General features: G+C 68.4%; 57 protein-coding genes and 1 tRNA gene (2 of these 58 only partly in view). 43 read left to right on the top strand and 15 right to left on the bottom strand.

What is annotated here, in order from left to right:
• A protein-coding gene (locus tag ACLM5J_RS16410) for a sigma-70 family RNA polymerase sigma factor (RefSeq protein ID WP_413657552.1) crosses the window boundary here: on the bottom strand, positions 1–721 show its 5' end (the start). It extends 866 nt beyond the left edge of the window; 721 of the gene's 1587 nt are visible here — the first part of the coding sequence; the start codon lies at positions 719–721; its stop codon lies off the left edge, out of view.
• Between the two features lie 178 nt (positions 722–899).
• Here ACLM5J_RS16410 and ACLM5J_RS16405 point away from each other — a divergent pair, with 178 nt between their 5' ends.
• The 8 genes from ACLM5J_RS16405 (at position 900) to ACLM5J_RS16370 (ending at position 5979) form a co-directional block, all read left to right on the top strand.
• The gene (locus ACLM5J_RS16405) at positions 900–1982 is read left to right on the top strand and encodes a M15 family metallopeptidase (RefSeq protein WP_413657551.1); all 1083 of its coding nucleotides are present in this window, start codon (positions 900–902) and stop codon (positions 1980–1982) included.
• Positions 1983–2154: 172 nt separating this feature from the next.
• A complete protein-coding gene (locus ACLM5J_RS16400) occupies positions 2155–2814 on the top strand; it encodes a hypothetical protein (protein ID WP_413657550.1) in 660 nt (219 codons plus the stop codon).
• A 117-nt stretch (positions 2815–2931) separates the two neighbouring features.
• Positions 2932–3672, top strand: coding sequence for an SOS response-associated peptidase (locus ACLM5J_RS16395; RefSeq protein WP_413657549.1), 741 nt, complete (start codon positions 2932–2934; stop codon positions 3670–3672).
• On the top strand, positions 3672–4301 hold the full coding sequence (locus tag ACLM5J_RS16390; protein ID WP_413657548.1) for an alpha/beta family hydrolase: 630 nt from the start codon (positions 3672–3674) through the stop codon (positions 4299–4301). Before ACLM5J_RS16395 ends, ACLM5J_RS16390 begins: the two co-directional genes overlap by 1 nt.
• Before the next feature lie 97 nt (positions 4302–4398).
• Complete coding sequence (locus ACLM5J_RS16385; protein WP_413657547.1) at positions 4399–5040, top strand: sigma-70 family RNA polymerase sigma factor; 642 nt, start codon at positions 4399–4401, stop codon at positions 5038–5040.
• A complete protein-coding gene (rsrA, locus tag ACLM5J_RS16380; protein WP_413657546.1) occupies positions 5037–5297 on the top strand; it encodes a mycothiol system anti-sigma-R factor in 261 nt (86 codons plus the stop codon). Before ACLM5J_RS16385 ends, rsrA begins: the two co-directional genes overlap by 4 nt.
• A gap of 89 nt (positions 5298–5386) precedes the next feature.
• Entirely contained in the window at positions 5387–5461 is a 75-nt protein-coding gene (locus ACLM5J_RS16375) for a 50S ribosomal protein bL37 (RefSeq protein ID WP_369759046.1), read from the top strand.
• 125 nt (positions 5462–5586) lie between these two features.
• The gene (locus ACLM5J_RS16370) at positions 5587–5979 is read left to right on the top strand and encodes a thioesterase family protein (protein WP_413657545.1); all 393 of its coding nucleotides are present in this window, start codon (positions 5587–5589) and stop codon (positions 5977–5979) included.
• Positions 5980–6034: 55 nt separating this feature from the next.
• On the opposite strand, the gene ACLM5J_RS16365 is transcribed toward ACLM5J_RS16370, so the two are convergent.
• Genes ACLM5J_RS16365 through ACLM5J_RS16350 form a run of 4 tightly spaced genes read right to left on the bottom strand, consistent with a single transcriptional unit; the run spans position 6035 to position 9274 of the window.
• Entirely contained in the window at positions 6035–6565 is a 531-nt protein-coding gene (locus ACLM5J_RS16365; protein WP_413657544.1) for a flavin reductase family protein, read from the bottom strand.
• 24 nt (positions 6566–6589) lie between these two features.
• Positions 6590–7396 (bottom strand): FadR/GntR family transcriptional regulator, encoded by an 807-nt coding sequence (locus ACLM5J_RS16360; protein WP_413657543.1) that lies wholly within the window; start codon positions 7394–7396, stop codon positions 6590–6592.
• A gap of 55 nt (positions 7397–7451) precedes the next feature.
• Positions 7452–8468, bottom strand: coding sequence for an LLM class flavin-dependent oxidoreductase (locus ACLM5J_RS16355; RefSeq protein ID WP_413657542.1), 1017 nt, complete (start codon positions 8466–8468; stop codon positions 7452–7454).
• On the bottom strand, positions 8465–9274 hold the full coding sequence (locus ACLM5J_RS16350; RefSeq protein ID WP_413657541.1) for a hypothetical protein: 810 nt from the start codon (positions 9272–9274) through the stop codon (positions 8465–8467). The genes ACLM5J_RS16355 and ACLM5J_RS16350 overlap by 4 nt, the downstream gene beginning before the upstream one ends.
• 199 nt (positions 9275–9473) lie before the next feature.
• Here ACLM5J_RS16350 and ACLM5J_RS16345 point away from each other — a divergent pair, with 199 nt between their 5' ends.
• From ACLM5J_RS16345 to ACLM5J_RS16280, 14 genes are all read left to right on the top strand, one after another.
• Positions 9474–11108 (top strand): class I adenylate-forming enzyme family protein, encoded by a 1635-nt coding sequence (locus ACLM5J_RS16345; RefSeq protein ID WP_413657540.1) that lies wholly within the window; start codon positions 9474–9476, stop codon positions 11106–11108.
• 40 nt (positions 11109–11148) lie between these two features.
• Positions 11149–11943, top strand: a complete 795-nt coding sequence (locus ACLM5J_RS16340; protein WP_413657539.1) for a class II aldolase/adducin family protein — start codon at positions 11149–11151, stop codon at positions 11941–11943.
• A 14-nt stretch (positions 11944–11957) separates the two neighbouring features.
• On the top strand, positions 11958–13151 hold the full coding sequence (locus tag ACLM5J_RS16335) for an alpha-hydroxy acid oxidase (protein WP_413657538.1): 1194 nt from the start codon (positions 11958–11960) through the stop codon (positions 13149–13151).
• Positions 13148–14134, top strand: a complete 987-nt coding sequence (locus ACLM5J_RS16330; protein WP_413657537.1) for a D-2-hydroxyacid dehydrogenase — start codon at positions 13148–13150, stop codon at positions 14132–14134. Before ACLM5J_RS16335 ends, ACLM5J_RS16330 begins: the two co-directional genes overlap by 4 nt.
• 2 nt (positions 14135–14136) lie before the next feature.
• Positions 14137–14652 carry a hypothetical protein gene (locus tag ACLM5J_RS16325; protein WP_413657536.1) on the top strand — a complete coding sequence of 172 codons (516 nt, stop codon included), beginning with the start codon at positions 14137–14139 and terminating at the stop codon, positions 14650–14652.
• 155 nt (positions 14653–14807) lie between these two features.
• Positions 14808–15692: a VOC family protein gene (locus ACLM5J_RS16320; protein ID WP_413657534.1), complete on the top strand. Its 885-nt coding sequence runs from the start codon at positions 14808–14810 to the stop codon at positions 15690–15692.
• 11 nt (positions 15693–15703) lie between these two features.
• On the top strand, positions 15704–16876 hold the full coding sequence (locus ACLM5J_RS16315) for an acyl-CoA dehydrogenase family protein (RefSeq protein ID WP_413657532.1): 1173 nt from the start codon (positions 15704–15706) through the stop codon (positions 16874–16876).
• Positions 16877–16986: 110 nt separating this feature from the next.
• Positions 16987–17979 carry a sugar ABC transporter substrate-binding protein gene (locus ACLM5J_RS16310; protein WP_413657531.1) on the top strand — a complete coding sequence of 331 codons (993 nt, stop codon included), beginning with the start codon at positions 16987–16989 and terminating at the stop codon, positions 17977–17979.
• A 17-nt stretch (positions 17980–17996) separates the two neighbouring features.
• A complete protein-coding gene (locus ACLM5J_RS16305; protein WP_413657530.1) occupies positions 17997–19022 on the top strand; it encodes an ABC transporter permease in 1026 nt (341 codons plus the stop codon).
• The gene (locus ACLM5J_RS16300; protein WP_413657529.1) at positions 19019–20527 is read left to right on the top strand and encodes a sugar ABC transporter ATP-binding protein; all 1509 of its coding nucleotides are present in this window, start codon (positions 19019–19021) and stop codon (positions 20525–20527) included. Before ACLM5J_RS16305 ends, ACLM5J_RS16300 begins: the two co-directional genes overlap by 4 nt.
• Positions 20528–20550: 23 nt before the next feature.
• Positions 20551–21414, top strand: a complete 864-nt coding sequence (locus tag ACLM5J_RS16295; RefSeq protein WP_413657528.1) for an alpha/beta fold hydrolase — start codon at positions 20551–20553, stop codon at positions 21412–21414.
• 28 nt (positions 21415–21442) lie between these two features.
• On the top strand, positions 21443–22288 hold the full coding sequence (locus ACLM5J_RS16290) for an alpha/beta fold hydrolase (RefSeq protein WP_413657527.1): 846 nt from the start codon (positions 21443–21445) through the stop codon (positions 22286–22288).
• 68 nt (positions 22289–22356) lie between these two features.
• Entirely contained in the window at positions 22357–23607 is a 1251-nt protein-coding gene (locus tag ACLM5J_RS16285; protein ID WP_413657526.1) for an amidohydrolase family protein, read from the top strand.
• 155 nt (positions 23608–23762) lie between these two features.
• A complete protein-coding gene (locus ACLM5J_RS16280) occupies positions 23763–24611 on the top strand; it encodes an amidohydrolase family protein (protein ID WP_413657525.1) in 849 nt (282 codons plus the stop codon).
• 18 nt (positions 24612–24629) lie between these two features.
• Here the strand turns inward: ACLM5J_RS16280 and ACLM5J_RS16275 are convergent, their stop codons facing one another.
• Both ACLM5J_RS16275 and ACLM5J_RS16270 read right to left on the bottom strand, forming a co-directional pair.
• Entirely contained in the window at positions 24630–26321 is a 1692-nt protein-coding gene (locus ACLM5J_RS16275; RefSeq protein ID WP_413657524.1) for an acetolactate synthase, read from the bottom strand.
• Positions 26322–26330: 9 nt separating this feature from the next.
• Positions 26331–27176: a DUF2785 domain-containing protein gene (locus ACLM5J_RS16270; protein WP_413657523.1), complete on the bottom strand. Its 846-nt coding sequence runs from the start codon at positions 27174–27176 to the stop codon at positions 26331–26333.
• A 59-nt stretch (positions 27177–27235) separates the two neighbouring features.
• Here ACLM5J_RS16270 and ACLM5J_RS16265 point away from each other — a divergent pair, with 59 nt between their 5' ends.
• Entirely contained in the window at positions 27236–28708 is a 1473-nt protein-coding gene (locus tag ACLM5J_RS16265) for a sensor histidine kinase (protein ID WP_413657522.1), read from the top strand.
• A gap of 18 nt (positions 28709–28726) precedes the next feature.
• Here ACLM5J_RS16265 and ACLM5J_RS16260 read toward each other — a convergent pair whose 3' ends face one another.
• On the bottom strand, positions 28727–28978 hold the full coding sequence (locus ACLM5J_RS16260) for a WhiB family transcriptional regulator (RefSeq protein ID WP_413657521.1): 252 nt from the start codon (positions 28976–28978) through the stop codon (positions 28727–28729).
• Positions 28979–29156: 178 nt separating this feature from the next.
• Here ACLM5J_RS16260 and ACLM5J_RS16255 point away from each other — a divergent pair, with 178 nt between their 5' ends.
• A complete protein-coding gene (locus ACLM5J_RS16255) occupies positions 29157–29543 on the top strand; it encodes a hypothetical protein (RefSeq protein ID WP_413657519.1) in 387 nt (128 codons plus the stop codon).
• 24 nt (positions 29544–29567) lie between these two features.
• On the opposite strand, the gene ACLM5J_RS16250 is transcribed toward ACLM5J_RS16255, so the two are convergent.
• Positions 29568–30359 carry an RNA polymerase sigma factor SigF gene (locus ACLM5J_RS16250; protein ID WP_413657518.1) on the bottom strand — a complete coding sequence of 264 codons (792 nt, stop codon included), beginning with the start codon at positions 30357–30359 and terminating at the stop codon, positions 29568–29570.
• Position 30360: 1 nt separating this feature from the next.
• Positions 30361–30741 (bottom strand): anti-sigma factor, encoded by a 381-nt coding sequence (locus ACLM5J_RS16245; RefSeq protein WP_413657517.1) that lies wholly within the window; start codon positions 30739–30741, stop codon positions 30361–30363.
• A gap of 207 nt (positions 30742–30948) precedes the next feature.
• Here ACLM5J_RS16245 and ACLM5J_RS16240 point away from each other — a divergent pair, with 207 nt between their 5' ends.
• Both ACLM5J_RS16240 and ACLM5J_RS16235 read left to right on the top strand, forming a co-directional pair.
• Positions 30949–31299, top strand: a complete 351-nt coding sequence (locus tag ACLM5J_RS16240; RefSeq protein WP_413657516.1) for an EthD domain-containing protein — start codon at positions 30949–30951, stop codon at positions 31297–31299.
• Positions 31300–31490: 191 nt separating this feature from the next.
• A complete protein-coding gene (locus ACLM5J_RS16235) occupies positions 31491–31727 on the top strand; it encodes a hypothetical protein (protein ID WP_413657515.1) in 237 nt (78 codons plus the stop codon).
• A 162-nt stretch (positions 31728–31889) separates the two neighbouring features.
• Here ACLM5J_RS16235 and sodN read toward each other — a convergent pair whose 3' ends face one another.
• Positions 31890–32291: a superoxide dismutase, Ni gene (sodN, locus tag ACLM5J_RS16230; protein WP_413657514.1), complete on the bottom strand. Its 402-nt coding sequence runs from the start codon at positions 32289–32291 to the stop codon at positions 31890–31892.
• A gap of 61 nt (positions 32292–32352) precedes the next feature.
• Here sodN and ACLM5J_RS16225 point away from each other — a divergent pair, with 61 nt between their 5' ends.
• From ACLM5J_RS16225 to ACLM5J_RS16210, 4 genes are all read left to right on the top strand, one after another.
• Positions 32353–32700: a S24/S26 family peptidase gene (locus tag ACLM5J_RS16225; protein WP_413657513.1), complete on the top strand. Its 348-nt coding sequence runs from the start codon at positions 32353–32355 to the stop codon at positions 32698–32700.
• Between the two features lie 197 nt (positions 32701–32897).
• Positions 32898–34013: an NAD(P)-dependent malic enzyme gene (locus tag ACLM5J_RS16220; protein ID WP_413657512.1), complete on the top strand. Its 1116-nt coding sequence runs from the start codon at positions 32898–32900 to the stop codon at positions 34011–34013.
• Positions 34014–34103: 90 nt separating this feature from the next.
• Entirely contained in the window at positions 34104–35072 is a 969-nt protein-coding gene (locus ACLM5J_RS16215) for a zinc-binding dehydrogenase (protein ID WP_413657511.1), read from the top strand.
• Positions 35069–35755 (top strand): SDR family oxidoreductase, encoded by a 687-nt coding sequence (locus tag ACLM5J_RS16210; RefSeq protein WP_413657510.1) that lies wholly within the window; start codon positions 35069–35071, stop codon positions 35753–35755. Before ACLM5J_RS16215 ends, ACLM5J_RS16210 begins: the two co-directional genes overlap by 4 nt.
• 79 nt (positions 35756–35834) lie before the next feature.
• Here the strand turns inward: ACLM5J_RS16210 and ACLM5J_RS16205 are convergent, their stop codons facing one another.
• Positions 35835–36011: a DUF6104 family protein gene (locus ACLM5J_RS16205; RefSeq protein WP_413657509.1), complete on the bottom strand. Its 177-nt coding sequence runs from the start codon at positions 36009–36011 to the stop codon at positions 35835–35837.
• Positions 36011–39739: a multifunctional oxoglutarate decarboxylase/oxoglutarate dehydrogenase thiamine pyrophosphate-binding subunit/dihydrolipoyllysine-residue succinyltransferase subunit gene (locus ACLM5J_RS16200; protein WP_413657508.1), complete on the bottom strand. Its 3729-nt coding sequence runs from the start codon at positions 39737–39739 to the stop codon at positions 36011–36013. The genes ACLM5J_RS16205 and ACLM5J_RS16200 overlap by 1 nt, the downstream gene beginning before the upstream one ends.
• 140 nt (positions 39740–39879) lie before the next feature.
• Here ACLM5J_RS16200 and ACLM5J_RS16195 point away from each other — a divergent pair, with 140 nt between their 5' ends.
• Positions 39880–40440: a hypothetical protein gene (locus ACLM5J_RS16195; RefSeq protein WP_413657507.1), complete on the top strand. Its 561-nt coding sequence runs from the start codon at positions 39880–39882 to the stop codon at positions 40438–40440.
• Positions 40437–41339, top strand: coding sequence for an LCP family protein (locus ACLM5J_RS16190; protein ID WP_413657506.1), 903 nt, complete (start codon positions 40437–40439; stop codon positions 41337–41339). Before ACLM5J_RS16195 ends, ACLM5J_RS16190 begins: the two co-directional genes overlap by 4 nt.
• 94 nt (positions 41340–41433) lie before the next feature.
• Here ACLM5J_RS16190 and ACLM5J_RS16185 read toward each other — a convergent pair whose 3' ends face one another.
• Positions 41434–42891, bottom strand: coding sequence for a choice-of-anchor P family protein (locus ACLM5J_RS16185; protein ID WP_413657505.1), 1458 nt, complete (start codon positions 42889–42891; stop codon positions 41434–41436).
• A gap of 447 nt (positions 42892–43338) precedes the next feature.
• A tRNA-Arg gene (locus ACLM5J_RS16180) sits at positions 43339–43411 on the bottom strand.
• 159 nt (positions 43412–43570) lie between these two features.
• On the opposite strand from ACLM5J_RS16180, the gene argS reads away from it, so the two are divergent.
• The 11 genes from argS to ACLM5J_RS16125 all read left to right on the top strand — a co-directional run.
• Positions 43571–45250, top strand: coding sequence for an arginine--tRNA ligase (gene argS, locus ACLM5J_RS16175; protein ID WP_413657504.1), 1680 nt, complete (start codon positions 43571–43573; stop codon positions 45248–45250).
• 6 nt (positions 45251–45256) lie between these two features.
• A complete protein-coding gene (gene lysA, locus ACLM5J_RS16170; RefSeq protein WP_413657560.1) occupies positions 45257–46678 on the top strand; it encodes a diaminopimelate decarboxylase in 1422 nt (473 codons plus the stop codon).
• Positions 46675–47973 (top strand): homoserine dehydrogenase, encoded by a 1299-nt coding sequence (locus ACLM5J_RS16165; protein ID WP_413657503.1) that lies wholly within the window; start codon positions 46675–46677, stop codon positions 47971–47973. Before lysA ends, ACLM5J_RS16165 begins: the two co-directional genes overlap by 4 nt.
• Positions 47973–49037, top strand: coding sequence for a threonine synthase (gene thrC, locus ACLM5J_RS16160; RefSeq protein WP_413657502.1), 1065 nt, complete (start codon positions 47973–47975; stop codon positions 49035–49037). The genes ACLM5J_RS16165 and thrC overlap by 1 nt, the downstream gene beginning before the upstream one ends.
• A complete protein-coding gene (gene thrB / locus ACLM5J_RS16155) occupies positions 49037–49930 on the top strand; it encodes a homoserine kinase (protein WP_413657501.1) in 894 nt (297 codons plus the stop codon). The genes thrC and thrB overlap by 1 nt, the downstream gene beginning before the upstream one ends.
• A gap of 153 nt (positions 49931–50083) precedes the next feature.
• Entirely contained in the window at positions 50084–52066 is a 1983-nt protein-coding gene (rho, locus tag ACLM5J_RS16150) for a transcription termination factor Rho (RefSeq protein ID WP_413657500.1), read from the top strand.
• A gap of 108 nt (positions 52067–52174) precedes the next feature.
• Positions 52175–52390 (top strand): 50S ribosomal protein L31, encoded by a 216-nt coding sequence (gene rpmE / locus ACLM5J_RS16145; RefSeq protein WP_413657499.1) that lies wholly within the window; start codon positions 52175–52177, stop codon positions 52388–52390.
• 107 nt (positions 52391–52497) lie between these two features.
• Positions 52498–53571, top strand: a complete 1074-nt coding sequence (prfA, locus tag ACLM5J_RS16140) for a peptide chain release factor 1 (protein WP_413657497.1) — start codon at positions 52498–52500, stop codon at positions 53569–53571.
• A complete protein-coding gene (prmC, locus tag ACLM5J_RS16135; protein WP_413657496.1) occupies positions 53568–54416 on the top strand; it encodes a peptide chain release factor N(5)-glutamine methyltransferase in 849 nt (282 codons plus the stop codon). Before prfA ends, prmC begins: the two co-directional genes overlap by 4 nt.
• A complete protein-coding gene (locus ACLM5J_RS16130) occupies positions 54413–55063 on the top strand; it encodes an L-threonylcarbamoyladenylate synthase (RefSeq protein WP_413657495.1) in 651 nt (216 codons plus the stop codon). Before prmC ends, ACLM5J_RS16130 begins: the two co-directional genes overlap by 4 nt.
• Positions 55063–55741 carry the 5' portion of a glycosyltransferase family 4 protein gene (locus ACLM5J_RS16125; protein WP_413657494.1) on the top strand. The gene runs 446 nt beyond the window's last position, so 679 of the gene's 1125 nt are visible here — the first part of the coding sequence; its start codon is at positions 55063–55065; its stop codon lies off the right edge, out of view. The genes ACLM5J_RS16130 and ACLM5J_RS16125 overlap by 1 nt, the downstream gene beginning before the upstream one ends.

Below are 55741 nucleotides of genomic sequence, written 5' to 3'. Positions count from 1 at the left end.
GGCTGGAGTTGACCTCGGTCAGTTCCAGATAGATCGCCATACAACGGCGGCACTCATCGAGGTGCGCCTCGACCTTGGCGGTGTCGCGCCGGGACAGGCCCTTACGGATGTACCCGCCCAGATGGTCGTTGGCCCAACGGCACCCGTCGTCCTCGATCTCCTGGGCGTGCGAGGTGAGGAACGCCTGGCGCAGTCCCTCGCGGGCACGGTAGGCGAGCGCCGAGACCGAGTTCGGCGACATCCCCAGGATGGCGGCCACCTCGGCCGGCTTCTGCCCCTCGACCTCGGTATGCCACAGCACCAGTTGCCAGCGTTCGGGAAGCGAGGCGAACGCCTTCGCGGCCGCCTCGTTCTCGAACCCCTCGATCGCGGTGTCGCGGAACGGGACGCCGGGGTCGAACGCCTCCATGTCGTCGGTGGTCTGCAGCCTGGCGTTGCCACGGATCTTGTCGACGTGCAGCCGACGGATCGCGGTCAACAGATAGGCGCGGAAGGCGACGTCCGGGCCGCCGCCGTTCTGGAGCACCCGGAGCACCTTGGTGAACGCGTCGGAGACGAGATCGTCGGCGTCGGACTGGGAGGTCAGTTGGCGGGCCAGCCGACGGGCCGAGGCGACGTGACGCTCGAAGAGGCGGCCGTATGCGGATACGTCGCCGTCGCGGACGGCCGAGATCAGTTCGGCATCGCCCACCAGTTCGGCGTCGGCAAGGGTCTCGCTCACGTACCTTCAACGATCCAATCGTGCGTTCATGACGCGTCTGAGCCTAGTCCCCACCGGTATTTCTGGGGAGGCAATCGCCGCGGTGCGCCCCGTCCACCCCTGGGGGCCGGGCGCGGCCCGTTCCCCTATTTCGACTAGCGTCGTCACCTCGAAGTTATCTCGGGCTCGGGAGTTCGGCATGGAAGGCAGGCGTCGTGGACCGCTGCGCTCGCTCGCTCGCAGGTCAACGCTCGCGCTGACCGTGGGGCTGGCAGTGGTGCTGGGGACGGGTCTCCCCGCGGCCCCGGCGGTCGCTGACGATCCCACGGCCCCGGAGCAGGCGAGGATCACGCTCCGGGCGCCGACCGGTGTGGTGCAGGGCAGGAGTGCCACCTTCACGGCGCAGTGGCAGCTCGCGGACGGGTCGCCGATCGCCGACGTCGGGCTGCACCTGCAACGACAGACGCCGGCCGGCTGGCGGGGGCTGGACAGCGCGGTGACCACCGCGGACGGGGTCGCGATCTTCACGGTGATGCCGCGGCAGAGTGCGGAGTACCGGATCGCGGCTCAGCAGACGGAGCAGGCGCATTCGGAGCCCTCGAACGTGGTGCGGGTGAAGCTGCGCCCGATCATCGCCGCGGTGAAGTTGCCGAAGCAGGCGCCCCGACCCCGGATCAAGCTTCCTGCCCAGCCACTCGCGTTCGCGGACGGCGCCCGCCCGGTGATCACCTCGATTCCCGACCAGGTCTGGCGAGAGATGGTCGGGCGGAGTTGGCATCGCGGCTGTCTGCCGCGCCGATCGTTGCGGCTGATCCGGGTCAGCTACTGGGACTACGGCGGCTTCCGGCGTCGCGGCGAACTGGTCACCGCGAAGGGGGCGGCTCGGCAGACGGCGTCAGCCTTCGCGGCTCTCTACCGGGCGAAGCTGCCGGTGCGCTCGATGTACCGGGTCGACCGGTTCGGCTGGTCGAAACGGTTGCGCGGAGCCGACGACTACGCCTCGATGGCGGCCGGAAACACCTCGGCCTTCAACTGCCGCAACGTGGTCGGACGCCCCGGCGTCCGCAGCCCCCATGCCCGCGGGCGTGCCGTCGACCTCAATCCCTGGGAGAACCCCTTCGCCAGCAGGGAGGACGGGTGGGTGCCGAACCGGTGGTGGGTGGGCAGGTGCCACCCGAAGGTGGCTTGGTGCAGTCCCTCGCACCGGGTGGTGCGGACTCTGCATGCCCATGGCTTGAAGTGGACCTACCGGGCGAAGGACCGGCATCACTTCGATGGCTGAGCAGTAACCGGCGCTCCGCTGACAGTGCGTGAGAATTCGGCATCCGGTTCTGCGTCATGGTCGCCGGATCCGGCCGTTTCATCTGCGAACGAGGGCCGTACACACGAAGGGAGGGACGGTGGGCTTCTTCGCTACGCGTTCGAGGACCTCTGTCACGGCCGAGGGCGGCCGATTGCCGGAGTGGATCACGCGTGAGCTGCCGCCACGCTTCCTCGCAGTCGCCGAGGCGTTCGCCGCACAGACGCCGCTGAGTGGTGCCTGTGAGGAGACCGGCCGAGCGCTCGCCCGCGACGGGATCTCGCTCGGTGAGGCGCTGGACGGGCTCCGAGCCACCGCGCATCTGATCACCGGTGAGGAGCCGCGCTTCGAGGACCTGCGGGTGCTCAGTGAAGCCTGGAGCGAGGCCACCCTGAGTTACCTCAGCCAGCTCTCGTGCACCGATCCGCTGACCGGACTCTCCACCCTCGCCCACCTGCGCACCGCCGTCGCCGACCTCTACCGGTCGGCCGACGCGAACGTCGAGAACACCCAGACCCTGGTCGTCGTCGAGGCACCGCAACTGCACGGCGGTGACCAGACGCCGATCGCCCGGGCGATGGTGACGATGCGGCTGGGGGAGTCCGCGCGCACCGTCTTCGCCCAGGCGCACACCATCGGGGCCCTCGGCGCGCGCCGGGTCGTCGTGCTCGCCGAGCGTGACGACCGCCTGGCGCGTCGGGTCACCCTGCTCCGGACGATGGTCGCCGCCGATCGCGCCCGGGTCTGGATCGAGGGCCTCCCCGACACCGACTTCGCCGCGACCCTGCTGCTCGACGACCTCACCCGCGACTGACCGCTCCCGCTGCCCGCTCGTGCGGACGTCATACGTCGCGTGGCCCTGCCTCCTCTCAAGGTATGACGTCCGCCGGGGTGGGAGGAGCGGGTGACCCCCGCCGCATAGGCTGGTCCCATGTGCGGCCGCTATGCCTCCTCGCGCCGAGCCGAGGATCTGATCGACGAGTTCGAGGTCGAGGAGAGCGTCTTGGAGGCGCCTCTGGAGCCGGACTACAACGTCGCGCCCACGAAAGAGGTCTACGCCGTCCTGGAGCGTCCGGCGAAGGCCGATCGGCCCCAGCAGCGGCAGTTGCGCGCGCTGCGCTGGGGGCTGGTGCCGAGTTGGGCCAAGGACCCGGCGATCGGCAACCGGATGATCAACGCCCGGATGGAGACCGTGGCCGAGAAGCCGTCCTACCGCCGTGCCTTCGCCGCCCGACGCTGCCTCCTGCCGGCAGACGGTTACTTCGAGTGGTACCCCAGCGAGCAGCTGAACGCCAAGGGGAAGCCGATCAAGCAGCCGTTCTTCATCCACCCCGCCGACGACGGTGTGCTGGCGATGGCCGGCCTCTACGAGATCTGGCGCGACCCCGCCGTCGCCGACGGTGAGCCGGGCCAGTTCCGGTGGACCTGCACGGTGATCACGACCGAGGCCGAGGACTCGTTGGGTCATATCCACAACCGGATGCCGTTGATGGTGCCCGTCGACCGCTGGTCGACCTGGCTCGACCCGGAGCCGCACGCTTCCGAGGAGTTGCTGGCGCTGTTGGAGCCGGCCGCCCCTGGGCGCCTGGTGGCGCAGCCGGTCTCGCTGCTGGTCAACAACGTCCGCAACAACGGGCCGGAGCTGATCGCTCCGTTGCCGGCCGAAGCCTGATGACGACCCCGATCGAGACCCCGGGCGGACCGGGCCTCCTCTACCGTGACGACGCAGCGGAGCCGGTGGCGACGCTGCTGATCAGCCACGGCGCCGGTGCCGGCGTCGACACAGCGGACCTCGCGGCGCTGGCCGCACAGTTACCGGCCCAGGGCATCACCGTGATCCGGTTCGAACAACCGTGGAAGGTCGCCGGCCGGAAGATCGCCGGGCCACCGGCCTCCCTCGACGTCGCCTTCACCGCGGCTGCCGCCGCCGTCGGCCGGGAGATTCCCCTGGTGGTCGGCGGCCGCTCCGCAGGCGCGCGGAGCGCGGCCCGGACCGCCACCCGGGTCGAGGCGGCTGCGCTGCTCGCGCTCTCCTTCCCGCTCCATCCGCCGGGCAAGCCCGAGCGGTCGCGGCTCGACGAACTCCTCGGGGCCGGGGTGCCGAGTCGGGTGATCCAGGGTGGACGGGACGCGTTCGGACGCCCGGCGGAGTTCCCCGACGACGTGGACGTCGTCGAGGTGCCGTGGGCCGACCACTCCTTCAAGGTGGCGAAGTCCGCGCCGGTGGATCCGGAACAGACGATCGCCGCGGTGGTAGCCGCGGCCGGTTCCTGGATCAGGGCGCAGATAGGTGCCGGATGAGAACGGCGGGAATCAATCGCCGTGGTGGCTGGTTACTCCTGATGTGCTCGCCGTACTCGATCGTCCCGCCGACGGCCCTGCCGTAGGCTGGGCCGTGATGACTGAATCCCTCACCAGCGACGTCGACATGAGCGACGTCGACCTGGCCAATGAGACCGATGCCCAGCGTTCGCTGCGCTTCGAACGCGACGCCATGCCCTACCTGGACCAGCTGTACTCGGCGGCGATGCGGATGACCCGCAACCCTGCCGATGCGGAGGACCTGGTCCAGGAGACGTTCGCGAAGGCTTTCTCGGCGTTCCACCAGTACAAGCCCGGCACCAACCTCAAGGCCTGGCTGTACCGGATCCTGACCAACACCTTCATCAATACCTACCGCAAGAAGCAGCGGCAACCACAGCAGTCGATGGCCGAAGAGGTCGAAGACTGGCAGTTGCACCGCGCCGAGTCGCACACCTCGACGGGCCTGAAGTCCGCCGAGACCGAGGCGCTGGAGCATCTCCCAGATTCGCAGGTCAAGGAGGCGTTGCAGAGGCTCCCCGAGGAGTTCCGGCTCGCCGTCTACCTGGCTGACGTGGAGGGTTTTCCGTACAAGGAGATCGCCGAGATCATGGATACCCCGATCGGCACAGTGATGTCGCGTCTGCACCGCGGACGCCGTCAGCTCCGTGACATGTTGAGCGACTACGTGCGTGACAACAGCCTGCTCCGCCTCGACGGTGAGGGGGAGAAAGCATGAGCGCCCTTGAGCCCGACGACTGCGCCGACTACCTCGAGCGGATCGTCTTCCTGATCGACAACGAACTCGACGAGGCCGACTGCTCGGTGGTTCGGGTGCACCTCGAGGAGTGTGCGCCGTGCCTGCAGAAGTACGACCTCGAACGCACCGTGAAGCAGGTGGTGGCTCGTTCCTGCGCCGAGAACGCCCCCGATGGTCTGCGTGAGCGGGTCCTGTTGCAGCTGCGCGAGGTGCAGATCCGGATCACCGAACGGTGACCGACCGCGTCTCATCGCGGTTCTCGATTGGCACCAGCAGGGGCGGACCTGAGATAATGGTCTGAGTAGTTCGATCCCAGGAGGACACCATGGGCAAGACCGGTCGTAAGCGCCGTGCACGCAAGAAGAAGGGCGCGAACCACGGCAAGCGCCCCAACGCCTGATCGCACGCAGCGATCGCGCGTGAGCGTGACAACACGAACCCCCGAGCCAGACGGCGGCGGGGGTTCTGTGTCTCCGGGCCTCGGCTGGCGCAGCTCGCTCCGGGCAGGTACGGCACACTGAGGCCATGACGTCGCCCGCGCCCTTGGCCGCCTCCGCCCGCTTCACGGTCACCGAGCAGGACACTGCGGTGGCCGTCGGTTCGGGGTCGCTGCCGGTGCTGGGTACGCCCAGGTTGGTGGCCTGGTGCGAGGCCGTCACCTGTACCGCGATCGAGCCGATCCTGACGGAGGGCCGGACCAGTGTCGGCACCCGCGTCTCGATGGAGCACCTGGCGGCGAGCGCGGTCGGCGCCGAGGTCGAGATCGAGGTGTCGGCCGCCTACACCGAGCCGCGCCTGGTCCGGTTCACGGTCGCTGCCCGGATGGGTGCCAAGCTGGTCGGCTCCGGTGAGATCACCCGGGTCGTCGTCGACGCCGAGCGCTTCCTCGCCCGCCTGGCCCCGAAGGCGCACAAATAGCACGCGAGGGCGCACAAGATGTGCGCCCTCGCGTGCTATCTGTGCACTCTCGGGGCTACTCCCAGCCCCAGCCGAGGGTGTGGCTCTCGACCCGGATCTCCTTGCGGATCCCGATCTTGCCGCGGAAGAAGAGCATCGGGGCATTCGGTTCGCCGAGCGCCAGCTCCTGCACCCGGCCGACGACGATGTCGTGGTCACCGCCGGGAAGGACCTCGTGGACCTCGCAGTCGACCCGGAGCAGGGTGTCGGGAAGGGCAGGGGTGCCCAACGGCGACTCGTGCCAGTCCAGGCCCTCGAAACGCTGCCCGCGGCTGGAGCCGAAGCGGCTGACCAGATCGCCCTGTTCCTCGGCGAGCACGTTGACGCTGAACTTGCCGCTCGGCGCGATCTGCGGCCAGGAGCGGCCGCCGTGGTCGACACAGATCAAGATCAGTGCCGGGTCCAGGGAGAGTGAGGCGAAGGACTGACAGGCGAATCCGAGTGGGTTGCCGGCCTCATCGATACCGGTAACCACAGTGACCCCACTGGCGAACTGGCTCATGCAGGTGCGCATCAGCTGGGGGTCGATGGTGGTGGCGGCAGTCATGAGGGGGGATCTCCTTGGGGCGGGTCAGTTGGAGGACGAGATGAAACGGGTCCGCACGGAGGCGGGGGAGATCAGCACGGCGGGGCCGTCGCCGATCGGATAGTTCTGGGACACCTCGAGGTGCTTGAGCGAGATCGACCGAGCCAGCTCGGCGTCACCGGCCGCGATCGCGTCGATCAGTGCGCGATGCTCGTCGAGTGCCTGCAGGCGCTGGGCGCGGGGCAGGGAGCTGGCCTCGCGGTGGTGGCTGGCCCACTGCGACTCGTGCGAGCTCCACAGTGACTCAAGCGCACCGGCGACCATCGCCAGCGACTCGTTGCCGCAGAGGTCGACGACCGCTTCGTGGAACATCCGCGACAGCGTGGTGACCTCGACCAGGTTGTCGACGACCTTGACCGCTCGCTCGTGCAACCGGGTCAGGACCGGGATCACCTCGATCTTGCGGTCCTCGCGCAGGGCGCAGGCGGCTGCGCAGGCCGGCTCGACCTCGCGCAGTGCCTCGGCGACGTCGCTGATCGGTACGGCGCGTCCGGCCAGAGCCATACCGAGGCTGTAGGCGACGTGCTCGGCGTCGGGCCGGTGGACCACAGCGCCACCGATCGCGCCCCGGCGCACAGTGATCAGGCCCTCGGCCTCCAGGACGCGCATCGCCTCGCGGAAGGTCGGCTTGCTGACCGCATAGTGGCCGCGCAGTGACTCCTCAACCGGCAGCTCCGTGGCTTCGGCGAGGTCGCCGACCAGGAGTCGGGTCCGCAGATCGTCCGCGATCTGCTCGGCCAGGCGGGCGAACCGCACCGCACCTGCGGGGGGAGCGCCTTCTCGAGCGGTCATGCCGTCCTCTCATCCACATCGTGTTGCACCACTTTGTCCACCAGACACGTTGACGTTACGGGAGCCGCGCCTGGTCAGGTACAGGACCCTGTGAACTTATCCCGAGTTGCTCAGCAAGTGGGCCGAAGATCAGAGACATGTGCTCGGCGACCACGCTCTGCGGCATCGCTGCCACCGAGGCCCAGAAGTAGAGGTGCCTGATCGGCGCAGCGGCACGCAGGGCGCCCAGTTCGGCTGCCGCCGTCGCGACCTCGACGACGCGCAGACCGCGCGAGGTCGGGTCGAGCAGTTGCTTGACCACCTCGTCGTGGTCCTGCGCTGCGACGACGCTGCCATCGGTGACCCGCGCCTGTGCGTAGGTCCGGGTCTGGTGGGCGTAGTGCGGCGCGATGATCTGCGCGGTCCGCTCGGGGTCGGTAGCCAGCACCATGGGGATCATCCCGCCCATCGCGGCGAGCGCGGGGTCGTGACCGCCTTCGCTCAAGCCTTCGAGATAAGAGGGGAGGAGCGCGGCGTTCGGCGCCAGCAGGCCGACGCCGAGTCGTCCGGCGCGCTTGGCGCCCTGCGGGCCCTGGTAGCCGAGCCAGAGCGGGAGGCGCTCCTGGGTGGGCGGCGGGTTGAGGGCGCCGTCCCAGAGGTCGGCCTTCAGCTCGCGGATCTTGGCGTCAGCCAGGGTCATCCGCTTGCTCAGGTCGCGACCGAAGAGTTCGAACTCCTCGGCGGCATAGCCGGCACCGACACCGAGTTCGAGACGCCCGCCGCTGATCTGGTCGATCAGGGCGGCCTGCTCACTGATGTGCCGGGGGTGGCGCATCGAGGCGAGGAGCACGCCGGTGCCGAGTCGGATCCGCGTGGTGCGGGCCGCGGCGGACGCGAGGAAGGTCAGCGGCTGGCTGAGGTAGCCGTCCTCGAAGTTGTGGTGCTCGGTGGCCCAGATCGAACCGGCGCCGAGCCGTTCGGCCTCGACGACCTGATCGAGCGCGGAGCCGATCACCTCGCCCCAGGGCTGCTGCCACGCTGCGGGGTTGCGGACGTCGAAGAGCAGGCCGAGGGTGGTGGCGGGGCCGGTCATGCGTTCTCTCCTTGGCTGAACCAGTCCCACTGCCAGGGGGTGATGGTCTCGAGGGCGCCGACGAAGCGGGTCGCTCCGGGCTGCTTGGTGGGTGCGCTGAGTGCGATGGCGGGCTCGGCCTCGCGGAGCCGGGCCAGCACGGTGCCGGGCGGGTCGATCTCGGTGGTCGCCCAGATCACGCGCATGATCCGGTCCGCGCCGGTCCCGTTGGCGGCCTCGGTGGCCTGCCAGGCGGCCGGTGCGAGGGCAGGGGCGCTGTGCAGCGCCCAGGCGGCGCTGATCCCGGGGACGGCGGCGAGCGCGGGGAGCAGAACGTCGAGTTCCCAGGCGCTCCGCTCGTGCAGGGCGGTCCGTGAGATCGAGCCGGGGATCTCGGTGGCGATCATGATGACGCCCGTAGCCGGACGGAAGTAGAGAGCGCGCTCATTGAGGCGCAACGTGGGGGAGACCTCGGCACCGACGACGTGGAAGAAGTCCATATAGGCGCGGTCCAACAGGTCGATGTCGGGGCGACGACCTTCGCGGAAGGACTGTTCGGCGAACTCCGCCCAGGTGTCGATCGCCGGACCGGTCGGCTCGTCGAACCAGTAGAGGTTCGCGTAGTGGAAGTCGGTGAAATCGCCGGCCGCTGCGGCGGTCTGCGCCAGGGCAGGTGTCTGCACGAAACGCTCGCCGTGGGCGACACCGTCGAGAGCCAGGTTCTCGGGCCGGTGGTCGAGCTGGTGCCAGGCGTTGACGGCCTGGTGGTGGGCCACCTCCTTGGCCTTGGAGAGGCTGAGGAAGGCGACGCGAGGTGCGGGCAGCATGCAGCGGTTCCTTTCCAGAAACGAATCTTATGGAAGATTCCCATATGAGGGGACGTCTGGCAAGTAGTTGACTCAACTCTTCTACGGAAGGGATAAGTCGCCCGTGCGCGCGAGAACCCGGTCCAGACCTCGCATCTGAGGCGGTGCGATACGGACTGCCGGGTTGACATGCGTCACAAGGAAGATCTAGAACATTCACATGACTTTGTTCGATGCGGAGCACGCGGCCGAGTTCCGGCGCCGTGGCTGGTGGAGTGACGAGACCCTGTCGACGGCAGTGGCTCGCAATGCTGCCCAGGTGCCCGACTCCTTGGCCTACACCAGCGGCGACCGGGTGATCACCTGGGCACAGTTCGACCAGCGCGCGGACGAGTTGGCCCGTCGCCTCGCCGGAGCCGGCATCCGGCCCGGGAGCCGGGTCGCGGTCTGCATGGCGGACGGTATCGAGATCCACGTCGCCTTCGTCGCCATCGAACGGCTGAGTGCCACCATCGTCGGGATCGGCGCCAAGGCCGGTGTCCGCGAAGTCGCCCACATCGCCCGGCAGAGCCAGTGTGAGGCGCTGTTGACCCTCGCTGCCCAGGACGGCCGTGACGCCGGCAGTCTGATCGCCGACCTCGCCGAGCGCGAGATCCGGCTCAAGCACCTGGTCCTCACCCTGGACGGACTCGGCGTCCGGCTGACCTGTGCCGCCGAGGGTGGCAGCGAGTACTGGGAGGTCGACGAGGCAGCGCTGCCGGCCGTCGCCACCAGCCCCGACGACCTCTTCCTGGTCAACTCCACCTCGGGCACCACCGGTCTGCCCAAGGCCGTCATGCACACCCAGAACCGCTGGCACTACTTCCACACCCAAGCTGCCGCCAACGGCGAACTCGTCGACGGCGAAGTGATGCTCTCGATCGTCCCGGCGCCGTTCGGCTTCGGGCTCTGGACCTCGCACGTGACGCCGATCAAGCTCGCCGCGCACACCGTGGTGATGCCCAAGTTCTCGCCGCGTGAGGCCGCCCGGCTGATCCAGGAGCACAAGGTCACCGTGCTCTGCTGCGTCAGCACCCAGTTCATCATGATGCTGGCCGACTCCTCGCTCGAAGAGTTCGACATCAGTTCGCTGCGCGTCGTCTTCACCGGCGGCGAGGCCGTGCCCTACGCCCAGGCGGTGGAGTTCGAGGAGCGGACCGGTTCCACGATCCTGCAGTTCTACGGCTCCAACGAGACCGGCCTGCTCAGCGGCACCAACCTGCACGACACCCCCGAGCAGCGGTTGCGGACCGCCGGCCGGATCGCCCCGGAGATGAACGTCCGGCTCTTCGAAGGTGCCAACGACGTCACCTCCACCGGCCGCGGCCAACCGGCCTGCTTCGGCCCGGCGCTTTCGCTCGGCTACCTCGACGACGAGGCCGCCAACGCCTCGCTCTTCACCGACAACGGCCTGATGCTGATGGGTGACATCTGCGAGATCGACGCCGACGGCTACCTCAGCGTGGTCGGTCGGATCTCCGAGTTCGTGGTGCGCGGCGGCAAGAACATCAGCCTCGCCGTCGTCGAGGCCGACGCCCTCACCCACCCGGCGATCCGGCACGCGGCCGCCGTGGCGATGCCGGACCCGGTCCTGGGTGAGCGGGTCTGCCTCTTCGTGGAACTGCACACCGGCGCGGAGTTCGACCTGGAGACGTTGGTGGCCCACCTGAAGGCCGAGGGCGTCTCGCGCGAGCTCTTCCCCGAACGCCTGGAGATCATGCCCGAACTGCCGCGGTCCAGCGGAGCGAAGGTCGCCAAGGGCGAGCTGCGGAAGCTGATCGCCGAGAAGGTCGCGGCCGAGCTCGCCGCTCGCTGACGACCTCGCGCACTGGAACTTCACTCAGAGGAGACAAGAGATGACGATGACGAATAGCACCGCTGCCGAGACCCCGCGCAAGGGCGGCCTCGACGTCTGGGCACCTTCGGTGATGCCGGAGGTCAGCCGTGGTGAGCTCACCGACGAGCAGTCGCTGGCGATCGCGTTCCGGCTGTTGGCCAAGGAGGGGTTCGCGGAGAACCTCGCCGGTCACATCACCTGGCAGCGTCCCGGCGACACCAACATGCTGGTGAACCCCTGGGGCCTGTGGTGGAACGAGGTCAGCGCCTCCGACATGTGCCTGGTCGATGAGGACGCCGCCCTGGTCTCCGGCCGTTGGGACGTCACCCCCGCGATCCACATCCACACCGAGCTGCACCGGATGCGCAAGGACGCCCGCGTGGTGATCCACAACCACCCGTACTACGTCTGCGTGTTGGCTGCGATCGGCAAGCTCCCCGAGCTGGTCCACCAGACCGGGTCGATGTACATCGACGACCTGGTCTTCGTCCAGGAGTACAGCGGTGAGATCGACACCCCGCGCCTGGCCCAGGACCTGGCCGAGCAGATCGGCGACGCGAAGGTGGCCGTGCTGGCCAACCACGGTGTCATCGTGACCGGTTCGAACCTGGTCGAGGCGACCTATCGTGCCGCCTCCTTCGAGCGGGTCTGCAAGCTGGCCTACGACGTCCTGGTCTCCGGCTTCACGCCGCTGGAGATGCCCCGCAGCGCGATGCTCGGGATGAAGGAGTCGCTGCTCGAGCGCGCTGCCGAGGTCTACTGGGGCGGCGCCACCCGCAGCCTGCTCCGCGCCGAGCCCGAGGTGCTGGCCTGAACACCAAGCGCGCGATGCGCATCTCCTCGGTGCCGCACGCGCGGGAATGGGCGCAACGCCGACTGCCGCGCGCGGTCTTCGACGTCGTCGAGGGCGGTGCCGAGCGGGAGGTCACCGAACGCCGCAATCGTGAGGCGTTCGACGCCGTCACCTGGCAACAGCCGGTCGGCGTCCAGGCCGAGTCGATCGACACCAGCATCGAACTGTTGGGGCAGCGCCTCAGCGCCCCGATGTTGACCGCACCGTGCGGCTTGGCCGGTGCGGTCCACCCGGACGCCGAACCCGGCGTCTTCTCCGCAGCTGCGGCACTGGGCCTCGGTGCAGTGCTCTCCACCACCGCGACCCGGTCGCTGGAGACGGTGGCCAGCGCCGGCGCCCACCCGCACGCCTGGTTCCAGTGCTACTTCCTGGGTGGGCGCTCCGGCGCGGAGCAGTTGCTCGAACGGGCTGGTGCCGCGGGCTACCAGACGCTCGTGCTGACGTTGGACACCCCGATGCCCGGGATCCGCTACCGCGACGCCGGCCACGGTCTCACCCTGCCGATGAACTACCGGCTCGGGGCGATGGCCCGGCTCGCGCCCCAGGTGCTCCGGCGTCCCGGGTGGCTGGCCCGGGTGGCCCGTCGGCCCTCGACGCTGAGCATGGGCAACGGCCTGCACGGCGTGCCCGGGGGAGGGCTCGATCGACTCTTCGACGAGGTCCCGACCTGGGCCGACCTGGCCTGGATCCGGGAACGGTGGTCGGGACCGATCGTGGTCAAGGGACTGACCCGGGTAGCCGACGCCCAGCGGGCGTTGGCGGAAGGCGCCGACGGCATCATCATCTCCAATCACGGAGGCCGTCAGCTGGACGGACAACCGGCCACGTTGCGGGTTCTGCCCCAGATCGTGGACGAGGTAGCCGGCCGGGTTCCGGTGCTGGTCGACGGCGGTATCCGCAGTGGTGCCGATGTGGCCCGCGCGCTGGCGTTCGGCGCCTCGGCGGTGCTGATCGGGCGGCCGTACCTCTACGGCCTCGCGATCGCCGGCGAAGCTGGAGCCCGGCGGGTGCTGGACCTGTTGGTCAGCGAGCTGACCCGCACCATGCAGCTGCTCGGCACCCCCGACATCGAAGCGCTGCGCAAGGTCCCCGTCCAGTTCGATGTGACCTCTCGGTTCGGAATCGAGCGCCAGGACGACGCTCAGGTCACATTGGGGGGTGCTCGATGAAGCGCGTCCTGTTGCTGGAGCCCGAGTCCCTGCACGCCGAAGGGGTCCGCGCCCGGTTCGCCGCCCAGTTGCAGCAGCAGTTCCCGGACCTGGTCGTCGAGACGTGGCCGGATGGCGACGAACCGTCGGTCGACTACCCGTGGCACGAGGTCGTCGCCGCGACCTGCTTCCAACTCACGGACGACGTCGCGGACCGGATGACCGGCCTGCGCCTGTTGCAGAGTGTCACGACCGGGGTCGAGCACCTGCCCGTCGCGGCGTTGGGGGAGCGGGGTGTCGCGGTCTGCAACGCAGCCGGTACCGCCGCTCCCGAGATCGCCGAGTTCGTCCTGGCCCGGATCCTCGGGGACGCCAAGCGGCTGCCCGAGTTGGCTGCCGCCCACCGCGAACACCTCTGGCTGACCGGCTACGGCGAGGCGCTCGCCGGTGCCGAACTGGTCCTGGTCGGCTTCGGTCCGATCGGTCAACGGATCGCGGCGTTGGCGAGCGCCTTCTCCATGACCGTCCGGGTTGTCCGACGGACTCCGGCGGCGGTTCCCGCTCCCGGTGTCGTCGAGGAGGTCGGGTTCGCCGATCTGGGCTCGTTGGTCGGGCGGGCACGTTACGTCGTATCGGCCCTGCCCGAGACCCCTGAGACGACGGGACTCTTCGACGCGGAGCTGCTGGCCCAGGTCGCCGACGGTGCGCTGATCGTCAACGTCGGCCGCGGTTCGTTGATCGATGAACCGGCTCTGGTCGCTGAGTGCGCCAGCGGACGGCTCCGCGCTGCACTCGACGTCGTCTCGCAGGAGCCCTTGCCGTCGCACAGTCCGCTGTGGGATGTCCCGGGCCTGGAGATCTCCGGCCACTGCTCGAGTGTGCCCACCCGGGCGTTGGCTGCGGTCTCCGAGTTGTTCGCTGTCAATCTTCACCGTCTGCTGGCGGATGAAGCTCTTCTCAACCAGGTCGCCGGCCCGTCCGGCGCCACGAAGGAGTCACTATGACCATGAGCTCAGTACCCAGTGGGATCGAGGCGTACTTCCTCGGCCGCAGCTACGACGTCATGCCCATCCCGATGGATGCCGCGTTCTGCGTGGAGGTCCCTGCTGGTCCGCTACTCTTCATCGTCGAGTCGCGGCGGTTGACTGACGAAGCGATCAACGAGAACGCAGTCGACCGCGGTCGGCCCGACGCGACCTATGACACGGGTATCGCCGACGGCGGTGCCTGCGTCCACGTGCTGGGGTCGGCCGATCGTCTGGAGTGGTTGCGATTCGACTGCTTCGACAACGAGCCGCACTACCACTACATCCGCAACGCGGAGCAGGCCAACGTCGTGGTCCGTTTCGACCAGTTCGCCGAGGGAGACCCGGAGGCCTGGACGATCGGGCGGCTGCGTAACAACCTGGTCCCGATGCTGCGTCACGCAGGTGCTGAGGAGCTCGCCGAGCAGGTGGCGGCCGAGGATCTGAACGCGGCTGTGGACCAGGTGGCCGGGATCTTGGAGCGTCTTCACGCCTGAGATTCAAGAATCTTTAAAAAGATCTTGAACATTCCGGTGATCCCGGTTACCCTTGTGACTACGATCACCCTACCGCTTCGGCGGCTCAGTCGCAGCACGGCTATGGGTCTCTTTTTTTGCCCGATTTAATGTCTTAGAACATTTCAAGGATCAACATGAAAATTCATTCTCTTGGCTACCTGGTCGTCAGCAGCACGGACTTTGGCGCATGGAAGAACTTTGGCACCGAGATCCTCGGTATGACCGTCGGTGCTCAGGACTCAGAAGCCGAGCTGTGGCTGCGGGCCGACGAGCGGGCACACCGCGTCGTCATCGAAGCCGCTGAGAGCGACGAGGTCGCGGCCATCGGTTGGGAGGTGCGCAACGACGTCGAACTGGAGGCCTTGATCGCCGACTTCGACGCCGCCGGCATCAACTACGAGCGCCCCGAGGGGCTGGCTGCCCGCCGCGCCGTCGAGGACCTGATCCAGGTGGTCGACCCGGCCGGTTACGTGCTCGAGTTCTACTGGGGCCACCAGGTCGCCCAGCAGCCGTTCTCCTCGGCGAACGCCGTCGGCGGCTTCAAGACCGGCGCTCAGGGCCTCGGCCACGTGGTGCTCGCCGCGGCTCCCTTCGAGGAGAGCAACCGCTTCTACCGCCGCACCCTGGGCTTCGGTCTCACCGACTTCGCCGACATGGGCGGTACGCCTGGTCACTTCCTGCACACCAACTCCCGCCACCACAGCCTTGCGCTGATCGGGTGCGACAAGTCGGCCTGGTTCGTCAAGGGCGGCCTGATCCACCTGATGGTCGAGCTGAACGATCCGTCCGACGTGGGCCGTGCCCACGACCGCGCCAAGGCCGCAGGTGTCGAGTTCTTCGAGACCATCGGCCAGCACGCCAACGACGAGATGTTCTCGTTCTACATCCACACGCCGGCCGGCTTCCCGGTCGAGGTGGGCGCCAGCGCCATCGAGGTCGACCCGGCCACGCACACCTCGGTCAACATCCCCTTCCCGGACATGTGGGGCCACCAGGTCCTCAACGTTCCCCAGCAGTAAGGCACGTCGCGATGAGCAACGTTATTGAGAACCTCGAGAAGATCAAGGCCCAGATCAGTGGCCTGGCCGAGGAAGCAGAGCGCCTCGGCAAGCTCCCTGACGAGTCGGTCCGGCTGATCAAGGGCTCCGGCCTGACCCGGATGATGCAGCCGAAGGAGTACGGCGGCATCGAGTCCACCCCCGGTGAGTACATCGAGGCCGTGATGGCTGCGGGTTCGCTCGGCTGCTCCGCGGCGGGCTGGGTCGGCGGCGTTGTCGGCCTGCACCCGTGGGAGGTCGGCGTGATGGACCCCCGTGTCCAGGAAGAGGTCTGGGGGACCGACCAGGACACCTGGATCGCCTCGCCCTACGTGGCCCTCGGTCGCGCGAAGCGCGTCGACGGTGGCTTCCGGTTCAGCGGTCGCTGGACCTTCTCCTCCGGCAGCGACCACGCCGAGTGGGTGCACCTGGGTGGCCTGATCGAGGACGAGAACGGCGAGACCACGCCGGGCACCGACCACCACTTCCTGATCCCGCGCAGCGACTTCCAGATCGTGCCGGACTCGTGGGACACCGTGGGCCTGCGCGGAACCGGGTCCAACGACCTCATCGTGGACGACGTCTTCGTGCCCTCCTACCGGGTGCTCGAGTACGCCACCGTGGTCGACGGCACCGCCGCCGCAGCGGTCGGCAAGGGCGACAACCCGCTCTACGCGATGCCCTGGTTCACCCTGTTCGGCAACGCCGTCAGCGCCACCGTCGTCGGTATCTGTGAAGGGGCCCTGGCCGCCTGCATCGACTACCAGCGCGAGCGTGCCGACGTCTTCGGAACCAAGATCACCTCCGACTCCTTCACGCTGCCGAGCATCGGTGAGGCAGCCTCCGAGATCCGCGCCAGCCGGCTGCAGATCCTGGACAACGTGAACCGCGTCTACGACGTTCTGCTCAAGGGCGGGACGCCGTCGCTGGCCCTGCGCGCGGAGTCGCGTCGTGACCAGGTCCGCGCCAGCTGGCGTGCGGTCGCCGCGGTGGACTCGCTGTTCGCCCGCACCGGTGGCAACGCGATCCGTTCGGACAAGCCGTTGCAGCGGCTGTGGCGCGACGCCCACGCGGGCCTCAACCACGCCGTGAACCTGCCCGGCCCGACCTACCAGGTCGCCGCGCTGTCGCTGATGGGCTTCGAGCCCGAAGGCGCACTTCTCTGATCCTGTGCAGCACCCGGTCTGGTCGCCCGCCCCATGGGCGACCAGACCACCCCCTCAACCAACTCGAATCCTGGCATTTTCGGGGTGCCCCTGTTCCTCGTGGAGGAAACATGTCCCGCTTCAACAACGCGTCGAAGGTGATCCTCGCCAGCGCCTCGGTGCTCGCACTCTCCGCAACGCTGGCCGCCTGCGGCAGCGACTCGAAGTCGTCCTCGGACGGCGGCGCCGTGCGGATGGCCTTCGTCAACGGCTTCTCCGGCGGCGGCCCGGTCGACGACTTCATCGCCGGCCTGACCTGCTACGCCGACCAGAACGACCTCGACAAGCCGGTGATCACGGTCGCCGACGGTGACGTCAACAAGCAGCTCAACGACATCGACAGCCTGATCGCGCGCAGCGGCCAGATCGACGGTCTGTTCGTGATGCCGGTCGACCCGGCCGCTCTGAAGCCGGCCTACGAGCGGGCCCGCAAGGCTGACCTCGCCGTCATCGACCCGGTCTCCCCGGACGCCGAGGGCAAGTTCGCCACCGACGCCTCGAGCCACGTCGCTCCCGACGACGCCGGCGTCCCGGCTCTGCTGGTCAAGTACCTGACCGACGAGCACGCCGACGTCAAGCGCGTCGCGCTCCTCTCGCCGCCTCCCGGCCAGCCGATGTCGGACCAGCGCGCCTCCCTGTTCAAGAAGGAAGCCGCTGCCGCTGGCATCGAGGTCGCGCGTGAGCTGAACATGGACAAGATCACCACCGAAGAGGCGCAGAAGAAGGTCGAAGACCTGCTGACCAGCGACAAGTCCGTCGACGCGATCTTCGCTCAGAACGGCGCGATGGCACGCGGTGCCGCACTCGCCGCCAAGAGCCAGGGCGTCGACCTGGTGATCATCTCCATCGACAGCGACGGCGAGACCCTGGCTGCGGTCAAGTCCGGTGACATCGACGCCACCTTCGGTGCCGACCTGTTCAACCTGGCCTACCAGTCCAGCGTCCAGGCCGAGAAGATCAAGGCCGGCGAGAAGGTCGACTTCCTCTCCCTGCCGTACCAGGCCTACACCTCGGCCAACGCCGAGGTCCCCAGCGCCGCAGAGCGCTGCGCCGCGGTCAAGTAGGCGGAAGGCACACCGATATGACCTCCCTTCTCACCCCCACGGGTTCGGCGCCGCAGGCGGCGCCGAGCCCGGCTCGGGCCGCCACCGCGGTCGAGCTGTTGCGTAAGGCACCGCCGTGGACCGGGATCGCCGTCCTGGTCGTGGCGATGTTCGTCTACATGTCAGCGACGAACGAGTTCTTCCTGACCTACGCCAACCTGAACAACGTGATGCGCGGGGCCGTGGTCCCGCTGCTGCTTGCGATCGGTACCACCTACGTCATCACCATCGGGATGATCGACCTCTCCCTGGCCTCGCTGATGGCGCTCAACACCGTCATCCTGCTCGGCTTCATGGATGCGGGTCTCCCGGTACCGGTAGCGGTCTGCGCGGTCATCGCGTGTTCGGCAGTGCTGGGTGGGTTGGGCAACGGTCTCTTCATCGCCAAGTTCCAGATGTCCTTCATGGTGGTCACCCTCGGCACCATGTCGGTCTTCAAGGCGATCGCCCAGCTCCGCACCGACGGTAACTCGGTGCAGCTCTACGACCGCGACGGTTTCGACTTCGTGGTCTGGCTCGGTGACGGTTCCGTCGGCCCGATCTCGGTCCCGGTCGCGTTGGCGCTGATCCTGCTGGTCGGCTCGATGCTGCTGATGAAGTTCACCACCCTGGGCCGCAGCCTGCTGGCCATCGGTGGCAACCCCGAAGCTGCCCGGATCGCCGGTATCCCGGTCGAGCGGGTGCAGATGGCGGCGTTCGCGCTCAACGGCGTCTTCGTCGGCATCGCCGGTGTGGTGATGGCGGGCCGCATCCAGGCCGCCTCACCCACCATCGGCGCCGGTATGGAGCTGGAAGTGATCGCTGCTGTGCTCCTCGGCGGCTCCTCGTTCATGGGTGGCAACAGCACCTTCGTCGGTACCTTCATCGGTGTTCTCTTCGTCTCGCTGCTGGCGAACGTGCTGAACCTGATGGAAGTCCAGATGTTCTGGCAGGGCATGGTCACCGGTCTGGTGCTGATCGTGGCCGTCGGTATCGACCGGATGCGGTCGCGGGGCAGAACATGACCAGCCCGGCGCTCAGCCTGAGCGGTGTCCGTAAGACCTACGGTGGCACCGTCGCCCTGGCCGACCTCTCGTTCGAGGTCGCGCCGGGGGAGGTGCGCGGCCTGATCGGCGAGAACGGTTCGGGTAAGAGCACCGCGATGAAGGTGATCTCCGGCCAGGTCGTTCCGGACCTTGGCCAGGTGCAGGTGGCGGGCACCACGCTCGCCGCCGGCAACGCCCACGACCGGTTGACCGCAGGGGTCGGCGTCGTCATGCAGGATCCGATGCTCTGCGAGGAGCTGACCGTCGCCGAGAACCTGGCGCTCGGTCGGGTCGGTCGCAAGGGCATCGTGTCCTGGCGACGGATCGTCAAGCAGGCAACGGAAGTGCTGGCCAAGGCCGGGCTCGACCTGGACCCCCAGGCGAAGGTCCGTGACCTCTCCCAGGACGACCGGCACATGGTCGAAGTCGCGCGAGTACTGGCCTGGGACTGCAAGGTGATCGGCTTCGACGAGACCACCGCCTCCCTGACCGAGGACTACGTCGGCCGGCTCTTCGACGTGATGCGTGACCTCCGCTCCCGCGGCGCGGCGCAGATCTTCATCAGCCACCGGATCCCCGAGATCCTGACCATCTGCGACACCGTCACCGTGCTCCGCGACGGCGAGTTCGTGGCCACCGTGAAGACCGCGGAGACCAGCGAGGATCAGCTGATCGAGCTGCTGGTCGGTCGCAGTGTCGAGGCCCAATACCGCCGCGCTCCGGCCCCGGCCGGCGAGGTGGTGCTGCAGGCCAAGGAGCTGACGCCGTCCGGGCTCGCCGGGTCGATCGACCTCCAGGTCCGGGCCGGTGAGGTCGTCGGTATCGGTGGCCTGGTCGGCAGCGGTCGCTCCGAGATCCTGGAGTCGATCTACGGCCTGATCCCGCGCTCGGGTTCGGTTGAGGTCGGCGGCAACCAGGTCCGGGCGATGCGCCCGCGCCAGGCGATCGCCGCCGGTCTGGGCCTGGTGCCCGAGGACCGCCGGACCCGCGGTCTGGCGATGGAGCAGAGCGTGCGGGCCAACGCCTCCGCGGTCGCCTACGGCTCCAACTCGCTGATCACCCCGGTCCGGGACAAGGACAGTGAGCCGCTGCTGGCGATGCTGCGCAGCAAGCTTCAGCTCAAGGCTCCAGACGACGACGCCACGGTGGCCACCCTGTCGGGCGGCAACCAGCAGAAGATCGTGCTGGGTCGCTGGCTGGACCACAACCCACAGGTCCTGCTGCTCGACGAGCCCACCCGTGGCATCGACATCGGCGCCAAGCAGGACATCTACCGGCTGATCGACGAAGCCGCACATCAGGGCATGGGCGTGCTCCTGGTCTCCTCGGAACTTCCCGAGCTGATCGGGCTCTGCGACCGGATCCTGATCATGCGCGAGGGGCACCTCGTCGCCGAGTTCACCGGCGAGGTCTCCGAGGTCGAACTGATGGCCGCGGCAGCGGGCCACAGCGAACCTGCCGACCTCACCGCCGTTCCCCACTGAACCCACCACGCAAGGAGCAGAACGTGTCCGCAGCTGACTACAGCTACGAGGCAACCGCCCGTCGGATCGACATCGACGGTATCGGTATCCACTACAACGAGGCAGGCGAAGGCCCGGTTTGCATCCTGCTGCACGGTGCCGGTCCGGGCGTCTCGGGTTGGGCGAACTTCGAGGACAACCTCCCCGTCTTCGCCCAGCACTTCCGCACGCTGATCGTCGACCAGCCTGGCTTCGGCGCCAGCGACGGCCGTGACTTCGAGGGCGACTACTTCTCGCACAGCGCGCGCACCCTGGCCAAGCTTCTCGACGCCCTCGGCATCGAGAAGGCCCACCTGGTCGGCAACTCGCTGGGTGGCGGCGTCGCGGCACGGTTCGCTCTGGACTTCCCGGAGAAGGCCGACCGGCTCGCCCTGATGGGCCCCGGCGGGATGACCAGCCGGATGTTCACCCCCGAGCCGACCCTGGGCCACACCCGGCTCTATGACTTCAACGCCCCGCCCGGACCGAGCGTGGAGAAGCTCGAAGTCTTCATGCGCGGCATGGTCTTCGACGACTCCTACGTCACCGACGAGATGGTGGCCGATCGCTTCGAGCGCTCCCAGCGTCCCGAAGCAGCGGTCAACTTCGAGCGGATGCGGGTCAGCTTCCTCGAAGGTGAGGGACTGACCAAGGGCCAGCTCTGGCGCGAGGCGTCGGCACTGACCCACGAGACCCTGCTGGTCTGGGGCCGCGAGGACCTGGTCAACCCGTACGACGGTGGCCTCTTCGCCTTCTCCCAGATGCCCAACGCCAGCTTCCACGTGATGTCGCGCTGCGGCCACTGGGCCCAGGTGGAGCGGGCCAAGGAGTTCAACCGGGTGGTCATCGGCCACCTGCTCGACAACTGATCTGACCGCAACGAGAGAGGTGAGCCACGTGACGACGACGCTGCTACCAGCCCAGTCCTACCAGCAGCTGACGACCCCCGGCTCCGGCCTGCAAGGTCGGGAGACGGGCCAGGGTGCGCCACTGGTGGTGCTGCACGGCTTCGCCCCCGGCATCGACAGCAGCACGGAGTTCGCCCACCAGGTCGCCGCGCTGAGCGAGCAGTACCGGGTGCTGATGCTCGACCTGCCCGGCTTCGGCCTCTCTGCCGACGTCGCGATCGCCGAGGACTACCTCGCCGACGCCGTACAGCGGCTGGTAGCCACGCTGGACCACCTCGGCATCGAGAAGACCTCGGTGCTGGCCACCTCTCTCGGCGGTTGGGTCACCCTGCGCGCCGCGCTCGACGAGCCGGAGCGCTTCAACCGGCTCGCCCTGCTGGCGCCGGGGATCCTCAACATCAACTCGGCCGGCGCCCGCCCGCCGGAGGGCGCCCGGGCCCTGACCTCGTTCCTGGCCCGCCCCTCCGAGCCGGCCATGTTGACCTGGCTGGAGAGCCAGGTCGGCGACCCCTCGAAGCTCACCGACCACGACGTCGACGCCGCCATGAGCCAGGCGATGGCGCCCGGTGCGATCGCCCGGCTCAAGGCTGTCTCCCGCACCTTCGACGGCTGGGACCAGGAGTCCGCGCTGTGGATGCAGTGCTGGAAGGTCGAGCACCCGGTCCTGCTGCTCTGGGGCCGCGAGAACCGCGACTTCCTGCTCGACGGCGCGCTCTACGGCGCCCGCCGGATGCCCAATGCCGACGTCGTCGCGTTGGCCGCGTGCGGTGGCCGTGCCCACCAGGAGCGCGCTGAGGACGTCACCCGCGTGGTGGCTGACTTCCTCGCCCCGTAGATCCCTGACCTGACCAAGGCGGCCAGCCCATGGCCGTTCTTCCCGTCCAAGTCTCGAAAGGCGTAACCATGGCAAGTATCGAAGACCTGCAGAAGAACACCGACTTCACGAATGCGGTGAAGGGCAAGGTGACCTTCCTCCCCGAGCCCGACAAGGCAGACCGCAAGTTCCCGATGATCTCCGTCGACGACCACATGGTCGAGCCGCCGAACGCGTTCGAGGGCCGGATGCCGTCGAAGTTCGCCGACCAGGCCCCCAAGGTGGTCGACAAGAACGGCGCCGACGTCTGGATCTACGACGGCAAGGAGCTGCCGAACGTCGGCTTCAACGCCGTTGTCGGTCGTCCGATCGATGAGTGGAGCTTCGAGCCGGCCCGGTTCACCGACATGCGTCGGGGTGCCTGGGACATCGACCACCGGATCAAGGACATGGACCTCTCCGGCGTCTATGCCTCGCTCTGCTTCCCGTCGTTCCTGGCCGGCTTCGGCGGCGTTCGCCTGCAGCAGACCACCAAGGACCCGGAGCTGGCGCTGGCCGCCGTGCGCGGTTGGAACCAGTGGAACATCGAGGCCTGGTCGGGTGCTTACCCCGACCGGATGATCCCGTGCCAGCTGCCCTTCATGCTGGACCCGGAGATCGGCGCCAAGGAGATCTACAAGAACGCCGAGCTCGGCTTCAAGGCGGTCACCTTCTCCGAGGCCCCGCACCTGCAGGGCTTCCCGTCGATGCACACCGACTACTGGGACCCGATCATGCGTGCGTGTGAGGAGACCGGCACGGTGATCAACCTGCACATCGGCTCCTCCGGCACCTCGCCGTCCACCTCTGAGGACGCCCCGCCGGACGTCGTCGGCGTGCTCTTCTTCGCCTACGCCATCCACGCCACCGTGGACTGGCTGTACTCGAAGCTGCCGGTCCGCTTCCCCGATCTGAAGATCTGCATGTCGGAGGGTGGCATCGGCTGGGTTCCGGCCCTGCTCGACCGGCTCGACCACATGGCGACCTACCACGAGATGTACGGCACCTGGGACGGGATCGACCTGACCCCGGCCGAGGTGCTGCAGCGCAACTTCTACTTCTGCGCTGTCGAGGACCCGTCGTCGTTCGCCCTGCTCGACCGGATCGGCGCCGACCACGTGATGGTCGAAGAGGACTACCCGCACTCCGACTCGCTGTGGCCCCGCACCCAGGCGGTCGTCCAGGAGTCGGTCGGCGGTCTGTCGGCGGAGAAGATCGCCAAGGTGACCTGGCAGAACGCGTCCAAGCTCTACCGGCACCCGGTGCCGGAGTCGGTGATCGCGGACCCGAACTCCTTCTGATCCATGTCGTGTTGAGCACGATAGCGGCGGTGCTGTGTGCACCGCCGCTGTCGTGTCTCCCAGCTAGTGGGATCGGGCAGCGTAAGTTGCTCACACACGAGTGAATCTGATCAGTCTTCGGGCACAGCCGTGCCCGGTCCAGGAAGGAGAGCTAGGTGCGCATCATCGACACCCACACGCGCTTGGTGGACGTGACCGGTGCTCAATGGAGGGCGAATCGCGAGGAGATCCTCGCGCGCCACTCCGAACACGCGCAGCAGTGCACCCCCGCTGAGTGTGGCTACGCCGGCCACCGCGATGGTGCGGTCGACTCCTTCGTCCATGTCTCCAGCACGGTCGAGCGCGAACTCTGCCTCGCCGAGGTCGACTGGGTGGAACGGATCGCGCGTCTGCACGACCTCGACCTGGTGATGATCGCCGGCGTCGACCCGGACCGCTCCGGCGCGGAGATCCTGGCCGACCTCGAGGTCTTCGCCGGCTCCGAGTCCTTCCGTGGTGTCCGGTTGCCGCTCGGCATGCCTTCGGACCTGCCGTTCGTGGAGAACCTGCTCCACTGGCTGGCTGAGCGGAGCCTGGTGGTCGAGTTCTCGCCCACCGCCGACCAGGTCCCGGCCTGGGTGACGGCGCTGGAGAAGCATCCGCACCTGGTCTCCGTCGTCGGCTACGACACCTGGGTGATCCCGCCCCAGGCCCGGGTCGAGGACGACTGGCGCGACGCGTTCCGCGCCTATGCCGACGGCAATGTCGACGCCTGGCAGGTGACCCTGCCCCGGGACGAGCAGACCGCGGTGGTCAGCCCCGAGATCATCCGGCCCTGGCTGGAGCTCGGCGTCGAGACGCTCGGTTGGGACCGCCTGATGTTCGCCTCCACGCTCTCCCTGGACACCTCGGCGACTCAGTACCCAACGCTGATCGCTGAGTTCGAGAAGCTGCTCGACTTCGCCCCCGAAGAGGACCGCGCGAAGTTCTGGAGCGACAACGCGGCCGCGGCCTACCGGATGTAGGCCGCCCCCGCGCAGCGCTCAGATCCCGAAGGTGTTGCGCGGGTAGCCGGCGTTGACGTCGGTGATCACGTTGACCAGGTAGGGCACCCCGGAGTCGAAAGCACGGTCGATGGCGGGGCCGATCTCCCGTGGATCGGTCACCGTCTCGCCGCCTCCGCCGAGGGCCCTGACGACGGCGTCGTACTCGGTCTGCGGTGCCAGGTCGGCAGCGACGTCGTAGCCGTAGAGCATCTGCATCGGCCCCTTCTCCAGCCCCCATGCGGAGTTGTTTCCGCAGACCATCACCACCGGCAGGTTCTGCCGGACCAGCGAGTCGACGTCCATCAACGAGAAGCCTGCTGCTCCGTCGCCGAGCAGGAGCACCACCTGGGACGACGGTCGCGCCAGCCGCGCTGCCATCGCCGCGCCGAGTCCGGCGCCCAGGCAGCCGTACGGCCCCGGGTCCAACCAGCCTCCGGGCCGCTTCGGCTCGATGTACTTGCCGGCGAAGCTGACGAAGTCGCCGCCGTCGCCGATCACCACCGCATCGTCGGCCAACCGGGGGACCAGCTCGCCGTAGATCCGGGCCGGATGGATCGGGTCGGCCTCCGCGTTGAGGAGCTCGGCGTCTCGGGCCGCCGCGGCGGCGACCGTCTGCTGCAGGTCGTCGAGCCACTGCGCCGTCGACCGGCGCGGTAGCCCGCGCAGTGCGTTCGCCAACTCGACGAAGACCGTCGACAGGTCACCGGAGGCGCTGGCGGCCAGCTCGGCGTGGCCGGAGAGCTGACCGGGGGAGTCGGCGATGTGGACGACCTTCGCCTTCGGAGAGTCGTCGCGCCCGCCGAAGGAGCCGTAAGAGAGCCGGAAGTCGAGCGGGGTGCCGATCACGATGGCCAGGTCGCAATGGCCGAGCGCCTGGCTGCGGGCCTTGGTCACCAGGAGCGGATGGCCGCCGGGGATCACGCCGCGGCCCATGCCGTTGGTGATGGTGGCGATACTCAACTCCTCCACGAAACCGAGTGCCGCCTGTTCGGCGTGGTCGGCCCAGACGTCGGTTCCGAGCACCAGGACCGGCCGGTCGGCCGCGGCGATCAGCCGAGCGATCGCGGTGATGTCGTCGGGGTTCGGCGTGAGCAGGGGAGCCGGGGTGGCGCCGTCCCAAGCGACGTAGGAGCTGCTGAACAGCTCGTCCATCGGGACGTCGACGAAGACCGGACCGCGGTGCGAGGAGCCGGCCACGCGGAACGCCTCGTCCAGGCCGGGGACGACGTCGGCCGCGGTGGGCAGGGTCCGAGCCAGCTTGGCGACCGGCGCCAGGATCGGGGGTTGATCCAACTCCTGCAGGCTGCCGGTGCCCCAGCGGTTCGCCGGCGCCCGACCGCCGATGACCACCATCGGGGATCCGGCGAACTGCGCCTGGGCGATCGCGCTGACGCCGTTGGTGACGCCGGGGCCCGCGGTCAGTACCGCAAGCCCGGGACGCCGGGTCAGCTTGCCGGTGGCCTCGGCGGCGAACGCCGCGGTCTGCTCGTGCCGGACATCGACCAGCCGCATCGGCGGCTCGGCCTTGACGGCGCCGTCGTAGAGCGGGAAGACGTGCGCCCCGGAGAGGGTGAACATGTTCTCCACGCCATAGGCCTGGGCGACGGAGACGGCCAGTTTGCCGGCGTGACCGCCGACCTCCTGGGCCGACTTCGTGGGATCGGCAGAGGGTGCTGTGACGTCGGTCATAGCGGAACCCTACTCGCCGGTCACCAACAAATCCGGGTTGCTGACCCGAAGGGCATCGACCAGCGCGAGCAGCAGATCCGCGCGGGCGGCGGGGCGGCGTCGGCTGACGCTGAGGTGGAGGTAGAGCGAGCGCAGGAACGCCTGGGGCAGAAGCGCGGCGCCGAACGGGTCGGCCTCGGCGTTGAGATCCGGGCGGGCACCGGCGGCGATCCGGTTGACCCAGACCTCCAGCACGTTGCTGGGCACCAGGTCGCGGTGGACGATCCGCAGTGCCGCGCGCGCCAGCCGATCGGGTTCGCCGTTGAGCACGGCGCCGTCGGCAGGCAACAGGATCCGCTCGGCGAGCACGTCGAGCAGGACGGTGAGTTCGGGCAGCCCGACATGGGCCGAGTCGCCGAGTGCGCCGAAGGCGTCCGCCCCGTAAGCCAGGGCGTGCGCCCAGCCGCGGGTCGGCACGTAGCTGCGCAGGTCACGCTCGCCCAGCAGCCACCCCGCCACCTGGTCGCCCCAGGTGAGGATGGTGCTGGCGGGAAGCAGCCGCTGGTGGTTGTCGCGCTCCAGGCAGACCGCCAGCATCCGGACCGAGAAGGTGCGCCGGAAGACCGTGTCGGTGCCGTTCTCGCCGAGGCCGGGGCTCAGCCCGGCTGCCATGCCGTCACCGAGGCCGGCCAGAAGATCGTCGTAGACGCCGCGGGCGGTCCAGGCGGCGAGCACTTCGAAAGCGGTGTGGTCGCGACGCTGCGGATCGCTGCTGCCGAGCATCGCGGTGAGCTCCGCGGTCAGCTCCTTCAGCGGCCGGTCGGTGGGTACCTGGAGGCCACTGGCCTTCACCTGGTCCCAGAACGCCGACGCCATGGGTCCATCTTGCCAGCCGGGGGCATGGTTACGCACAACGCCGGTTCTATGCTGTGCCGGTGCCCACTCTCGACCAGCTGGCCGCCGACCACACCGACCTCTCCGTCGAGGATCTGGCGTGGCTGCATCGGCTGACCGCCGACTGGCAGATCATCGCCGACCTCTCCTTCGCCGACCTTGTGCTCTGGCTCCCGGATCGTGGCGGCAACGGGTTCTGGGCCGGCGCGCAGATGCGCCCCACCACCGGGCCCACGGCGCTTCTCGACGACATCTCCGGCACCTTCAAGGACTGGGGCCCGCGGGCGATGGTCACCTTGGCCTTCGAGCGTGGCCGGCTGATGCGTGAGGGCGACCCGGAGTGGCGCGACGACATCCCGGTCCGGGTCGATGCGATCCCGGTCCGCCGAGGTGAGCGCGTGATCGCGGTGGTGGCCCGTAATACGAACCTGCTGGGTGTCCGAACGCCGAGCCGGTTGGAACTCTCCTACCTGGACACCGCCGCGGACCTCAGCAAGATGATCGCTGCCGGGCTCTTCCCTGACGACGGCGACCGCAGCGACCTGGCGGACACGCCGCGGGTCGGTGACGGATTCGTCCGCGTCGACAAGGCCGGCCGGGTCAGCTACGCCTCGCCGAACGCACTCAGTGTGTATCGCAGGCTCGGGCACACCGGCGATCTCACCGGCCACCTGCTGACCGATCTCACCCGGGAGCTCGTGCCGCCGCGGCGCCGGCCGGACGAGGAGTCGCTGAGCGCGGTGTTGGGCGGACGGGTCTACAAGGACGCCGAGATCGAGACCGACACGGTCTCCTTGGTCGCCCGGGCGATCCCGCTGCGCCCCCAGGGGGAGCGGATCGGCTCGATCGTATTGCTGCGTGACGTCACCGAGCTCCGCCGTCGCGACCGCGAGCTGCTGACCAAGGACGCCACCATCCGGGAGATCCACCACCGGGTGAAGAACAACCTGCAGACGGTGGCGGCGCTGCTCCGGCTCCAGGCCCGGCGGATGCCGAATGCCGATGCGAAGGCTGCCTTGGAGGAGGCGGTGCGACGGGTCGGCTCGATCGCCATCGTCCACGAGACGCTGAGCGAGGCGCTCGAGGAGAAGGTCGACTTCGACGAGATCCTGGACCGGCTCGCTCGGATGGTCACCGAGGTGAGCAACCTCGACGGCCGGGTCCGGGTGATCCGGGAAGGCAACGTCGGGGTGGTGGCGGGTGAGACCGCGACGGCGTTGGCGATGGTGGTCACCGAAGTGCTGCAGAACGCCGTGGAACACGGGTTCGGCGCCGATGACCACGGTGAGATCAGGGTCCAGGCCGCGCCGTTGGTGGGACGTCTGCAGTTGGTTGTCGAGGACAACGGACGAGGACTACCGCCCGGGTTCGACCTCGACACCTCGACCAACCTGGGGCTGTCGATCGTGCGGACCCTGGTCGAGTCCGAACTGGGTGGTGTGTTGGCGATCGAGGGTGCCCACCGCCCGTACCAGAGCGGTACGCGGGTGAGCCTCGATATCCCGGTGGGGTAGTCCTCAGTGGTTGCCTGGTCAGGCGGTGCGCACGCGGGCGCGCGCGTTGCGGCGCTTGAGGGCGCGGCGCTCGTCCTCGCCGAGGCCGCCCCACACTCCGTGGTCCTGGCCGGCCTCAAGGGCCCAGGCGAGACAGAGTTCGCGGACGTCGCACCGACGACACACCTGCTTGGCCTCCTCGATCTGGAGGATGGCCGGACCGGTGTTGCCGATCGGGAAGAACAGTTCCGGGTCCTCGTCGAGGCATGCGGAACGATGGCGCCAATCCATGGCGGAGGACTCCCTTTGTATTCGGTTTCCAGGCGGCCTGTGGGTCGTCTGGCAGCAGTTCAAGAGCGCGGGCAGGTCTTTGGACCCTAAACCGGGCGCGAGGACTAGATTCCCAAGAAGTTTGCCGGTAGACAACCCCTATCCATGGTCGCTTTGGTCACAAGTACGCTGGTTGACCGTGAATCATTCGCCGGTTGCCGCCCCGCCCCGTCCGCTGCTGCTCGCCGCCGCGTTGACCCTGTTCGAGGGCGTCGTCTTCATCGGTTACGGCGTACTCGAGTTGGTCAACCTCTCGAGTGAGCGGTTGTCGATGGGCCTGACGACGTCGCTCTTCTTCCTGGGCTACGGCGCCGCGCTCGCCTGGTGCGCCCGCGGCCTTCGCGACGGTCGGAGCTGGGCCCGGAGCCCAGTGGTCTTCGCCCAGTTGCTGCAGATCCCGGTGGCGTGGAGCTTCTTCGGCGGTGAGACCAAGGGCGTCTCGGCGGCGATCTTCACGGTCTCGGTGATCGTCCTGGTCGCGATCATGATGCCGCGCAGCCTGCAGTACCTCTCCGACGACGAGTAGTTCGGGAAGGGTGGCGCCGCCGGCTCACTGTTCGCTGAGCGCCTCGCGGAGCCTGTCCAGCGTCCGGCTGAGCAGCCGGGAGACATGCATCTGGCTGATCCCGACCTCGGCCGCGATCTGCGACTGGGTCATGTTCTTGAAGAACCGCATCATCAGGATCGTCTTCTCGCGCTCGCCGAGCGCGGCGAGCAGCGGCTTGAGCGACTCCCGCAGTTCGACGTGCTCCAGGCCCTCGTCGTCGACGCCGAGGGTGGTCAGGAACGAGGCGCCGTCGTCGCTGTCGTCCCCGGCGTCCAGGGAGAGCGTCGCGTAGGCGTTGCTCGACTCCATCCCCTCGACGACCTCCTCCGGGCTGCAGCCGATCTTCTCGGCCAGCTCCGCCGGTGTGGGGGAGCGGCCCAGGAGCTGGGTGAGCTCGGCGCTGGTCGCCGAGATCTGCATCCGCAACTCCTGGAGGCGGCGCGGAACCCGGATCGCCCAACCCTTGTCGCGGAAATGCCGCTTGATCTCGCCGATCACGGTGGGGGTGGCGTAGGTGGAGAACTCGACGCCGCGTTCCAGATCGAAGCGGTCGATCGCCTTCAGTAGGCCGATGGTGCCGACCTGGAGGAGGTCCTCGTAGGGCTCGCCCCGGTTGCGGAATCGGCGGGCGCAGTGCTCGACCAGCGGCAGGTGCAGGCTGACCAAGGCGTCGCGCGCAGTGGTGTGCTGGGTCGGCTGCCCCGGATCGGTGAGCACCGCGAAGTGCGCCGCGCTGGCCGCCTTGACGGCCGCCAACTGGGGATTCTCGGGAGGACTCCCGCTCTCGTCGACCATGTCAGACCGTCGCCGTGGAGTGCACGGTGAAGGTGGCTGAGGACCAGCCTTCGCCGCTGTGGAGTTCGGCGTGCGTGGTCAGGGCGCTGAGCACCTGCCAGGCGAAGTCCTCCTCCGCGGCAGGTGGCGTGACGGTGCCGGACGTCGGCACGGAGATCCGGACCTCGATCCGGTCGGGCGAGGTGTGGAAGGCGGCAAGCAGTTCACCGTCCGCGGTGGCGTGCGGCAGCAACAGGGCGCTGGCCTCGCTGACCGCCATCCGGAGATCCTCGATGTCGTCGATGGTGAAATTGAGACGTGCCGCGATGCTGACCGCCGTCGCTCGCAGGACGGAGACGAAGGCCGGGTCTACCGGGAGCCGCAGCTCGACATCAGGGCGCATAGCCCTAAAGATAACCAGCCCGGGGCCCGAAATGCCGACGACGCCGCACCCGAACGGGTTCGGCGTCGTCGCGGTCTACGTGAAGATCAGGCCTTCTTGCTGGCCTGGTGGTTGGGCGTGAACAAGCCTGTCCCAGGCTCGCTCGGTGTGTGCCGGTGTGCGGGACGTAGCTCCCGGCTGGTGTGTGCTCGCCCCTAGGTTCGGAGGATGATCAAGGTCGTAGCTCTTCTAGCCCGCAAGCCAGGACTCTCCATGGTTGAGTTCATCGACTACTACGAGAACAGTCACTCGCGCCTGGTCCGTAGCCTGACGCCGCAGCTGGTGGAGTATCGCAGGAACTACCTCGACCATCAGAGCAAGCTCGCTGCACCGCGCACCCCCGACGTCGACTTCGATGTGATCACCGAACTCTGGTTTGCCGACCGTGCCGCCTACGACGAGATGACCGCGAACCACACCCGTCCAGAGGTCCGCAAGGTCATCGACGCCGACGAGAAGAACTTCCTGGACCAGACCGTGTCGCGTATGTACGTGGTCGAGGTGCGCGAGAGCGAGTAGTGCCCACTGGCTCGGGACGGTGAACGGCCGCCTGGTGGCAGCGGCAGCGCGAAGCCATTGTGGCGAGATGAAGGGCTCCCCTTCACCCCGGCAGTGGTGAAGCCCGCGGCGTACCCGGTAGACCATGACCGGCAACAGCGTACGGGTGAGCGCGAGTGCACGATATCGAACAAGTGTTCCACTCTCGTGGAGTGGACCACTACACGCCCCGCTTGGTCTGGGTCGACACGACTCTGACGTCGGGTCGACCGTCCGCGCCGCGCCTCGGCTTCCTCCTGGACTGGAAGCGGGTGCGCGACGGCCGTGGGGTATCGCAGTGGTACGGCCTGGTCTGGTCCTGCCGCGGTGGCGGCGACCTGCCGTGGCACGGCGCGCTGGAGTGGATCTGGGACGTGCACCTCGCGCCCGCCGAGGTGCTTCGGCCGTAGTAGGTCCTCGCGACCTACACACACCTGTTCCCCGGTGATGAGGATCGGACCCGGAACGTACTCGACGCCGCCCTAGGCCCGCTGGCTGGTCTTGCGGACCAGACGCGGTCTAGGGCGGCGTCGGAGTAGATGAACCGCAGGTGGATCGCGGTTCTCGCTAGATCAGGCCTTCTTGGTGGCCCAGAAGATCTCGGCGATCTCGTCGATCTTCGCGAGCAGCTGGTCGGCGACCTCGGCGTCCAGCGAGCCCTTGGTGCCGGTGGCGCCGGCGAGCTTGGTGGCCTCGTTGACGAGGGTGTGCAGCTGCGGGTAAGCCTCGAAGTGCGGGGGCTTGAAGTAGTCGGTCCACAGCACCCAGAGGTGGTGCTTGACCAGCTCGGAGCGCTGCTCCTTGATCAGGACCGCACGGGTGCGGAAGTCCGGGTCGCTGCTGTCATTCGCCTTGGCGATGACGGCCTTGATCGACTCGGCCTCGATGCGGGCCTGAGCGGGGTCGTATACGCCACAGGGCAGGTCGCAGTGGGCCTGAACTTCGACGGAAGGGGCAAACAGTCGCGCAAGCATGCTTGGCGTCCTCCTAGGGAGAGTAACGATTTCGGCTGTGCTGGTTGCGACACTACTCGTCATGCGAGGACAAGTGGAGAGCGGGAGCCCTTTGCGGCGTTGGGGTGTCGCGGTCGTTCGGGGTCGGTCGATGGAGCCGGGACTACGTGAGGGCGACCGACTGCTGGTGCACTGGGGGAGGAGCGCGGCCCCCGGCGACGTCGTCCTGGCCCGTTTCGTGGACGGCACGCTGGCCGTGAAGCGCGCCATCGAGCAGCGCAGCACGCGGACCGGTGAACCGGGCTGGTGGCTGCTCAGCGACAACCCCGAGGAAGGGGTCGACTCGCGACACCGCGGGGTGGTCGCCGAGCGGGATGTGCTCGCCGTGGTGGTCGTCCGCCTCTGGCCGTGGGGGAGGCGCCGAGGGTGATGTGAGATGATGCGAGTTGGGAGACCCCCTTGGTCGTTGCTTGTCTGACACACCCCGACATGTGTGCCGTTCGACAGCCGATCTCCGTCCACCCTCACCCCATTCCTCGAAAGTCATCCATGCCTGCCCAAACCCCCGAAACCCCGGCCCACCCCTTCGCTGGAGACCCGGTTTTCGAACTGCACGTAGGCGGGAAGATGCGGATCACCTCCTCGGTTGAGTTGGCAGGTGCCGACGAACTGTCGCTGGCCTACACTCCCGGCGTGGCCCGCGTGTGCGAAGCAATCGCCGCTGATCCGCAGAACACCCAGTACTACACGTGGGTCCCGAACACCGTCGCCGTCGTCACCGATGGCACCGCCGTCCTCGGTCTCGGCGACATCGGCGCTCCTGCCGCCATGCCCGTCATGGAAGGCAAGGCCGTCCTCTTCAAGCAGTTCGGCGGCGTCGACGCCATCCCGATCTGCCTGGACACCACCGACACCGAAGAGATCATCGAGACGGTGGCGCGGATGGCGCCCTCCTTCGGTGGCATCAACCTCGAAGACATCTCCGCACCGCGCTGCTTCGAGATCGAGGAGCGGCTCAAGGAGCGCCTCGACATCCCGGTCTTCCACGACGACCAGCACGGCACCGCCGTGGTTGCGCTCGCCGCGCTGAAGAACGCGCTGAAGCTGACCGGCCGCAACCCCGAGAGCACCCGGGTCGTCGTCTCGGGCGCCGGCGCTGCCGGCGTCGCCGTCACCCGGATCCTGCTCGAGGCCGGGATCAAGGACATCGCGGTCACCGACCGTCAGGGCGTGTTGAGCTCGGTCCGCTCCGACCTGACCCCGGTCAAGGCGGCGCTGGCGGCGGACACGGCCGACAACTTCGGTCGCTCCGGCTCCCTCGCCGAGGTGATGCAGGGTGCCGATGTCTACATCGGTGTGTCGGGTGGCACGGTGCCTGAGGAGATCGTCGCCTCGATGGCGGACGACGCGATCATCTTCGGTCTCGCCAACCCGACGCCCGAGGTGCACCCCGAGGTCGCGCACCGGCACGCTCGCGTGGTGGCCACCGGTCGCTCAGACTTCCCGAACCAGATCAACAACGTGCTTGCCTTCCCCGGCATCTTCCGGGGCGCGTTCGACGTGCACGCCACGGCGATCACCGAGGGCATGAAGCTCGCTGCCGCCGACGCTCTCGCCGACCTGGTCGGTGACGCGCTGGCGGAGGACTGCATCATCCCGTCGCCGTTCGACCCGCGGGTCGGTGGCGCGGTGGCCACCGCGGTCGCCGAGGCGGCTCGTCGCGACGGCGTCGCCCGCCGCTGACCCCGGACGTCATACGGACGGAGCACCCGCCTGCTCTCACCGTATGACGTCCCAGCCGGGGGCTGGTGAGCGGACGGTAACCTCAGCAGCATGTTCGCCGTTTACGCTGACTCGTTCTCGTCCGACAATCCACTGCAGGGCCTGATCCTCGGAGAGCGGCCCGACCCGGTCGCCCCGGAGGGATGGACCACCGTCACCGTCAAGGCGGCCTCGCTCAACCACCACGACCTGTGGTCCTTGCGCGGGGTCGGTCTGAAGGCTGACTCGTTGCCGATGATCCTCGGCTGCGACGCCGCCGGCTATGACGAGGACGGCAACGAGGTCGTCGTCCACGCCGTCGTCTCGTCGCCGGACTGGGCCGGGGACGAGACCTTCGACCCGAAGCGGTCGCTGCTCTCCGAACGGCACCAGGGCACCTTCGCCGACAAGGTGATCGTGCCGCGTCGCAACGTGGTCCCGAAGCCCTCCTCGCTCTCCTTCGCCGAGGCCGCGTGCCTGCCGACGGCCTGGCTCACCGCCTACCGGATGCTCTTCACCCAGGGCAACCTCAAGGCCGGCGAGACCGTCCTGGTCCAGGGCGCCGGCGGTGGCGTTGCGACCGCGTTGATCACCCTGGCCCGTGCGGCCGGTCTGCGCGTGCTGGCGACCAGCCGGGACGAGGCCAAGCGGGCCCGCGCCCTGGAGATCGGTGCCCACGAGGTCTACGAGTCCGGGGCTCGGCTTCGGGTGAAGGTCGACGCAGTGATGGAGACGGTCGGTAAGGCCACCTGGTCGCACTCGATCCGCGCGCTCCGCCCCGGCGGGCGCATCGTGATCTCGGGGACGACGTCGGGGCCACAGCTCGACGACGCCGAACTGACCCGGATCTTCTTCCTCCAGCTCTCGGTGATCGGCTCCACGATGGGTACCCGCGACGAACTCGCCTCGTTGGTCGCCATGCTCGACGCCACCGGTGCCCGGCCGTTGATCGACCGTGAGCTTCCGCTGACCGAGGCCGACAAGGGCTTCGCAGCGATGGCGGCCGGTGATGTCTTCGGCAAGATCGTCTTCACCCGGTGAGCGGTCGACGCCATCTGGTGACCGGTGCCGGCTCCGGGATCGGCGATCGGGTCGCGCGTCGTCTCCACGACCGCGGAGATGCGCTGATCCTGCTGGCCCGGAGTCCAGGGCGTGCCGAGGAGCTGGCCGGGGAGTTCCCTGGCGCCGACGTGGTCGTGGGTGACCTCGCCGACCCCTCCTCGCTGATCGGGATCGCAGGGGCGATCACCGGACCGGTCGACTCCCTGCTCCATGTAGCGGGCGTCGTCGAACTGGCCGAGGTCGCCGACGTCGACCTGGCCGGTTGGCAGCGTCAGCTCGATGTCAACCTGACCTCGCCCGCCGTGCTCACCCGGGAACTGTTGCCGCTACTTCGGGCCAGCCGCGGCATGGTGGTCTTCGTCAACTCCACCGCGGGTTTCAATGCGAACCCGTCCTGGGCGGGGTACTCGGCCTCCAAGTTCGGTCTGCGTGCGCTGGCCGATGCGCTGCGGGCTGAGGAGCGGGGCAACGGAGTGGCGGTGAGCACGGTCTTCCCGAGCCGGACCGCGACGCCGATGCAGGAGTCGGTCCACGCCCAGGAGGGGCGCGCCTACGACCCGACCGAGTGGAGCGATGCCGACACGGTGGCTGCCACCATCGTCCACCTGCTCGACCTGCCCACCGACTCCTCGATCAACGAGGTCACCATCCGACCGCGCTAGCGCGCACACCGGTCAACGCGAGAGGCCCCCACCTGCGAAGGTGGGGGCCTCTCGTCGTACCTCGGCGTTCTCGGACCGGTCAGTCCTCCGGGTCGTCCAGCCTGGCGAGCCAGGTGGCGAACCGTTCGACCGCCGTCTCGAACTCGGGGTGGATATCGGTGAACTCCTGCAAGCGGTCGGCGAGCCACTCCAAGGTGACCTCTTCGTCACCGCGACGCTTGAGGAGCTCCTCGATGCCCCGGTCCGTGTAGTACATCAGGCGAAGGTGGTGTCGAGGAGGACCTTCTGCTCCTCCTGGTGACGCTTGGCGGTACCCACCGAGGGAGACGCCGAAGCGGTCCGGCTGACCAGCTCCACGTTGAGACCCAGCTCGTTCCACACGTTGAGTGCGTAGTACGGCCAGGGGCCCATGTTCTTCGGCTCGTCCTGAACCCAACGGATGTTCTTCAGGTTCGGGTACTTCGCGACCTCGGCAGCGATCAGCTCGTCCGGCGACGGGTAGAGCCGCTCGACGCGGGCGATGGCGAAGCGCGAGGAGTCCTCACGCCCGGAACGGGCCTTGACGATGTCCCAAGTGACCCGGCCCGAGCAGAGCAGCAGCGTGTCGACCGCGTTCGGGTCCTCCACGTTGTCGCCGATCAGCGGCTGGAACGAGCCCTCGGTGAAGTCGCTCGGCTGCGAGGCGGCTTCCTTCCGCTTGAGCATCGACTTCGGGGTGAAGACCACCAGTGGGCGGTGCTCCTCGCCGAGCGAGTGACGACGCAGCAGGTGGAAGTAGGACGCCGGGGTCGACGGCTGGGCGACGACGATGTTGTTCTCGGCGCACATCGACAGGAACCGCTCGATCCGGGCGGACGAGTGGTCGGGTCCTTGGCCCTCGTACCCGTGCGGCAGCAGCAGCACGACGCCGGACTGCTGGCGCCACTTCGCCTCGCTGGAGGTGATGAACTCATCGATGATGGTCTGCGCACCGTTGACGAAGTCACCGAACTGGGCCTCCCAGAGGACCAGCGCGTCCGGACGTGCCACGGAGTAGCCGTACTCGAAGCCGAGAGCGGCGTACTCGCTGAGCAGGGAGTCGTAGACGTAGAACTTCGCCTGGTCCTCGCTGAGCGCGGTCAGGGGGGTCCACTCGTCGGCGTTGTGACGGTCGATGATGGTCGCGAAGCGCTGCACGAAGGTGCCGCGGCGGCTGTCCTGACCGGCCAGGCGGACCGGGCGGCCTTCCATCAACAGGGAACCGAACGCGAGGATCTCGCCGGTGCCCCAGTCGATCGGACCGTCGGTGATCGCGGCTGCGCGACGCTGGAGCTGCGGCATCACCTTCGGGTGGACGGTGAAGCCCTCGGGCGGCGTGATGTAGGCGTCGGAGATCCGCTTCATCACCTCGGGGGCGATCGCGGTCACCGCCTCGCCGGCCGTCTTCTCCGGGTAGTCCGGGACGGTGGTCCACTCCTCGGGCTGCGAGGTGGCCTCGCGGACCTCGGTGAAGACCCGCTCCAGCTGCTGCTGGTAGTCGCGCAGCACCTGCTCGGCCTCTTCGATGGTGATGTCACCACGACCGATCAGCGACTCGGTGTAGAGCTTGCGCACCGAACGCTTCTGCTCGATCAGGTCGTACATCAGCGGCTGGGTGTAGCTCGGGTCGTCGCCCTCGTTGTGGCCGCGACGGCGGTAGCAGACCAGGTCGATGACGACGTCCTTGTTGAACGCCTGGCGGTACTCGAACGCCAAGCGGGCAACGCGGATGCAGGCCTCGGGGTCGTCGCCGTTGACGTGGAAGATCGGCGCCTGAACCATCCGGGCGACGTCGGTGGCGTACAGCGACGACCGTGACGAACCGGGGGAGGTGGTGAAGCCGACCTGGTTGTTGACGACCAGGTGGATCGAGCCACCGGTGCGGTAGCCACGCAGCTGCGAGAGGTTGAGCGTCTCAGCGACCACACCCTGACCGGCGAACGCGGCGTCACCGTGGATCAGCAGCGGCAGCACCGGGAACTCCAGGCCGCGGTCGAGCACGTCCTGCTTGGCGCGGGCGATGCCCTCCAGGACCGGGTCGACAGCCTCGAGGTGAGACGGGTTCGCGGCCACGGAGACCTTGATCGTGTCGCCCTTGCCGGAGAGGAACTCACCCTCGGCGCCCAGGTGGTACTTGACGTCGCCCGAGCCCTGCACGGTGCGCGGGTCGATGTTGCCCTCGAACTCGCGGAAGATCTGCGAGTACTTCTTGCCGACGATGTTGGCCAGCACGTTGAGTCGCCCACGGTGGGCCATCCCGATCGCGACCTCGTCGAGGCTGATCTCGGCGGCGGCCTCACAGATCTCGTCGATCACCGGGATGGTGGTCTCGCCACCCTCGAGGCTGAACCGCTTCTGGCCGACGAACTTCGTCTGCAGGAAGGTCTCGAACGCCTCGGCCTGGTTGAGCTTGAGCAGGATCCGGAGCTGCTCCTCGCGCGGGGTCTTGGTGTGCGGCACCTCGACGCGTTCCTGGATCCACTTGCGCTGCTCCGGCGACATGATGTGCATGTACTCGATGCCGATGGTGCGGCAGTAGGAGTCACGCAGGATGCCGAGGATGTCGCGCAGCTTCATGAAGCGACGGCCTTCGCCACCGAACGAGCCGGTCGCGAACTCGCGGTCGAGGTCCCACATGGTCAAGCCGTGGTTCTCGATCTCGAGGTCGGGGTGGCTGCGCTGGCGGTACTCCAGCGGGTCCGTGTCGGCCATCAGGTGGCCGCGGACGCGGTAGGAGTGGATCAGCTCGAGGATCCGGGCCTGCTTGGAGATGTCCTCGTCGTGGCTGGTGGCGATGTCCGCGCGCCAGCGGATCGGCTGGTACGGGATCCGCAGCGAGGCGAAGATCTCGTCGTAGAAGCCCTCCTCGCCGAGCAGCAGGTGGTGGACCAGACGCAGGAACTCGCCGGACTGCGCGCCCTGGATGACGCGGTGGTCGTAGGTCGAGGTGATCGTCATGATCTTGCTGACCGCGTTCCGGGTCAGGGTGTCCTCCGAGGCACCCTGGAACTCCGGCGGGTACTCCATCGAGCCGACGCCGAAGATGGCAGCCTGGCCGCTCATCAGACGGGGCACGGAGTGGCTGGTGCCTAGGCCACCGACGTTGGTCAGCGAGATCGTGGTGCCGGCGTAGTCGTCCATGCCGAGCTTGTTGTCGCGGGCCTTGGAGACCATCGTCTCGTAGGCGGTCCAGAAGGAGGCGAAGTCCATCGACTCGCAGCCCTTGATCGACGGCGCCACCAACTGGCGGGTGCCGTCGGGCTTCTGCTGGTCGATCGCGAGGCCGAGGTTCACGTGCGCGGGGGAGACCAGCGTCGGCTTGCCGTTGACCTCGGCGAAGGTGCTGTTCATCTCCGGCATCGCGCGCATCGCGCGGACGATCGCGTAGCCGATCAGGTGGGTGAAGCTGACCTTGCCACCACGGGCCCGCTTGAGGTGATTGTTGATCACCGTGCGGTTGTCCCACAGCAGCTTGACCGGGATGTTGCGGACCGAGGTCGCGGTCGGCACGGAGAGCGAGACGTCCATGTTCTTCGCGGTCGCAGCCGGGATACCGCGCAGCGTCGTGTAGCGGGGCTCTTCAGCAGCGCTGGACGGCGCAGGCTTCTGCGGCTCGCGCGGAGCCGGCGAGCTGGTGCCCTTGGCCGGTTCGGCAGCCTTGCTGGCCGGGCGCGGCTTGGCGACCGGTGCCGGCGGTTGTGAAGCAGCGGCCGGAGCAGCGGCAGCCGGGGCCGTAGCCGCGGGGGCTGCGGCTACGGAGGCCGGTGCGGCCGAGTTCTGGGTCTGCGTGGTTCCGGTGGCGGCGGCGGTGGTACTCACGCCGCCAGCAGCGTGCGTTCTGAAGTACTCACTCCACTCCGCACTCACACTTGCCGGGTCACGTCGGTACTGCTCGAACATCTCGTCAACGAGCCATTCGTTGGCTCCGAAATCTGTGGGGGAGTTGTTCTGAGAAGACTCAGCCACTTCTAGGTTCGCCTCTTCCGGTGCAGCTGATGAGTGATGTCAAGGGTTAAGGCTAGACCCACCGGCAAGCAAATGGTTCGGACGGTGCCGTATGTCGGTCAAGGTTTGTCATCCGAGGGTGGAACAACGAAGGTGGACAGATGCCGAAACCACGAGATCGAGCACCCGCGGCGGTGCTTCTTGCGCTCGTCGCAGGTCTGGCGCTGGGTGCCTGTACCGGCGACGACGAGCCCACGAAGTCCGCCTCCACGCCGAGCGCTCCGGCTCCGTCGTCGGCCCCGATCGACGTGGCTCCGGGCAAGCTCACCGGTCGCATCGGCCGTGCCGCTCGTGACGCCGCGGTCGCCGATGTCGCCCAGGTGGTGGACGGCTGGTTCGAAGCGGCCTATCTGGGGGAGTACCCGCGCAGCGACTTCTCCGACGCGTGGCCGGGGTTCACCAGACGCCTCGCCGGGCAAGCCCGCCGCGAGTCAGCGGTGACCAGCAACGCCGTCCGCGGTGCCGAGCTCACCTCGGTCCGCGCGACGGTGCGCAAGGTCCGGGTCGATCTGCTGAGCGCGAAGGGTCGCGCCGTCGGTGCGACGGCGCGGTTCCGGTTGGTTCTGGAGACTCCCGGCACCGAGACCATCACCGGCAGGTTGTCGCTCTCACCGGTGCGCGGCGGCTGGCAGGTCTTCGAGTACCAGGTGGTGCGCCGATGAGCAGGATCTCGTGGTGGCGTCGCCTTGCCATCGGCGCCGTGTTGGGTGTGACCGCTCTCAGCGTTCCGGACGGCGCCGTGGCGCCGACCACCTCGGCACTGGTCGCGGTCGACCGTGCGGAAGGGATCGACCTGTCGCCGGACGTGATCTGGATCCTGGCCCTGGGATCGGATGCCCGGTTGGGGCAGAACGTGACGCGCAGCCGCGCGGACGCGATCCAGTTGGTGGGGATCAACACCAGGACCGGGGCGGCCACCGCGATCGGCGTTGCCCGCGATTCGTGGGTCCCGATCCCGGGCCACGGCTCCAATCGGGTGAACGCTGCGTTGTTCTACGGCGGGCCCCAGTTGATGGCCAAGACGATCGAAGGCCTGATCGGGATCGAGCCCGACTACGTGATGGTCTCCAGCTTCTGGGGCCTGCGACACATGGTCGACGCGATCGGTGGCGTCACGGTGGACAGTAGGTTCGCCTTCTCCGACCCGTACCTCGCGCCGCAGGGCTATCGGGTCGGCAAGAACAAGGTCGAGGGCTACGGCGCCCTGCACTTCGCGCGGATCCGCAAATCGCTGCCGCGCGGCGACTTCGATCGCTCCGCCAACCAGCAGGAGGTGATCGCTGCGATCCAAAGGAAGGTGGCGGCGAACGCCGACCGTCCCGGCTTCCTCGACGTCGGCACCCTGGCGGTGTTGAAGAACATGGATGCCCAGGTCTCACCCAAGGTGCTCTTCCAATTGGCCCGGGCGGTCGCGGCGGTCGACGCTCGCAGGATCACCGGCTGTGTGCTGACCGGAAGCTTCGCCAACATCGGGGGAGCGAGTGTGGTGCTTCCGGATCGGGCGCTGGCCAAGCGTTGGGGCGACGACGCCCGCAAGGACGCCGTCATCAAGCGGTGTTGAGTTCGCCGGAGTGAACAGCCGGCGAGAGAAACCACAAGGGCGGTCCGAGATCGGACCGCCCTTGCTGTCGTTCTGGTGAAGCTGGTGTTCGGTGTTACTTGGAGACCTTCGCCTCGACGTCACCGATCTTGATGTCGGCGCCCTTGCCGTTGAGCAGCTTGATCTGCAGGGCGATCACGCCGATGCCGTTCTTGACCTTGCGCTTGACGTGGGTCTTGATGCTGGCGATGCCGATACCCGAGAGCACGCCGTCCAGGCCGCTGAGGACCGGGTTGAGCAGGTCTCCCAGGCTGTACTTCTGGCCGGCCACCGAGATCGAGCCGATGTCGACGTAGGACTTGGTGCTGAGCTTGCCGACCCGGTTGCGCTGGGCGGTGGCCTCCGAGGTGATCGCCTCGATCACCAGGCCGTTGTTGCCGCCGATCGCGATCCGAGCGGTCTGGCCCTTGCTCTTGGTGGTGCGGGTGGTGCGGCGGGTGCCCTTGGTCTGCACGGCGGAGGTCACCGCGCCGACCTCGACCAGGCCGAGGCCGAGCAGGTTGACGCCGGCCACACCGCTCTTCTTCCAGGCGCCGCCGGTACCCATGCAGGGAACAGGCTGGTGCGCCAGCTTCGAGGTCTTCAGCACGCCGTCGAGCAGGGTGGCGTCCAGGGCAGAGGCGTAGCCACCGAAGCGGCCCGGCTCGTTGGTCCGGTTGATCCGAGCCCGCGAACGGCCCAGTTCGACGACGATGTCGTCGGCGCTGCGCTTCATGTCGGTCCCGTAGAGGCGGACCTCGAGGGCGGTCGAGTAGGAGATGGCGTGGTTCTTGCGCTCCTTCGAGACGCCCTTGCCCATGCTGATCTCACCGAGACCGGCCACCTTCAGCACGCCGCCGACCACGTCGATCAGAGGCTCGACGATGTTGCCGAGCAACAGATCGAGCAGGCCGCCGAGGCCCTGCTGGCCGAGCAGCTGGTCGAGCGGAGCGATGCCGGTCTTGGCGTCGATGTTGAGCGTCTTGTACTTCTGCGTGGTGTTGAACTTGCCCTTCTTGTTCACCCAGGCGCGGGCCTCGGACTCAAGTCCGGTGATCACCAGGTGCGGACCGTTGGCCGGGCCGAGGCGGACGTCGGCCACCTTGGCGCTGGAGATCGAGGCCGCAGCGGTGTTCGACGGGAAGCCCAGCGCCTTGGCGGCGCTGCCCTTACGGGTCTTGGTGCTGGACCGGACGACACCGAGGTCGAGGAAGGCGTTGCCCGGAAGCACCGAACCGCCGACGAGTGCGGTGCTCATCTGGCGGTTGTGCTGGGTGCAGCCGACCCACGAGAACGCGGTGCGGTCCGAGCGGAGGCCGAGCAGGCCGGCCACGATCTCGGTGCCGTAGGCGTCGCCACCCATCGTGTAACGGGTGGTCTTCTTCTTTTTCTTCTTCTTCGCCAGAACCTTGACGCCGTCCTGGGCGGTCACGCTCGACGCTGCCGGTGCGGCAGCGGAAACCGGCCCGGTCATGGCCAGCGTGCCGGCGGAGGCGACAGCAACGGCGGTGGCCGTAGCGATGGCATGTCGCATCGAAGTCTTCACTACTACATCTCCCCAAAAGTTGTCGTCAGAGTCGAGCGCAACCAAGCCCCATAAGGCACTCCCCACTGCACTCGTTCCCCCAAACGAGGCACCCCAGTACTTAGTTATGGGTAAGTGTTCCGGCTGGCGACCGTTTTGGGGCCGAAACGGAGAAATACGTGACCCACTAGGACTATGTTGCTGGGCCGAGTCCGACTGGCTCCAAGCCGGATCCTGGGCGACTCCTAGGAATGCTGAGCGGGGATCGGGTCGATAAACAGGCATGGAGGGGTCCCGGGTCCGGTCCCGGGTTGAACCGCACGTAGATCAGGACGAAGGTCCCGAAGACATTCGGTCTAGACCAGTGCGGAGACTGAAGAAGGCCCGGAGAAATGCAGAAACCCGGACCGCTGTGCGGTCCGGGTCGAGACAGATTTCTCTGCTGCGTTCTATGTGCGCCTCCGGCAGGATTCGAACCTGCGGCACCTGGTACCGGAAACCAGTGCTCTATCCCCTGAGCTACGGAGGCATTACGCCAAGCGGCGCGTGGCGAAACCTTACAGGTCTCCCTGGCCGTCTTGCCAAACGGGGCTGGGTTCGGCCTGTCCGTGCATCGATATCGGGCTCCGCTCTTCCAGCAGTCGATATCGGTGTCAGCCCGAGGCTTCCGCGCCGATAGGCTGGGCAGGTGACCCCAGAACAACTCTCCCAAGCGATCGTCACCGCCCTCACCACCCTGGTGGAGGAGGGGGCCCTGACGCTGCCCGACGGCGTCCCTACCTCGGTCACGGTAGAGCGTCCCCGCCAGAAGGGGCATGGCGACTACGCCACCAACGTGGCGATGCAGCTGGCTAAGAAGGCCGGTACGAATCCGCGTGCCTTCGCTGAGCTGCTTGCTGGCGCGCTGACGCAGGCGGACGGCATCGCTGCCGCAGAGGTGGCAGGCCCGGGCTTCCTCAACATCAGTGTTGAGGCAGGCGCCCAGGGGGAGATCGCCGCGCAGGTGTTGACCGCCGACGCTGCCTACGGCCACAACCAGGCGCTTGCCGGGCAGAAGATCAACGTCGAGTTCATCTCGGCCAATCCGACCGGCCCGCTGCACCTGGGTCACACCCGCTGGGCAGTGCTGGGCGACGCCATCGGCCGGGTGCTCACGGCAGCGGGTGCCGAGGTCACCCGCGAGTTCTACATCAACGACCGCGGCGTGCAGATGAACCACTTCGCTGACTCGATCATCGCCTCCGCGCTCGGTGAACCGAAGCCCGAGGACGGCTACGCCGGTGGCTACATCGACGACCTGGCGACCGCCGTCGAGGCAGCGCAGCCGGGCATCTTCGCGCTGCCGGCCGACGAGCGTCGCGCCGCGGTGCGGGCCAAGGGCTACGAGATTCAGCTCAAGGAGCAGCAGGAACAGCTCGACTCCTTCAACACCCACTTCGACGTCTGGTTCTCCGAGCTCTCCCTGCACGAGTCGGGATCGGTGCCGGAGACGCTGGCGCGGCTCAAGGAGCTGGGCCACGTCTACGAGGAGGGTGGCGCACTGTGGATGCGGACCACCGACTTCGGCGACGACAAGGACCGGGTGCTGATCAAGTCCGATGGCGAGCTGACCTACTTCGCCTCCGACACCGCCTACTACCTGAACAAGCGGTCCCGCGGCTTCGACAACTGCATCTACCTCCTCGGTGCCGACCACCACGGCTACGTGGGCCGGCTCAAGGCGATGGCTGCCTGCGTCGGCGACGACCCCGCGAAGACGCTCGACGTGCTGATCGGCCAGCTGGTCAAGATCCTGCGCGACGGCGAGGAGCTCAAGCTCTCGAAGCGTGCCGGCACCATCGTCACCCTCAACGAGCTGGCCGATGAGATCGGCGTCGACGCCCTGCGCTACTCGCTGGCCCGTTACCCGGCGGACTCGCCGCTGGTGCTCGACGTCGCCGAGATCACCAAGGCCTCGGCCGACAACCCGGTCTACTACGTGCAGTACGGCCACGCCCGTACCTGCCGGATGATGGAGAACGCCCGTGGCCTCGCCATGCCCTCGGTCGAAGAGGCGCTCGCCGGCTTCGACCCGGCGCTCCTCGCCCACGAGCTCGAAGGCGACCTGTTGCGCAGCCTGGCCGAGTTCCCGCGGGTGGTGACGGCAGCTGCTGAGTTGCGCGAGCCGCACCGGATCGCGCGCTACCTGGAGGACACCACCGCGGTCTTCAACAAGTGGTACGACACCAAGGAGTGCCGGATGCTGCCGCAGGGCGACGAGCCCGCGGGGCCGGTCAATGCGGCCCGGCTGGTGCTGGCCGCTGCGGTCCGGACCGTGCTGGCCAACGGCCTCGACCTGCTCGGCGTCTCCGCGCCCGAGCGGATGTAAGGGGATCTGATGCGTGCACACGAAGCTGGTTGGGCGCATGCCCCCGGCGCGCTCCGCGGCCCGGCCTGGCTGCGCGAGCCCGAAGACACCAACGCTCTGGTCCCGATCCTGTGGTCCCAGACCGCCGCGAAGACCGACGGCGTGCTCAGCGTCGGCGGCGTCGCCTTGCCGGATCTCGTGGCAGAGCACGGGTCTGCGGCCTACGTGATGGACGAGGCCGACTTCCGGGCTCGTGCCGAGGCGTTCCGCGATGCCTTCCACGACTTCGACGTCTACTACGCCGGCAAGTCGTTCCTGTGCACCACCGTCGCCGGGTGGATCGCGGAGACCGGACTCCACCTCGACGTCTGCTCGGACGGCGAGTTGACCGTTGCGCTGCGCGCCGGCTTCGACCCGGCTCGGTTGGGCTACCACGGCAACAACAAGTCGCGCGCCGAACTGGTCCGAGCGGTCGAGTTGGGGGTCGGCCGGATCGTCGTCGACTCGTTCCACGAGATCGAGCGGCTCGCCGAGATCACCGCGACGCTCGGTACCACCGCCCGGGTGATGATCCGGGTCACGGCCGGCGTCGAAGCGCACACCCACGAGTTCATCGCGACCGCGCACGAGGACCAGAAGTTCGGCTTCTCGATCACCGCCGGCGACGCCTTGGAGGCGGCCCGCCGGGTGCTCGCCGAGCCGGGTCTCAAGCTCGAGGGACTGCACTCGCACATCGGCAGCCAGATCTTCGACACCTCCGGCTTCGAGGTCGCCGCCCGGCGAGTACTCGCCCTGCACGCCGAGGTGGCTGCCGAGCTCGGCCACACGATGCCGGAGATGGATCTCGGCGGCGGCTTCGGCATCGCCTACACCACCCAGGACGACCCCTCGACCCCGGCGGATCTCGCAGCCGGGATGCGTGCGGTGATCGCCCACGAGTGCGCCAGCCTCGGCATCACCGCCCCGCGGCTCTCGATCGAGCCCGGCCGCGCCATCGTCGGCCCGAGCATGTGCACCGTTTACACCGTGGGCACTGTCAAGGAGGTCGCGCTCGACGGCGGCGCCCGCCGGACCTACGTATCGGTCGACGGCGGGATGAGCGACAACATCCGCACCGCGCTCTACGACGCCGACTACTCGGCGACGTTGGCCTCGCGCAGTTCGGCGGCTCCGGCGGTCCTGGCCCGGGTGGTGGGCAAGCACTGCGAAGCCGGCGACATCGTGGTCAAAGACGAGTTCCTGCCGGGTGACATCGCCCCCGGTGACCTCCTGGCCGTGCCTGGTACCGGCGCCTACTGCCGGTCGATGGCCTCCAACTACAACCATGCCCTGCGGCCGCCCGTGATTGCGGTCCGCGACGGCGTCGCGCGAGTGATCGTGCGCCGCGAGACGATCGACGACCTGCTGGCAACCGATGTCGGTGCCACGCTAGAGGGAGCTGCACGATGAGTGAGGGTGACAAGGTACTGCGGGTAGCAGTACTCGGCTGTGGATCGGTGGGCTCCCAGGTGGTGCGCCTGCTGACCGAGCAGTCCGCCGACCTGGCCGCGCGCGCCGGTGCCCGCTTGGAACTGGCCGGGGTCGCGGTCCGCCGCCTCGACGCTGAGCGCGAGGTGGAGGTCCCCGAGCACCTGCTGACGACCGACGCACACGGGCTCGTCTCGCGCGGCGACATCGACCTCGTGGTCGAGGTGATCGGCGGCATCGAGCCCGCCCGCGGCCTGATCCTTGCGGCGCTGGAGAACGGCGCCTCGGTGGTCAGCGCGAACAAGGCGCTCCTCGCCGAGGACGGCCCGACTCTCTTCGAAGCGGCTGAGAAGGCGAACCGTGACCTCTACTACGAGGCGGCGGTCGCCGGCGCGATTCCGATCCTGCGCCCGCTGCGCGAGTCGTTGACCGGTGACAAGGTGACCCGGGTGCTCGGCATCGTCAACGGCACCACGAACTTCATCCTCGACAAGATGCACACCTCGGGCGCCGGCTTCGCCGAGGCGCTGGAGGAGGCCCAGCAGCTGGGCTACGCCGAGGCCGACCCGACCGCCGACGTCGAAGGCTTCGACGCTGCGGCCAAGGCCGCGATCCTGGCCAGCTTGGCCTTCCACACCCGGGTCACCGCGGGCGATGTGCACCGGGAGGGGATCTCCGAGGTCACCGCCGCGGACGTCGCCTCGGCGCGGGAGATGCGCTCCGTGGTCAAGCTGCTGGCCATCTGCGAGCTGCGCGACGGCGCGGTCTCGGCCCGGGTACACCCGGCGATGATCCCCGACAGCCACCCGCTGGCGTCGGTCCGTGAGGCCTACAACGCGGTCTTCGTCGAGTCCGAGGCCGCTGGCCAGCTGATGTTCTACGGCCCCGGTGCCGGCGGTTCGCCGACCGCCTCCGCGGTCCTCGGCGACCTGGTCACGGCGGCGCGCAACATGCTCTCCGGCAGCCGCGGTGCGGGCGAGTCGGCCTACGCCGCCCTCGACGTGCTGCCGATGGGGGAGACGGTCACCCGCTACCACGTGGGCATCGACGTTCAGGACCGGGCCGGCGTGCTGGCCACGGTGGCAGCGGCGTTCGCCGAGCATGGCGTCTCGATCCAGACCGTGCGCCAGGAAGGCCGCGGCGACGACGCCCAGTTGGTCGTCGTCTCGCACCGGGCTACCGACGCCCAACTGTCGGCGACCGTTGAACATCTGCGCGACATGGACATCGTGCGCGAGGTCACCTCGGTGATGCGCGTGGAAGGAGAGAACGACTGATGGCACACCAGTGGAGAGGCGTCATCGAGGAGTACCGCGAACTGCTGGACATTCCGGCAGACACTCCCGCGGTCACGCTCGGTGAGGGTGGTACGCCGCTGGTGGAGTCGCGCTGGCTCTCCGGTCTGACCGGTGGCCAGGTCTGGCTGAAGGTGGAAGGCAACAACCCGACCGGCTCGTTCAAGGACCGCGGGATGACGGCGGCCCTATCGGTCGCCGTCCACGAGGGCGCGAAGGCCGTCGTCTGCGCCTCGACCGGCAACACGTCGGCCTCGATGGCCGCCTACGCCGCGAAGGCCCAGATCAAGCCGCTGGTGCTGGTTCCCGAAGGCAAGATCTCGGCCGGCAAGATGGCACAGGCGATCATGCACGGCGCCCAGATCATCATGGTCCGCGGCAACTTCGACGACTGCCTGCGGCTCTCGCGCGGCCTCGCCGAGAAGTACCCGGTGGCGCTGGTGAACTCGGTCAACCCGATCCGTCTGGAAGGGCAGAAGACCGCTAGCTTCGAGATCGTCGACCGTCTCGGTGATGCTCCCGACTACCACCTGCTTCCGGTCGGCAACGCCGGCAACATCTCGGCCTACTGGCTGGGTTACAAGCAGTACGCCGAGCTGGGCCGTTCCACCAAGCTCCCGGTGATGCGCGCGTTCCAGGCCGAGGGCGCCGCTCCGTTGGTGCTGGGTCACCCGGTCACCGATCCGGAGACCAAGGCAACCGCGATCCGGATCGGCAACCCCGCCTCGTGGAAGCTGGCCGAGGCTGCCGCCTCGGAGTCGGGTGGCCGCTTCGCTGCACTCTCCGACGACGCCATCCTCGTCGCCCAGCGTGGCCTGGCCGCCAACGACGGCGTCTTCGTCGAGCCCGCCTCGGCGGTCGGCGTCGCCGGGATGTTGGCCGAGCTGGAGCAGGGTGAGAGCTACGCCGGTAAGACCGTCGTGGTCACCGTGACCGGCCACGGCCTCAAGGACACCGTGACCGCGCTGGAAGGCTTCGGCGATGTCACCGAGACCGTCGTCGACGCTGAGGTGGATGCGGCCGCCGAGGCCGCTGGTCTGCGCTGATGACGCGGTTCGTTCCGGGGCCGGTACGGGTCACCGTGCCGGCCACCTCGGCCAACCTCGGCCCCGGCTTCGACACCCTGGGCCTGGCGCTCGATCTGCGTGACGAGCTCGAGGCCGAGATCTGTGGCGACTCCTTGCAGGTCTCGGTGAGCGGCGCCGGCGCCGGCGAGGTTCCGCTCGACGAGTCGCACCTCGTGGTGCGGTCGATGCGTGCCGCGTTCGCCGCGATGCACGTGGACCCGCAGGGTCTGCGGCTGCACTGCCATAACCGGGTGCCCCACGCCCGGGGGCTCGGCTCGTCGTCGGCTGCGATCGTCGGCGGCATCTGTCTGGCCCGCGCCCTGGTCGCCGGCGGCACGTTGCTGCTCGACGACGAGGGCGCGTTGCAGTTGGCCGGCGAGATGGAGGGACATCCCGACAACGTGGCGCCCGCCCTGCTCGGTGGGTTCGTGATCTCCGGCTCGGACGGCGACCGCTACTGGGCCACCCGGGCCTCGGTCGACCCGCGGATCTCCGCCGTCGTCTTCATCCCGCCGACGCCCGTCGCGACGGACGTCGCCCGTGGCCTTCTCCCCGAAGCGGTCCCGCACCGTGACGCCGCTGCGAACGCCGGCCGCGCCGCCCTCCTGGTGGCGAGTCTGGCAAGCGCTCCCGAGCGGCTGTTGTTGGCCACCGAGGACCGACTGCACCAGGACTACCGGGAGCCGGCAATGCCCGAATCCCTAGCCCTGGTTCGCGATCTGCGCGCCGACGGCCACGCCGCGGTGATCTCCGGGGCGGGACCGACGGTGCTCGTCTTCGGAGACGGACCGGCGTTGCTGGGACGATGCCCCGAGGGGTGGGTGGCCCACCACTTGGCGATCGACACCGCCGGAGTTCGTGTGATCGGCTGACCCGCTCAGGTGCGGTGTTAGTCTTGCTGGGCGTTCAGCTCCAGTCTGCACGCCGGTGCGCTCCAGGGGGCCTCTCGACGAGGTCACAGGGCGGCGCCTTCCTCATCTCGTCCCCGACTCTGCGGGCTGCACGAAGAAAAAAGGGATCAACTCGTGACCGATGGACCACAGGCCGACCTCGCCAACTCCGCTCCTGCCGGAGCGAAGGAACCGAAGAAGCGTGCCGGAGGGCTGAACGGCCTGCTGCTGGCCGATCTGAAGGCGATGGCGGCCGGCCTCGGCATTCCGGGCAGCGCTAGTATGAAGAAGGCGCAGCTGGTCGAGGCGATCCGTGGCGCGGGAACCCCGGTTGAGAAGAGCGTACGCAAGACCGCGGCGAAGAAGGCGGCTGCGTCGGCTCCCGAGGCCGGCGCCCCTCAGGCGGCGGCCGAGGCGTCGGCACGGCCCGCGCAGCAGGCCGCTGAGCCCGAGCAGAAGTCGGCCGAGCAGCCGCGTGAGCGCGCGCAGGGCGAGCACGACAGCGCTGAGCAGCCCGCACTGATCGAGGTCACCCAGCGTCGTCGTCAGCGGGGTAAGAAGAAGGACCAGGACGGCGAGGCCCCTGCCGCCGAGTCGAGTGAGGCCCCGGCCGAGGCGCGGAGCGAAGCGCCGGCGCGAGAGAACGCTCAGCGCGACAACAGCCAGCGGGACAACGGCCCGCGCGATGCTGGTCAGCGGGAGAACGGCCGAGGGCAGCGTAGCGAGCAGGGCCAGCAGAACCAGCGCGGTGAGGCCAAGCAGGACCAGAACCAGCGGGGTGAGGCCAAGCAGCAGAACAAGCAGGAGCAGAACCGCCGCGGCCAGCAGAACCAGCAGAACCAGCAGAACCAGCAGAACCAGCAGAACCAGGCCGACCATGCCGACGCGGACCGTGGCGACGAAGGTGAGGGCACCGGACGGAACCGCCGTCGCCGGGGCCGTGACCGCGACCGCACAACGGGCCGTCAGCGCAACGAGCCGGACACCACGATCCTCGAGGACGACGTCCTGGTGCCCGCCGCAGGCATCTTGGATGTTCTCGACAACTACGCCTTCGTGCGGACCACCGGGTACCTACCGGGCGCCGAGGACGTCTACCTGTCACTGTCGATGGTGCGTAAGTTCGGCCTGCGCCGCGGCGACGCCGTGGTGGGTCAGGTCCGCCAGCCCCGCGAAGGGGAGCGGCGGGAGAAGTTCAACCCGATGGTCCGCCTGGACGCCGTCAACGGTGCCGACCCGGATCTGGCGAAGGAGCGTCCGGAGTTCGCCGAGCTGACGCCGGTCCATCCCGACGAGCGACTGCGACTCGAGACCGACGCCCGCAACGTCGCAGGCCGGATGATCGACCTGGTCGCCCCGGTCGGCAAGGGCCAGCGCGGCCTCGTCGTCGCCCCGGCACGGAGCGGCAAGACGACTCTCCTGCAGTCGATCGCCGACTCGGTGGCGACCAATCACCCGGAGTGTCACCTGATGGTGGTGCTGGTCGAGGAGCGCCCCGAAGAGGTCACCGACTTCCAGCGCTCGGTCAAGGGCGAGGTGGTCGCTTCGACCTTCGACCTGCCCGCACACGACCACATCGCGGTCGCGGAGTTGGCCCTGGAACGGGCCAAGCGGCTCGTCGAGCTGGGCCACGACGTCGTGGTTCTCCTGGACGGCGTTACTCGGCTGGCTCGGGCCTACAACCTGGCCGCGCCCGCCGGTGGTCGGATCCTGGCCGGTGGACTCGACGTCTCCGCGCTGAACCCGCCCAAGCGGCTCTTCGGTGCGGCGCGCAATGTCGAGCACGGCGGATCGCTGACCATCCTGGCCACGGCCAGTGTCGATTCGGTCGCCGAGGCGGACGCGGTGATCCTGGACGAGTTCGAGGGCACCGCCAACCTTGAGCTGCGGCTCCGGCGTGACCTTGCCGAAGCCGGCCAACACCCGGCAATCGATGTCCAGGCCTCCGGCACCCGGCGCGAGGACCTGCTGCTCAGCCCGGAGGAGGCCGCCGCGCTCGCCGCGCTGCGCGCAAAACTCGCCAGTGCCGACCCGGCAACCGCCGGAGCCGAGTTGGCCGGCCTGGTCCGCAGTTCGCAGAGCAATGTCCAGCTGCTGCAGGGTGTCAGCCGTAGCTGACCCCGATTGGCCCTGGGCTTGCCCGGGGTGGCAGAATCAAGAGGTTGGTTCCGGTTCCCGTGCCCGATCCGTGCGCACGACCCGGCGGCCCTAAATAAGGAGAGAAACGTGCAGAAGGACATTCACCCCGAATACGTCGAGACCCAGGTCAGCTGCACCTGCGGTAACACGTTCACCACCCGCAGCACGGCTACGTCCGGCGTGATCAAGGCCGAGACCTGCTCGAACTGCCACCCGTTCTACACCGGTAAGCAGCGCATCCTCGACACCGGTGGCCGCGTGGCCCGCTTCGAGGCCCGCTACGCCAAGAAGGCTGCCAAGTAGCAACGCTGTGACGCCGGTCCCCGTCCTTGTGACGGGTGACCGGCGTCCTGCATTTGGGTCGTCGTCGCTGACGCCCCGACATCCGGTCAGCCCAGGCAAGGAGAGCCATGTTCGAGGCAGTTGAAGGACTCGCGGACGAGCACCGTGAACTCGAGCAGCGCTTGGCCGCGCCCGAAACCCATGCCGATCAACGGCTGGCCAAGAAGCTCAACCAGCGTTACTCCGAGCTTTCCGCGATCGTGCGGACCTGGCAGGAGTACCTCACCTTGGGCGACGATATCGAGGCAGCACGAGAGTTGGCCTCGGACGACCCCGACTTCGCTGCCGAGGCGGTCAGCCTGGAAGTCCGCCGCGACGAGACCGCTGAGCGGCTGCGGCGTCTGCTGGTCCCGCGCGACCCCAGCGACGCCAAGGATGCGCTGCTCGAGGTCAAGTCCGGCGAAGGTGGGGAGGAGTCGGCGCTCTTCGCCGGCGATCTGCTGCGGATGTACACCCGATTCGCCGAGCGCCGTGGGTGGAAGGTGGAGATCCTCGACTCCACCGCCTCCGATCTGGGCGGCTACAAATCGGTCACCGTGGCGGTGAAGGCCAAGGGGACGCCGGAGCCGGGTGAGGCCCCGTTCGCGCTGCTGAAGTTCGAAGGCGGCGTGCACCGGGTCCAGCGGGTGCCGGTCACCGAGTCGCAAGGGCGCGTCCACACCTCGGCGGCCGGCGTCCTGGTGATGCCGGAGGCCGAACAGGTCGACGTCTCCATCGACGAGAACGATCTGCGGATCGACGTCTTCCGTTCCAGCGGCCCCGGTGGTCAGAGCGTGAACACCACGGACTCTGCGGTCCGGATCACCCACGTGCCGACCGGCATCGTGGTCAGCTGCCAGAACGAGAAGTCGCAGTTGCAGAACAAGGAACAGGCGATGCGGATCCTGCGCGCCCGGCTGCTGGCCGCGGCCGAGGAGGCCGCGGACGCCGAGGCCAGCGAGGCCCGTCGTTCCCAGGTCCGTACGGTCGACCGCTCGGAGCGGGTCCGTACCTACAACTATCCGGAGAACCGGATCTCCGACCACCGCACGGGTTACAAGGCCTACAACCTCGATGCGGTCCTCGACGGCGAGCTGCAGCCGGTGATCGACTCGCTGGTCGGCGCCGACCTGGCCGCCCGCTTGGAGACCCTGGAGTCGTGAACCAGGCGCTCCTCCGTGAAGCTGCGGCAACCTTGGCCGCAGCAGACGTCGCCTCGCCGCGCCGCGATGCCGAGCTCCTTCTCGCCCACGTGCTGGGTGTCGACCTCGGTCGGCTGATCCTGGCCGACGACGTCGACGAGCAGCAGCGTGCCGAGTTCACCGCTCTGGTGGCCCGCCGCGCCGCCCGTGAGCCGCTGCAGCACCTGACCGGTGTGGCCTGGTTCCGCCACGTCGAGCTCGCGGTCGGCCCGGGTGTCTTCGTGCCGCGTCCGGAGACCGAGCTGTTGGCCGGCTGGGCGATCGAACGGGCCCGCGAGGCGCTCGCTGTTCGTGGCCGGGCGGTGGTCGTCGACCTCTGTACCGGCTCCGGAGCCATCGCCAAGTCGATCGCCGATGAGGTCCCGGACGCCGAGATCTTCGCCGTCGAGCTCGATCCTGCCGCCCACCGGTGGGCCGAACGGAACCTCCTCGGTACCGGGGTGGTGCTCCGTCACGGCGACATGGCAGACGCGTTCACCGACCTGGACGGCACCGTCGACGTGGTGGCCTGCAACCCGCCGTACATCCCGTTGGAGGCTTGGGAGAGCGTCGCTACCGAGGCCCGCGACCATGACCCGCACCTGGCCCTCTTCTCCGGCGACGACGGCCTGGTGGCGATGCGGGTTCTGGAGCAGCGCGCAGCGGCCCTGCTCCGCGCGGACGGCTGGGTCGGTGCCGAGCATGCCGACGTACAGGGCGAGAGTGCGCCGGGTGTCTTCAGCCGAACCGGGCGCTGGCGCGAGGTCCGTGACCACGCCGATCTTGCCGGGCGGGCACGTTTTCTGACTGCGAGACTGGGAGGATGAGCATCGTGAAGCTCTCCACGGCACAACCCGACGACCTGGACGCCGCGATCACCACTGCTACGGGTGTGATCCGGCGCGGTGAACTGGTGGTCATGCCCACCGACACGGTCTACGGGATCGCCGCCGATGCGTTCAATCCGGAGGCGGTCGAGGCGCTGTTGGCCGCGAAGGGCCGTGGACGCGAGATGCCACCCCCGGTGCTGGTCGCCGCCGCTGCCACGCTCTCGGCGCTGGCGACCGACGTCCCGGACTGGGCCCGAGCCCTCGTGGAGGAGTTCTGGCCGGGACCGTTGACCCTGGTCTGTCACCAGCAGCCGTCCCTGCGCTGGGACCTGGGGGAGACCCGGGGCACCGTCGCCGTCCGGATGCCCGACGACGAGGTGGCGCTGGCGCTCATCGACCGGACGGGACCACTCGCGGTCAGCTCGGCGAACTCGACCGGCCAGCCGGCAGCCACCGACGCCGATCGGGCCGAGCAGATGCTGGGGGAGTCGGTCGCGGTCTACCTGGACGCCGGCCCCACCGCCGGTGCTGAACCGTCCACGATCATCGACGTCACCGGCGACGCTCCCCGGGTGCTTCGCCAGGGCGCGCTGCCGATCGAGGAGATCAACCGGGTCCTGGCCCCCTTCGAGGTCCGTGCCTGATGCGGGAGTACCTCCTGGTCTTCCTGGTCGCCGCTTCGGTGACCTACCTGCTGACGGTGATCGCCAGGGAGATCGCGCTGCGTACCAACGCCGTGGCGCAGGTACGTGATCGCGATGTGCACGTGGTCCCGATCCCGTACTTCGGGGGAGTGGCCCTCCTCGGTGGCCTCGTCGCCGCCTACTTCGTGGCCCGGCAACTGCCGTTCCTGTCCACCAGCGATCCCAACGTGATGCGGGACGCCGGAGTGGTGCTGGCGGCGGGCGGCTTCATCTGTCTTGTCGGCGTCCTGGACGACCTGTTCGAGCTGGACGCGTTGACCAAGATCGGCGGCCAGGTGATCGCCGCGGGCCTGTTGATCGCCTTCGGCGTGCAGTACCGGTTCTTCCCGGCACCCGGCGACGTCCAGGTCTCGCTGGACCAGTCGCAAGGTGCCCTGTTGACCGTGTTGATCGTGGTGACCACGATCAATGCGGTGAACTTCGTGGACGGGCTGGACGGTCTGGCCGCGGGTGTGGTCGGCGTGGGCGCCCTGGCCTTCTTCCTGTTCTGCTACCAGATCGCCAATCTGAACGACCAGACCCTGGCTGTCACCGGAGCGCTGCTCTGTGCCGCGCTCGGCGGCGCCTGCGCCGGCTTCCTGCCGCACAACTTCTATCCGGCGCGACTCTTCATGGGCG

The sequence above is a fragment of the Nocardioides sp. Bht2 genome, from assembly GCF_047308515.1.
GTDB lineage: Bacteria > Actinomycetota > Actinomycetes > Propionibacteriales > Nocardioidaceae > Nocardioides.
This window is presented reverse-complemented; position numbering and strand designations above follow the sequence as displayed.

What these genes read in the sequence shown, in the direction of transcription:
- ACLM5J_RS16405 (WP_413657551.1), top strand. Translation starts at nt 900, where the DNA reads ATGGAAGGCAGGCGTCGTGGACCGCTGCGCTCGCTCGCTCGCAGGTCA.
- ACLM5J_RS16395 (WP_413657549.1), top strand. Translation starts at nt 2,932, where the DNA reads ATGTGCGGCCGCTATGCCTCCTCGCGCCGAGCCGAGGATCTGATCGAC.
- ACLM5J_RS16390 (WP_413657548.1), top strand. Translation starts at nt 3,672, where the DNA reads ATGACGACCCCGATCGAGACCCCGGGCGGACCGGGCCTCCTCTACCGT.
- ACLM5J_RS16385 (WP_413657547.1), top strand. Translation starts at nt 4,399, where the DNA reads ATGACTGAATCCCTCACCAGCGACGTCGACATGAGCGACGTCGACCTG.
- rsrA (WP_413657546.1), top strand. Translation starts at nt 5,037, where the DNA reads ATGAGCGCCCTTGAGCCCGACGACTGCGCCGACTACCTCGAGCGGATC.
- ACLM5J_RS16370 (WP_413657545.1), top strand. Translation starts at nt 5,587, where the DNA reads ATGACGTCGCCCGCGCCCTTGGCCGCCTCCGCCCGCTTCACGGTCACC.
- ACLM5J_RS16365 (WP_413657544.1), bottom strand. Translation starts at nt 6,565, where the DNA reads ATGACTGCCGCCACCACCATCGACCCCCAGCTGATGCGCACCTGCATG.
- ACLM5J_RS16360 (WP_413657543.1), bottom strand. Translation starts at nt 7,396, where the DNA reads ATGACCGCTCGAGAAGGCGCTCCCCCCGCAGGTGCGGTGCGGTTCGCC.
- ACLM5J_RS16355 (WP_413657542.1), bottom strand. Translation starts at nt 8,468, where the DNA reads ATGACCGGCCCCGCCACCACCCTCGGCCTGCTCTTCGACGTCCGCAAC.
- ACLM5J_RS16350 (WP_413657541.1), bottom strand. Translation starts at nt 9,274, where the DNA reads ATGCTGCCCGCACCTCGCGTCGCCTTCCTCAGCCTCTCCAAGGCCAAG.
- ACLM5J_RS16345 (WP_413657540.1), top strand. Translation starts at nt 9,474, where the DNA reads ATGACTTTGTTCGATGCGGAGCACGCGGCCGAGTTCCGGCGCCGTGGC.
- ACLM5J_RS16340 (WP_413657539.1), top strand. Translation starts at nt 11,149, where the DNA reads ATGACGATGACGAATAGCACCGCTGCCGAGACCCCGCGCAAGGGCGGC.
- ACLM5J_RS16335 (WP_413657538.1), top strand. Translation starts at nt 11,958, where the DNA reads ATGCGCATCTCCTCGGTGCCGCACGCGCGGGAATGGGCGCAACGCCGA.
- ACLM5J_RS16330 (WP_413657537.1), top strand. Translation starts at nt 13,148, where the DNA reads ATGAAGCGCGTCCTGTTGCTGGAGCCCGAGTCCCTGCACGCCGAAGGG.
- ACLM5J_RS16325 (WP_413657536.1), top strand. Translation starts at nt 14,137, where the DNA reads ATGAGCTCAGTACCCAGTGGGATCGAGGCGTACTTCCTCGGCCGCAGC.
- ACLM5J_RS16320 (WP_413657534.1), top strand. Translation starts at nt 14,808, where the DNA reads ATGAAAATTCATTCTCTTGGCTACCTGGTCGTCAGCAGCACGGACTTT.
- ACLM5J_RS16315 (WP_413657532.1), top strand. Translation starts at nt 15,704, where the DNA reads ATGAGCAACGTTATTGAGAACCTCGAGAAGATCAAGGCCCAGATCAGT.
- ACLM5J_RS16310 (WP_413657531.1), top strand. Translation starts at nt 16,987, where the DNA reads ATGTCCCGCTTCAACAACGCGTCGAAGGTGATCCTCGCCAGCGCCTCG.
- ACLM5J_RS16305 (WP_413657530.1), top strand. Translation starts at nt 17,997, where the DNA reads ATGACCTCCCTTCTCACCCCCACGGGTTCGGCGCCGCAGGCGGCGCCG.
- ACLM5J_RS16300 (WP_413657529.1), top strand. Translation starts at nt 19,019, where the DNA reads ATGACCAGCCCGGCGCTCAGCCTGAGCGGTGTCCGTAAGACCTACGGT.
- ACLM5J_RS16285 (WP_413657526.1), top strand. Translation starts at nt 22,357, where the DNA reads ATGGCAAGTATCGAAGACCTGCAGAAGAACACCGACTTCACGAATGCG.
- ACLM5J_RS16275 (WP_413657524.1), bottom strand. Translation starts at nt 26,321, where the DNA reads ATGACCGACGTCACAGCACCCTCTGCCGATCCCACGAAGTCGGCCCAG.
- ACLM5J_RS16270 (WP_413657523.1), bottom strand. Translation starts at nt 27,176, where the DNA reads ATGGCGTCGGCGTTCTGGGACCAGGTGAAGGCCAGTGGCCTCCAGGTA.
- ACLM5J_RS16260 (WP_413657521.1), bottom strand. Translation starts at nt 28,978, where the DNA reads ATGGATTGGCGCCATCGTTCCGCATGCCTCGACGAGGACCCGGAACTG.
- ACLM5J_RS16250 (WP_413657518.1), bottom strand. Translation starts at nt 30,359, where the DNA reads ATGGTCGACGAGAGCGGGAGTCCTCCCGAGAATCCCCAGTTGGCGGCC.
- ACLM5J_RS16245 (WP_413657517.1), bottom strand. Translation starts at nt 30,741, where the DNA reads ATGCGCCCTGATGTCGAGCTGCGGCTCCCGGTAGACCCGGCCTTCGTC.
- ACLM5J_RS16240 (WP_413657516.1), top strand. Translation starts at nt 30,949, where the DNA reads ATGATCAAGGTCGTAGCTCTTCTAGCCCGCAAGCCAGGACTCTCCATG.
- sodN (WP_413657514.1), bottom strand. Translation starts at nt 32,291, where the DNA reads ATGCTTGCGCGACTGTTTGCCCCTTCCGTCGAAGTTCAGGCCCACTGC.
- ACLM5J_RS16225 (WP_413657513.1), top strand. Translation starts at nt 32,353, where the DNA reads ATGCGAGGACAAGTGGAGAGCGGGAGCCCTTTGCGGCGTTGGGGTGTC.
- ACLM5J_RS16220 (WP_413657512.1), top strand. Translation starts at nt 32,898, where the DNA reads ATGCGGATCACCTCCTCGGTTGAGTTGGCAGGTGCCGACGAACTGTCG.
- ACLM5J_RS16215 (WP_413657511.1), top strand. Translation starts at nt 34,104, where the DNA reads ATGTTCGCCGTTTACGCTGACTCGTTCTCGTCCGACAATCCACTGCAG.
- ACLM5J_RS16205 (WP_413657509.1), bottom strand. Translation starts at nt 36,011, where the DNA reads ATGTACTACACGGACCGGGGCATCGAGGAGCTCCTCAAGCGTCGCGGT.
- ACLM5J_RS16195 (WP_413657507.1), top strand. Translation starts at nt 39,880, where the DNA reads ATGCCGAAACCACGAGATCGAGCACCCGCGGCGGTGCTTCTTGCGCTC.
- ACLM5J_RS16190 (WP_413657506.1), top strand. Translation starts at nt 40,437, where the DNA reads ATGAGCAGGATCTCGTGGTGGCGTCGCCTTGCCATCGGCGCCGTGTTG.
- ACLM5J_RS16185 (WP_413657505.1), bottom strand. Translation starts at nt 42,891, where the DNA reads ATGCGACATGCCATCGCTACGGCCACCGCCGTTGCTGTCGCCTCCGCC.
- ACLM5J_RS16165 (WP_413657503.1), top strand. Translation starts at nt 46,675, where the DNA reads ATGAGTGAGGGTGACAAGGTACTGCGGGTAGCAGTACTCGGCTGTGGA.
- thrC (WP_413657502.1), top strand. Translation starts at nt 47,973, where the DNA reads ATGGCACACCAGTGGAGAGGCGTCATCGAGGAGTACCGCGAACTGCTG.
- thrB (WP_413657501.1), top strand. Translation starts at nt 49,037, where the DNA reads ATGACGCGGTTCGTTCCGGGGCCGGTACGGGTCACCGTGCCGGCCACC.
- prfA (WP_413657497.1), top strand. Translation starts at nt 52,498, where the DNA reads ATGTTCGAGGCAGTTGAAGGACTCGCGGACGAGCACCGTGAACTCGAG.
- ACLM5J_RS16130 (WP_413657495.1), top strand. Translation starts at nt 54,413, where the DNA reads ATGAGCATCGTGAAGCTCTCCACGGCACAACCCGACGACCTGGACGCC.